Here is a 57,671-nt window from a genome sequence, read left to right as displayed (position 1 = left end):
TCCAGCAGCGAAGTGATGCAACGTTGGAACTGCGTCAATGTTCCTCGCAGCGGTATGAGAATGCTTACCGAGGCCTGCGAGGCCTGGCCATAGGCGATGCGGTAGCGCCCTGAAGGCAGGGTCGTCACCTTCCCCAGATCATAGCCACGGGCGTTGAGATGCCGAGCAATAGCGGCCTGCTCGTGAGGGCACGCCTGGCGTTGCGCCAAATCCTTGACCAGCAAGGGCGTAGCCACATGAGCAACGCAACCAAGGCCAAAATGCTCGATCAGGCGCAGCTGGTAGTCAAGTTCGAAGGCTTGCCCATAAGCGCCATCGAAACCGCCCAGTTGCAGCAACGCGTCCTGGCGCAACAACCAGTGCCCACCGAGCCCGCCCGGGTCTCCCAGCAACAGGTCAAGGTTCAGATCGGGGCGCAGCACCTCGCCAAGGCTGCCATCCGCGGCGCGACTGACCTCATCGGCATACAGCGCCACACATTCATCGGGCAGCACCGCCAGCTCACGACCGATGACCAGCAACGCATCATGACTAAAGACCACCCCCGCCCGCACGATCAACTGCCAGCGCGCCGTCGACCGCTGCACCAGGGCATTGACTACACTGGCCGTCTGGTTGCCGTCCCAGAACACATGCTCCACGCCAGGCACCACCTGCGAGGGGGCAAGCACCGTCACCTGAAGCGTATCGAGCGGGCAGCCCTCCAGGCTTTGCAGCGTACGAGCCAATGCTGCAGAGCCAACAGCGCCATCAGCGAGCACCCGTATGTCGAGAGTTGCCGTTGCCGGGCGCAGGCTGGCATCGGTCGATGCCAAACGTCGCTGCGCCATGCTGTGGCGCCCCTGCAGCCAGGCAGGCAGCGAGCGCGCAGGGGCCGTCGCCAGTAGCATGCGCGCAGCTGCCTGGGTCGTTTCGATAAAGCGATCCAGAGCCTCCCAAAACTCACGCTGCTGCATCAACAGGCGCTCACGCAGCATGCCAATCGTGCTTCTGGCCCGCTCGAGCTCATCCGGCTCAAGGCTCCAGGCTACGCCATGGCTTTTGCTTTCGTGCTGGGCAATCTTGTTGGGTGCCCAGCGGCTCGGCAGAACCACAGCCAGGCAACCACACAGCACTGCCTCGGCGGCCAGCCCCGAGGACTCACCGCAGTAGAAGTACTCGCACTGCTGGAACAAAACGCTCAGTGCCTCCCAGCTGTCTGGCCAGTGCGGCGTGATCTCGACAGCGTCTGCCGGCAGCAGTGACGGATCGATCGTGGCCTGCTGGCTACGCCCCAGGTAGTAGCAAACTTTGCCCGCAACCCGCTTGCTGGGGTCATCGCTGGGACGGAAAACGCTCAGATCGAACGCCGGGAGGAACATCACGCGGTCGGCCGGCATGCCTGGCTGCACCAGGTCACGGGTGTAGGCATAAAAGATGTCGTTATCGCCGAAGTCTGCGGTGGTTCTGATGAACCCTGGCTGATTCAGCAGATAGCGCACCACGATATTGGCGTTCAAGGGGTTGCCGTCGATGACCTCTGGGTAAACGGCAATGGGCTCCAGCCCCAACGCTTCATGGCGGCGCTTGATGTCGTCACTGAGAAAGGGCGTCACCAATTCTGGCTGGCCTTGGACAGTGACAATGTAGGCCTCCTGGCCAGAACGGTTCAGCGCGTCGCAGAGCATGTGCAAAACGCGAATGCCTGCAGAGCTGCGCCGGTATTCCGACACATAGATGTAATAGGGCTGAGGCCGCCTGGAAAAGAGTTCACGCATCAGCGTCACACCTTGAGCAAGAAATGGAAGGTCGCCGGGGCTACAGCCCCGGATCGATGGCACTGAAGCTCAGGCCGAACGCGGCAGTGCATGGGCCCAACGGGCCATGCTGTCGATGCAGCCGTCCAGCGAAGTCCAGGTTTGCAGCCCCAGTGCCTTGGCACGGTTTGTATCGGGCACGTAGAAAGAGCGCGCTGCGCCCTCTGGCCGCCCCAGGATGCGCAGCGGCTTGTGCGGCGCGACACGGGCAATGACCCGCTCAGCCAGCTCGGCGATAGTCACTGGCTGGTCGGAGCCGACGTTGTAGGCCTGCCCAGGTTCGCCGCGCACCAGCAACAGCAGTAGCCAAGCAGCCAGGTCGGCACCATGCAGGTAGCTGCGCACAGCCTCGCCGCTTGAATTGAGTACGATTTCGTCGGCGAACAGGGCATCGCGCACAAAGTTGCCGATAGCGAAGTGTGCATCCAGTGGCAGGCCGGGGCCTGCAAAAGCAAAGCAGCGGGTCATCACTACCGGCAGGCCATGGGCCTGGGCATAGAGGGCGGCCAGGGTTTCCTGCGCCCGCTTGCCTTCGCCGTACGCGCTGCCGGCCTGGTTGCTTGGGCAGGCACCGGCATGCTGCTCTGGCACCCCACGGTCACTAGGCAAGTCGCCGTACTGGGCGCCAGAGCCTGTAATTAGCACGCGCTCGCAACCGCTTTGCACAGCCAGGTCAAACACCCGACGGGCGCCTTCGACAATTGTTTCGAACAACGCCAAGGGCTGCGCATGAGCAGCGGCCGAAGTATCTGCTGCTGCATGCACGATCAACTGCGCAGGCCGCCCGGGCAGCGCGCCCAAGCGGCGAATGTCGGTGACCTGCCAACGCAGCCAGGCACATTCGCGATAGCCCGGCATTGCCGCCAGGAAAGCAGCCGGATCCCGCGAGACCAGCGTCACCTCGATGTCAGCCCCTACGCGGTTGAGCTGATTGACCAGCGCCAGCAGCCAGCGCCCGAAGAAGCCGGTTCCCCCGGTCACCAACAAGTGCTTGCCGGCCAACGCTTCATGCAACTCAGCCAGCACGGGCAGGCGCCGTAGCTCCTCGCCAACCTGGCCATCGCTACGCGGGTCGAACGCCTCGAACATCATGCCAACCTCGCCAGCACGCCCATCACCTCGGCTTTGCGCCAGCCGAGGTCAACCGGCAACAGGTGGCTATCGACCACCCTCAGCCCGGCACCCTCTACCAGCCGATGGAGTGCTTGCTGGGTAAAGAAGTTGATGTGTTCGTGCCAGTGCTTCTTGGCCCTGGCGAGGGTCAGGCTATCCGGATGCTCGCGCATCAGCGCCTCATGAGGCACTTCGAGATAAAGCAAAGTGTCGCGACCCATCGCTGGGAGGATCTGCTCGAGGAGCGACCTTGGCGATGAGACATGTTCCAGCACCTGGCAGCATGTCACCAGATCGTAGCGGCCACGCACCAATTGGTCCGGGCTGATCGACTCAGCCCCATCGGCCAGCTCTACCGCCGATATGTCATGCACGTGCAGCAGCGAATGCTGCCCCCGGAACGGCGTGTTCAGGCCGCTGCCACCTCCCCAGTCGAGCACCGCAGGCTGCCTGGGGACATGCCTTGCCAGCCAGTGCTCGACGTCGGCGATATAGTCCTCACGCCCGTGGTAATGCGCGGCCACGGCGGCATAGCCGGGTTCGTAGTGGTCGCGCTGGCGGGTGTAGGCTTCGTCCCGATAACCTGCATACAACGCGGCCATCTGCGTATCCGTGAAGCGGTAGTCGAGAAACAGCGCGCCACACACCTGGCACTGCACCGAATTGCACAGGGTGTAGGCCATGCCAACACGCAGGTCGCGCAGGCCCCATTCGACAGTGATCTCGACAGGGTCGTGATCAAAGACCCGCTTGGCCACGAAGGGCATCAGCACCGCGCCGGACTTGTCCAACTGCTCGCTGGCACAACAGATGCAGGCGCGGGCAATGAAGTCCCCAGGCGAGGTCACCATGTGCTGCGCCCCCCGTCGACCACCAGGTTCGTACCGTTCATGTAAGTGCTGGCATCCGAGCACAGGAAGGCTATCGCCCCCCGGTACTCGTCAGCCTCGGCCATGCGCCCCAGCGGAATGAGCTGGGTCAGGCGGCTGAGAAACACATCGTTCTGCCCAGCGAAAACACCCCCTGGAGACAAGGCGTTGCAACGTACGCCCTGCTCGCACCAGTAAGTGGCCAGGTACTTGGTCAGGCCAATCAGGCCATGCTTGACCACCGAGTAGGTCACAGGCTTCACCGGCTGGTTGTCCGCCTCTCGGCCATCGACCCGGTACAGACGCTGGTCCGGCGCAATGACGCCAAGATCAGAGGCAATGTTGATGATCACCCCACGCCCTTGGCTCGCCATCTGGCTGCCAAATATCTTGGCGCAATTGAAAGCGCCCCCCAGCCCCACGTCGATATCCAGGCGCCACTGCTCCCAGGGGAAATGCTCGAGCCGCGAGAAATCCTGGCCGTCGGTGTTTTCGACCTTGGGGTTGCGGGCAGCGTTGTTGATCAGGATATCGACCTTGCCGAACGCAGCCTGCACTTGATCGGCGGCATCTTTCACGGCAGCCAGGTCGGTGATGTCGGCGACCAGGGCAAGGGGCTTGCAGGGATAGGTTTCCTGAAGTTTCGCGGCATTGCGCTCAAGACCAGCAGCGTCGATATCCAGCAAAACTGGCGTGCCGCCCAGACCGGCAATGGTGGCGGCATGCTGGTAACCCAGCAAGCCGGCACCACCGGTGATCACTGCCACGCGGCCGCTCAGATCAAACAGTGCCTGCACGTCATTCATCGACCTGAACCTCATCAAGGCGGATTTCGCGCTGATCTTTCAGCGAACGCAGGGCAGCCAGGGCCAGGCGCAGGCTCTGCAAGCCATCATGCAAGTCCACGACCGGCCGCTCGCCACTGGACACGCATTCCAGGAAATGCCCGGCCTGGGCAAGGAACATGTCGTTGCGCGCAAAACCTTCAAAGGCATCCTGCTCGCACAACTCACCCTGGGTGTCATACACCCGCAGGCGGTTGGCCAGCAGGTCCATCTCAGCCACACCGGCATCGCCTGCGATCTTGAACACACGCACCGGCGGCCGCTGCAGGTAGTCCTGATGCAGCATCACCGGGAAGCGCCCGGCGGAACTGTCATAACGCAGCAACGAAGACACACTGTCTTCGACGTCGATTTCCAGGCCACTCAACTGGCCGCCATGGCTGGTGATACCCTGCGGCAGGCCGAAGAACCAATAGAGCAAGTCCATTTCATGGATCTGCGAAAGCACCACGCCGCCACCTTGGTCGGCACGGGCCGCATACATCTGCCGGTAATCTTCATAACGATGCCAATTGGGCAAGTACTCGCCTATTTCGGCACGCACACTGATCAGGCGGCCGAAGAAGCCGCTGTCGAGCAGGGCTTTCATGCGCTGCAGGCCAGGGTGGAAGCGGAACTGGTAGCCCACGTGGAACACCAGGCGGCGCTGGCGAACCTCCTCCAGCAACTCGGACACACCGTGCAGGTCGCTGGCCAGGGGCTTTTCCATGAATACCGGTACGTTGGCCTTGACGCAGGCCAGCGCTACCGGTACGTGCAGCGCATTTGGATTGCAGATGAACGCAGCGTCCGGCGCCACCGCCAGCGCCGCGTCCAGGTCCCGGTGCACGGTAATTCCGTAGTCGGTTTCCAGGTCAGCGCCTTCATCGATGGTCAGGTTGTCGCGCAGCTTGATCTTCTGGCCACGTACTCGATAGGCGTGCACCTCAAGGCGCTCGCCCAGCAACTGGCGCAGGTTGCGCAAATGACGCTGGCCAATCCCACCCAGGCCACAGAACAGCACTTTCACAGGTTTGCTCCCTTTTTCTCGCTCAAGGCGTTGCCACGCAGCCACTCACAGGCAAGCGTCGCCATCTGCGCCAGCCAGCGCACTTCATCACCCGGCTCACCGCGCGCCACCTGCAGCACGAAATCGCCGCGGTAGTCATAACGGCGCAGTTGTTCGAGCAGCTCGGCAAAATCAGCATCCCCCTGCCCCAGGGGCACGGTAGTACTGCCCTGGCGCCGGTCCTTGATGTGGAAACTGCCAATGCGCTTGCCGTAGGCAGCAAACTCATCTGCTGGGCGGAACCCCAGCGATGCACTGTTGCCCGCGTCGTAGTTCACCCACACCATCGGGTGGTCCAGACGTGCCAGGAATGCCGCAAAATCCTGAGGCCCCAGGTCGGTCTCCAGGTGCAGTTCCACCCCAAAGCGCTCGGCTTCGGGCAGCACTTTGGTCAGCGCCTTGACGACCTGCTCGCACTCATCCACGGTACGCATGCTGGAAGCATCGACAAACGGCAATACCACGCGGGTAACGCCCATTTCCGGGCAGATGCCCAACAGCCACTGCAGGCGTTCAAGCAACTGCTGATGCTCGGCTTCGCTGCAGCGCAGCAGCGGGCGATCCATGAAGTAATCGGCGCAGATCGATACCACCGAAACCTCGTGGGCGTTCAGCGCCTGGCGCAGTTGCTCGCGGCCTTCCGGGGTTTCCAGCGGGTTGGCCCCTTCGCCATACAGGTCGTAGATCCACTCGATACCACGCAGCCCGGCTTTGCGGGCATTCTCGATTTCGCGCATCCAGCCATCGCGGGGGAAGGACTGGAAGCGCCCGCCCTCGGGCGCCCCCAACCGGCCTTGCATGGTGTACAGGCCGGCGTCGGCGTACTGGCTCAGGTAATCGCTCATGTCATTGCTCCACCAGCGGAATCAGCATGTTGGCCTGCAACTCTTCTGGCTCAAGGAAGGGGAACAAGTCCTCCAGTGGCCTTGAAACCATTGCGCCGTTCTGGCCGATGCGCGAGGTCACCCGCGGGCCAATGGCCTGGTCAGGCTCGACCATCAGTTCACAGAGCACCGGGCCTTCCTGGGCCAATACCTTGTCCAGGCTGGCACGCAGGTCATCCTCACCGGTGATACGCACGGTCGCCAGGCCAAAGGCGGCAGCCAGGGCGCTGATATCCGGCAGGGTCAGCCCGGAATCCGGATCACACCCGATGGTTTCCTTGAAATACCCGCCCTGGGAAGCGCGGATCGAGGCATAACCGTTATTGTTCAGGATGAAGTACTTGATCGGCAGGCGCAGGCGGCGTACCACTTCAAGCTCCTGAATGTTCATGACGAAACCACCGTCACCATCCACCGAAATGGTCCGCCGCCGTCCGCTGCCCAGGCAGCCGCCAATGGACGCTGGCAGGCCATAGCCCATCGAACCGAGGCCGCCTGTGGCCACCGCGCGCTGGCCACGCTTGAGGCGCACGGCCAGCCAGAAGGTGTCCAGCGCCGCACCGGAACTTCCCGGAATGATCTGGTCGCCTTCGGCCATGGCTGCCGACAGGGTTTCGGCAAACACATAGGTATTCACGTAAGGGCTCGGCTTACGGTACTCCGGCAGCACCACCGGGTAGCTGTGCTTCCACGCCGTGCAACGCTCGATCCAGGCAGGATAGGCATGGTCTCCCTGCGCGGTGGCCTGGCTCAGGCCGTCGATGAACGCCTTGGCATCGCAGACGAAGCGCTCGTCAGGCATATCACCGAGCTTGTCGATTTCGGCCGCATCGATGTCTACCACCACGATGTCGGCAGCACGGGCGAAATGCGCGCGGTTGAAACCGGTGATGGAGAAATCCATGCGGCAACCGATGGCCAGTACCAGGTCGGCATTCTGCACAGTGAAGTTGGCCCCACGGGCGGCAACCGTACCACAACGCCCGAAGTAGAGCGGGTGATCGAATTCCAGCAGGTCGGCACCGATCCAGGTGGTCAGGGTCGGAATACCCAGTTGCTCGACCAGCTGACGCAGGCTGGTTTCAGCCGAGGCACAGTGCACACCATTGCCAACCAGCAGTACCGGGCGCTGTGCCTCTTTCAAACGCTGAGCCAAACGCTGCAACGCAGCCGCGTCGGGCAAGTGGGCGTCATCTTCGGGCGGCTCGAAGCCTTCCAACTGGCCAGGGTCGATCTCGGTAGCCTGAACATCCAGGGGCACATCCAGCCACACCGGGCCTTTGCGCCCGTTCAGCATCAGGTAGGCAGCCTTTTCCAGCTCGTACCGCACGCGCAGGGGGTCGAGCAGGCACACAGCGTACTTGCTCAGCGGGCTGACCACGCTGACGATATCCAGCTCCTGGGTCCCCAACTGGCGCAGGCCAGTCTCGCCCTTGAGATCGGCACGCTTGACCTGGCCCGACACGAAGAACATCGGCGTGGATTCGAACCAGCCACCGGCCAGGCCGGTAATAGCGTTGGTGGCCCCAGGGCCGGAGGTGACCAGGCAGGCGCCGAAGCGCCCCGAGGTACGGGCATAGCCTTCGGCAGCGATGGCCGCGCCTTGCTCGTGAAGCATGCTGACCGCACTGAGACGCGGCTGGCGCAGCAAGGCATTGTTCAGGTGCATGGCACCACCGCCAGGCAGGAAGAACACATGCCCGATGCCCTGGTCGGCGATGAACTGGAAGATATAGTCGGCAACGCGCATGGGGGCTTTACTCGGCACGATTCAAAGTGGGAAGACGGTCGGCAGGCACGGCGTACAGCACCAGGTCCCAGCCTTCTGCCAGGTGCGGCCCGAGGCTGAAGTGGTAGCCCGGGTAGTAACCGTGCAGTTGCAGCAAGATGCTCCAAAGGTGGTCTTGCTCGTGGTACACGCACACGGCGATAAGCGGCTGGCGCTCGCTGATCAGGCGCTTGCCGCCAGCCAGGCACTGCGGTTCGAACCCTTCGATATCGATCTTGATGAACGTCGGGGAGGCGATGGTTTCGGCCAGCTCATCGAGGGTTGTCACCTGCACGCGCTCACTGCCGCTGCCAACACGGGCAGCAGGGCCACCAGTGGCTTCCATGAAGATTTCACCGCTGCTGTCGCCGACAGCCTTCTGGTGGGCATGGAAGCGCTCGCTGCCCTCCAATGCCGCCAGCGTGGCACGCAACGCCGCGTGGTTGGCCGACGATGGCTCGAACGAATGAATCTGGCTGAACGGGCGGCCGCTGTGCAGATACCCTTCGACAGAATCGCCATTGAACGCGCCAATGTCGTAGACCACCTCGTCAGCCCTGGTGTTGCTGAACGCTGCATCGAAGTAGATTGCACGTGGCGAAGCAGGCGGCAGCAGGTCGTAGTCGAGGAACAGACGCCATTGCACGTGATCGACGAACAACTGGCGCGATGCGTCGTCGCCCAGCAAGGCATAAGCCTGGCGAATGCGCTCGGCTTGGGCAACCACCTTTTCCGGGAGGTCCAGCGAATAGTGCGGCAGGAAGCTCTCGTGGTAACGCCATGCCAGGTGCCCGAACAGCGCGATGCGTTGGAAGCCCAAGGCCAGCAAGGGCTCAAGGCGATCCTGCATGCGATCGGTCGCTTCGCCGCACCAGATAGTGGCGATCATGCCTGGCAGCTCGCCCTGGTGCTGCGCCACGTAGTCTGCTGGCTTGAACACCGGGACGCCCTGAACCTCGCTGCCCCAGAGAGCCGGATTGTTGTCGATGAACGCCTCGGGGCGCAGCCCCATGCCTTGCAGGACCTTGACAGCCTTGCGCCCCAGGTTGCCGGCGCCAAACAGGATGAAGGGCTTGTCCAGGCCGCCGAGCAGGTGATCAAGCGTTTCGTGCTGGCGCTGGCGGATGGCTTCCACGGGCTCGCTCAGCAAGCGCTCCAGGCGGTCGTTCAGATGTTCAACAGTCATCAATGGCGCCTCACAATGATTCGAGGAAACGCAACGCCGACCAGAAGCCGGCACCGTGGTCCTTGTGGCCCTGCCAGACTTCAGGGATGAAGCTGGCATGGGTGTTTTGTGCAATCTGTGCCCAACTGGCAGGCCAATCGATGTCGCCGGTGCCCATCAGCACACCTTCACCGTTGGTGCCCTTGGCATCGGCCACATGCAGGTGCGCCGAGTACGGCAGCAGCTTGTGCAGCGCAGCCTGGAAGTCGAGGCCGAAGTGGAAGCAGGTCATCTGCAGGTGGGACAAGTCCAGGCACAGGCGCAAGCCATGGGTGCGTGCCTGCTCGGCCAGCTCGTCGGGCATCATGAAGATGTTCTGGTGACGCTGGCCACCGAAGTGCCAAGGGAACGGCGCCATGTTCTGCGGGATCAATTCGGTCCCGGCAAAGTCGACCCGCGCACAGGCCTCGTGGAAGCGCTCGTAAAGCTCGCCACGCATGGCCAGCGGTCGCGGCTGGTCGGCAGAGAAACCTCCGATGTTGGCGACGATCAACCGGGCATCGGCGTGGGGGAAGAACTCACCAATCTGCAAGGTGGCATCCACCACCCGCTGCAGATTGTCGATCGAGCGCTGACGATACGCCGGGTCATCGGCCACCAGGTCCAGCAGTTCGCTGTTCTCGAACAGCTCCGGGGCGTGGACGACCAGCCGCGAACACTCGGTGCGCGCCAGGAAAGGCGCCGGTGCCAGGCTCAGGTCACGGTACGAGAGATGGAACTCGAACAGGTCGGGGGTAATGCGGCGATGATAATCGGCGAAGTCGTGGTACCGAACTGGTACGCCCCAGCGTACGGGGAGGTTGAACGTCAAAGGCTGGCTCGCCTGCTGCTCTTGCAGGTCGCTGTCGAACAGGAAATCGCCTTGGCTGATATCACGGTTTGCCGGTTTGCCCAGCAGCTCTTCGAGGCGATACGGCGCCAGGCCCTGGCCGGGGCTGGCCACCCGCAGCATATCGGCGCTGATGAGGGTGCCTCGGCTGATATCGCGGGCAGCGATGACGCTTTTAGCCAGGTTCTCGCGGTTGAGCAATTCACCCTGGCTGGCATGACGCCCAGGCCCTTGCCACGGCAAGGCCAGTTGCAGTTGGCGAATACCGTCGACCAGTTGGCGGAACTCGGTCGGCTCAAGGCTGGCCAGGTGGTCCGGCCCTTCCATGTCGCGATCCAGGGTGATGTGCCGCTCCACCAGCTTGGCACCCAGCGCCACAGCGCCCAGGGTGATGGCGATGCCTCGCTCATGGCCGGAGTAGCCAACCAGCCCGTGCAGCTCCTGCAAACGGCGCAGATAGCCCAGCTGAATATCGGACTCCGGTGCCGGGTAGGCGCTGTTGCAATGCAGCAGCGCGAATGGCGTGCCGAGCGCGTTGAGCTGCTCGATTGCACGGATGATTTCGTGCTCGAACGACATGCCGGTGGACAGAATCAACGGCTTGCCCAGGCTGGCGGCCTTGGCGATGAGATACGGGTTGCACAGGTCGGCCGATGCGATTTTCAGCGCCGCCACATCGAAGGTCGCCAGCGCATCGACACTAGGCTCGTCCCAGGGCGTGCACAGGTAGGTAATGCCCTTCTGGGCGCAGTAGTCACGTACCTTGCGATGCTCGTCCAGGCTCAGCTCGACCTTGTCCAGCAGGTCCTGGATGTACTCGACGCCCAAGTCTTCGGCTCGCGAACCATCGGCCTTGCGTCGATACAGGGCCTCACGGTTGCGCAACTGGAACTTGACGCAGTCGGCACCGGCTTCGATGGAGGCATCGACCAGGCGCAGGGCCAGCTCCAGGGAGCCGTTGTGGTTGTTGCCCACCTCGGCGATGACATAGACGTGCTCGCCGCCCAGCGGGGTGCCGTCAAGAAGAATGGGGGTCATTGGATTTTCGCTCGCCATGAGGTTACGCCGCTGGATTCAAATCGGAAATTCTGGGTTTCGCAGCCAAGCTCGGACAACACGCGGATCACCCGCTGACGTAGCTGTGGCTGGACATAGAACAGGAAGAAGCCGCCGCCGCCTGCGCCCAGCAACTTGCCGCCCACCGCGCCAGCGGCGATGGCCGCTTCATAGATATCGTCGAGCCGACCGTGGCTGATCGCAGTTGAGAAGCGCTTCTTCAGGCGCCAGGCCTCATCGAGGCAAACCCCGACACCGCGCAGTTCGCCACGGATAAGGTGGCGATGCATCCGCCGGCACAACGCCACGCTGGCGTGCAGCAGTTCGGTTTGCGAGTCCTGGGCTTCGATCTCTTCGCGCTGTTGTTCGTGCAGGCGCCCCGAATCGTGGGAGATGCCGGTATTGCACAGCAGCAGGCATGATTCGAATTCGTTGCGGATCGCGTCTTCCAGGCGAATCGGGTGCACCAGGTTGCGTTGGTTCTCGAACTCGATCAGGTTGAAACCGCCGAACGCAGAGGCGTACTGATCCTGCCAGCCCCCCGCAATGCCAAAGCACAGGCGCTCGGCCTGGAAGGCGAGCTCGGCGATCTCGTAGGTGCTCCAGCGGTCCTGGCGCAGCTCGTTGAACACTGCAATGGTCGCCGTGGTGGCCGCCGAAGACCCGCCAAGGCCAGAGCCCACCGGGAAGTCCGAACGCAGGAACAGGTCAAACCCGTAGTCAGGCTTGATCACCGCAATGATGGTGGCCAGCAGGCTTTTCTCAGGGGCTGCCAACAGGTCAGCCAGCGAATGGAAGTGCTCCTCGCGCGCCAGGTCTTCAGCATGAATGCTGATCTGCTGGTCCTTGCGTGGCACCAGCGTGGCATGGGCATACAAACCGACCGTGCAACTGAGCACCGCCGCCGGGTGGTCGATGAAGAAATAGGTAAGGTCGGTACCGCCTCCACAGAAGCTCATGCGCACCGGCGCTCGAGCCCGCGCCAGCACCGGCACCTCGGCACTTGCGGCCAACTGGCGGGTGTAGACTTCAGCCAAGCGCTGCTCAGCATCTACCCCTGGGATGGCAATGTAGCCAAGGTCGAACAGTTTCAGCAGCTCTTCTCGCGAAGTGCCGACAGCTACCGCCCTGAACTGGCGGTTCATGCAGGTAGTGACGGGGGCGTCGGTCTGCCCCCCCTGCAGCAGGTGTCGACGCACATCACCATTGGTCACCACACCCACCAGGCAACCGCCATCGTCGACAACGAAGGCGATCTGCAAGGCACCGGCCTCGATATGTTCGATGGCATCGAGAATGCTGCGCCGCGCGCTGATGCTCAGGGTCTGGACGAGTGAGTTCATGGTGCAGTGCCCCCCTGGAATTCACTGGCATAACGGGCGAACGACTCCGGCGTGCCGATATCGATGAAGCGCCCCTCGTATTCACCTACGCCCACCGTTGCCCGTTGCAGCAGCGAGGGCAGCAGGTCGCGCTCCAGTGAACATGCCTGCACGGTGGCACCGGCAAATGCCGTGGCAACAAAGGCGTAAACCCCCGCGTTGATCAGGCCCGGGCCAGCCGGCCCTTTTTCTTCTATCGCACGCAAGCCACCTTCGCTGTCGAGCGCCAGGCTACCGTAGCGGCTGCGGTCAGCGACCTTGACCCCGACCACACAATTGCCGTCGGCCTGCAGCGCCTGGCGATAGGCCGGCGCATCCAGGTAGGTATCGGCGTTGAGCACCAGATAACGGGCCTGCGCGGGCTGCTCCTGCAATGCATTGAGCAACGCCCCACCGGTGCCCAGTGGCTGGGCTTCGACCACCAGATGCAGCGACAGGCCACTGGCCGTTGCCAACACGCTGAGCTGCTCGGCCATCTGGTCGGCACGAAAATGTGCGCACAGCACCGCCTCGGTCACGCCCGCCTGCGCCAACTGGCACAGGACCGCCTGCAGAAACGGTGCGCCATGCACCGGCACCAGGGCTTTCTGACCGCCCTGGGTCACACTCTGCAGGCGCGTGCCAAAGCCGCCACACAGCACGTAGGCGCGCATCAGCGCAGTCTCCGCACGTAGCTTTCGATGCTGCTTGCCGCATGCTCCAGGTGCGCCTCGCCCAAACCCGGCCACAGGCCGATCCAGAACGTGTCCTTCATGACCTTGTCGGTCACGCTCAGGTCACTGGCTACCCGGTATTGCTGGTCTTTCATGTACGGCTGGCGGGTCAGGTTGCCAGCAAACAGCAAGCGTGTGCCGACATTCTGCGCATCGAGGTGGCGCAACAGGTTCAGGCGTTCTACGCCACAGCCATCGCGCAGAGTCAACGGAAAACCAAACCACGAGGGGTCGCTGCCGGGGGTGGCGTGGGGCAGGATCAGTTGCTCGGTGCACCCGGCCAGGCGATCGCTGAGCCAGGCGAAGTTACGCTTGCGCGCGGCGATGAAGTCATCCACCCGGTCCATCTGCGCCAGCGCGCAGGCAGCCTGCATGTCGGTGATCTTCAGGTTGTAGCCCAGGTGCGAGTAGGTGTACTTGTGATCATACCCCTGGGGCAGGTCGCCGAGTTGCCAGCAGAAACGCTTGTGGCAGGTATTGTCTTCGCCTGGGCCGCAATAGCAGTCGCGCCCCCAGTCCCGGAACGACTCGACGATACGCTTGAGCAGCGGCGAATCGGTGAACACCGCCCCACCCTCCCCCATGGTGATGTGGTGCGCGGGATAGAAACTGAGTGTGCCAAGGTCACCAAAGCTGCCGACCTGACGGCCATCGTAGGTGGCACCCAGGGCATCGCAGCAATCCTCGATCAACCACAACCCGTAGCGGTCACACAGCTCCCGCACGACCTTGAGGTTGAACGGGTTACCCAGGGTGTGAGCGAGCATGATCGCCTTGGTGCGCGGGCCGATCGCGGCTTCAATCAAGTCCGGGTTGATGTTGTAGGTGCCCATCTCGATATCGACGAACACCGGCACCGCACCGAACTGCAGGATCGGGTTGACCGTGGTGGGGAAGCCCGCAGCTACGCCGATGACCTCATCGCCCTTCATGATCGCCCGGTCGCCCAATCGTGGCGAGGTCAGGGCCGAGAACGCCAACAGGTTGGCGGAAGAGCCGGAGTTGGCCGTCAGCACGCCGCGCCGTCCAAGGTAGCGCGCCAGGCGCTTTTCGAACGCCTGATTGAAGCGCCCAGTGGTCAGCCAGCCATCGAGCACCGCCTCGGTCATGGCCTGAAGCTCGGGCGCTCCGATAACCTTGCCCGATGGCGGCACGGCATGCTGCCCTGGCACGAACGATGGCGCGGTGAGCTCAAGCTCGGCATAACGGCCTACGAGCTCGGCAATTTGCTGACGCAACTGCTGCGCCGTTTGATCAGTCATTGGATTTCGCCTTCATGAGCCGCGATCTGCGCGCGGCTGTAGTGCTGCATGTCTTGGCCATCGCGCCAGGCACGATGCCATTCAAGGGTCTGGTGCAAGGCTTGCTGTAACCCCCAGACCGGGCGCCAGCCCAAAAGCTGGCGGGCCCTGGAGGAGTCAAGGGTGAGCAGGCCGGCCTCGTGCGGCTGTGCAAGTGCCTCCACCGACCAGCGCGCCTCGCCTGGCCACAACGTGGCCATGGTCTGCACCACCTCGCCGACGGTGGCGGTGCCTTCGCTGTCGGGGCCGAAGTTCCACGCCCGAGCCATGGCCTGGCCTTGCTCCACCAGCGCCTGAGCCAGCAGCAGATAGCCCTGCAACGGGTCAAGGACGTGCTGCCAGGGACGCACCGCGCCCGGATAGCGCAGCACCAGCGACTCATTGGCATCCCAGGCACGCAGGATGTCGGGCAACAGGCGATCGGCCGACCAGTCGCCGCCGCCGATCACGTTGCCAGCACGGACCGTTGCCAGTGCAACACCACGCTCGCGCAAGAATGAATCGCGCCACGAGGCGCACAGCAGCTCGACACAGGCTTTGCTGCTGCTGTAGGGGTCATGCCCGCCAAGGGCATCCTGCTCGCGATAGGGCCACTGCCATTCACGGTTTTCGTAGCACTTGTCACTGGTCACCACCAGTACCGCTTGCACGCTGTCGCACTGACGCACCGCCTCAAGCAGGTTCAGGGTACCGGTCACATTGGTCGCATAGGTTTCGGCCGGAGTGCGGTAGGACTCACGCACCAACGGCTGTGCAGCAAGGTGCAGCACCACATCCGGACGGAACGCCGCCAGGCTGCGCGCCAACTGTGCCGCGTCACGGATGTCCGCAAACTCGCCAGCCATCCGCTCGCTCAATCCCAGGCAGTCATGCAACGCCGGCGATGTGCCCGGCGCCAGGGAGTAGCCATACACCTGGGCGCCCAGCTCGCTCAGCCACAACCCCAGCCAACCGCCCTTGAAGCCGCTGTGCCCGGTCAAGAAGACCCGACGCCCGCTCCAGAAGCTGCGGCTTACGACCATACCCGCCATTGCGCCTCTCCCGACTTCCAGCGCTCTTCCAGGTAATTGCGATCACGCAGGGTGTCCATCGCCTGCCAGAATCCACGGTGGGTATGGCTCATCAGCTGGCCGCTCTGGGCCAGCGCGCGCATCGGCTCATATTCCCAGGTGGTGTCGTCGCCCTCGATGAAATCGAAAATGCCAGGCTCAAGTACAAAGAAGCCACCATTGATCCAGCCACCGTCACCCAATGGTTTTTCCTGGAAGCCATGCACCTGCTCGCCACGCACGTCGAGTGCGCCATAGCGCCCTGGTGGTTGCACGGCCGTGACCGTCGATAGCTTGCCGTGATGCTTGTGGAAGTCGACCAGTGCGCCGATGTCGACATTGGCCACTCCATCGCCATAAGTCAGGCAGAAGGTCTCGTCGCCCACATAGTCGCGCACACGCTTGATCCGCCCGCCAGTCGCGGTGTTCTCGCCGGTATCCACCAAGGTTACGCGCCAGGGCTCGGCGTTGCGGTTGTGGATATGCATACGGTTTTCCGACATGTCGAAGGTGACATCGGACATGTGCAGGAAATAGTTGGCGAAGTATTCCTTGATCACGTAGCCCTTGTAACCGAGGCAGATCACGAAGTCGTTGATCCCGTAGTGCGAGTAGATCTTCATGATGTGCCAGATGATGGGCTTGCCGCCGATCTCGATCATTGGCTTGGGACGAAGATGGGACTCTTCGCTGATGCGTGTACCCAGGCCGCCGGCCAGGATGACTGTTTTCATTGTCGACTTACCTTGAGAGGCCGCTGCCCCGGACGGGCTGACAAAATACTGACCAATTCAGCAACTTGGGCTTTCAAAGCAAAAAGATTGCCAATTTCGCAAGCGCTCGGTTACGCCAGTGTTTTTGGCTCATTTGGGCGATGGGCGGGAAGTGCGGACCGCACGGCAAGGCATGACGCATGCGGAAGGGAAAGGGGGGGGCAAAGCAGGGTTGCGACGACTGGCGCCGCAACCCGTCAATAAATCGCCTGACTTACCGAGCTTGGCGGACCTGCTCGAGCCAGGCCATGGCGGGGGCCTGCAGGCTGCGGCCGCAGAACGCCGACGGCCAACGAGTCTGCAGGTCAAGCGCCAGGCGCTCGCCCAGCACCGGCTGCGCGCTCACCTGCAACTGCGCCTGAGGCGTCCACACCACAAGTTGCCCGGCTTGCGCGGCTGCAAGGCACAGATCAAGGTCCGCCCCCTCCGCCATCTGCAGGCCGCCACAATGGGCGAAGACATCCTGACGCACCATCAGGCAATCTGCCGAGACGGCCGCACAACCACGCACGGCCTCTGGCCAACGGGCAATGCGGCACTCCTCTGCCGACAGCCCCTGCCATGGCGCTACCACCTGCGGACCTTCCAGAAGGGCGTATCCGCCATGTGCCAGGGTGCCATCGGGCGCATACAAGGCCGCCCCGGTTACCCCCACCTCGGGGCGCTGCGCTTCATTGAGCAACCCTTCGATCCAGGCAGGCGCGATTACCTGGCATTGCGCCGAGAGCAGCACCAGGTACTCGCCCCGCGCCTGCTCCGCCGCCTGGTTCAGCCAGGCATTGCGCGACACGCCAGGCTCGCCCACCAGCACCTGGACACGTCCACCCAGGTGCTGCAAGGCACCCACTTCCTCTTCAGCGCATACCACCAGCACTTCGTAACGAGGGTATCGCGTACGCTGCAGCACGCTGGTCAGGCATGCGTCGAGCTGGGCATGATCACCTGTGCTGGCGAGCAGAATGCTCACCATCGGCGTTGCCGCATGTCGGAAATCGATACGCTGCCCTTCGCCTTGCTGCTCGCTCAACTGGGCACGATAGCCCAACTGGGCGAGATGACGATTGAGCGCCCCTTGGGATGCCTGCATCAACGCCGCCGAGGCCTGCTGCGCGACAACCAGATAGTCATCCAGGTGCGCCATGCAGCCAACGCCGTGCGACTCGACAAGACGCAGCAACAGGTCGAACTCCAGTGCCTGCTGGTGAGCCTCACTGTAACCTCCCAGCTCGATGACTGCCTGGCGGCGCAGCAACCAGTGCCGGGACATCAGGCCAGGCTGGCTGCGCAACAGGTTCAGATCCGCACCGGGGCGCACCACCGCGTGCAACCGCCCCTCCTCGTCTCGCTGTACCTCATTGGCACAGATCGCCTGACAGGCAGGCGACTCGGCCAACTCCACCAGCAAGTGCAGCAACCCACCGGCCTGCAGTTCGTCGCCGGCCTGCAGGAGCATCAGCCATTCGCTCGGCAGCTGACGTACCACCTGGTTCAGGTGCGCCAACCAGTTACCGTCGTTGACCTGAACGAAGTGCAAGGTGTCGCGCGCCGTAGTGATGACCGGAGGCTTGCCACCCTTGAGCACTACCAGTTTGAAGTCACGGATACCGCTGGCCAGGAGACTGTCGAAGGTGGCTTGCAACGCCGCGTCGTCGTTCTTCAGGTCCAGCACCACGAACGCAATCTGCCCTGCGGGGTGAGCGGACAGGTACTTCAGCACCTGCTCGCGTGCTGCAGTGTCCGGTGTCGCCTGCGCCAGGCTTGCCAGCAACTGCCCGGAAGCGGTGGCCTGCAGCCGCGGCTGAAGGTCGATACCCGACACCTGCTGCAAGCGCTCCAGCCAATTGCGCATTTCGCGGACCTGATCACTATCGTGCTCTGCCCCCATCGATTCCACGAGCTTGTGGCAAAGCTGCGGATCGAACAAGCCGAGCGCCAACGCCTGCATGTAACGTAACTGAAGGCTTGCAGGCGTGTCATTAGGATGTACTTGCACCAGGTCCCGCTGACGCACCCAACTCCCTTCCAGCGCCGCATGCTGCGCCTTGCCTGCCGGCAACGCATGGCAAAGAAACTCCAGCGCCACCAGCTGAGTGAACAGGGCGCTGTTGTAGTAAGGCATCTCGACGTACTGGCGGGGCTCGAAAAGCCGCTCCGGGTCATCGATCACGCTGGTCCAGGTGGAGGTGAACAGCAACGGTGCGTCCCCCTGGTCGTAGGTCTCACGAACAAAGCGATGGAGCACGGCGAACTCCGCGTCGCCAACGCACAACGCCTCCCCTTGGGCATCCCGCTGGCGCAGGTCGAACAGCGCCCGGTTCAGGCGCTCCTCGCGCTGCACCTGCTCGCGACCCTCAGTCTGCATTGCGCACAGCACATCGGTCTGCTCGAGGGCAGCAACCTCTCCCTGAGCGAGGATCGCATAAGACAACCCAAGGCAAAAATCAGCCAGATCGGCATCAGCCGGCGCCTGCATCAGGGCAGCCTGCAGGGCTGGCAGGCGCGTGACTGCACGCCACGCCTGACGGCCGGCAAGGCCATACTGGCGCAAGCGGGCCAGCCCTCCCTCACCTTCCCGCGCAGGCATCGCACCACCCAGCTTGTGGTAGGTCAGTTGGGCATTACCCACATCGAAACCCAGGGCATGGCCCTGAGCTGCACAAACCTGGGGTTGCTCGCCCAGGCAAGTGGCAGCACGCTGCAAGGCCGGCGGCAGCGCGAAGTCAGCCTCATGGGTGAGCACCACGTAGGGCGTAGTGACCTGTTGCAGCAACCGCACAAGGTGCTCGCGGTAATGCTGCAACGCGTCGAGCGCCAGGCACGGGACACCGGCCCGCTGGTAATGATGGCGCGCACGGGCCCGGTAGTCCGCCAGCCCCTGCCCCAGCAGTATGACAGTCACCTCGGTGCATGGTGCGGTTGTGATTTCGGCCATAGCGCCCTCTTCAAAAATTTCGTTTTGCAGCCCGGGTATCGGGCTGCTACCAGACTCAGTCCGCCAACCAGGCATTGGCCCAATGCTGCAGGTGGTGCGATGTCAATAAGTAGTCTCGCAGCACCACCTCACGCAGGGCATCACCCTGTCGATAGCTGGCCTGCGGATCGGCGAGGTGCATGCGAATCGCCTCCAGCCACTGCGCCGTACTGTTGTCTTTCACCCGCGTACACGGCAGGTAGCCGGCATAGGCTTTGGTGTCGGTGCAGATCACCGGGAAACCGCAAGCACCGTACTCCAGCAGGCGAAGGTTGCTCTTGCAGTCGTTGAACAGATTCTGCTCAAGCGGCGCCAGCGCGAGATCAAGATTCAGGCTGGCCAGTTTGCGCGGGTATTCGGCGAACGAAATCCCCGGGTGAAACTCCTTGATGTAGGGCCGCAGCATTTCCGGACACATACCAAAGAACACCCAGTCCACTTCATTGGCCAGGGTCTTGATGACCTCCAGCAGCAACTCGAGGTCACCGCGATGACTGGTTCCGCCGGCCCAACCGACACGCGGCCTGGCGCTGGTCTGGCGCTCGCTGGCCAGGCCCGTCCACAAGGAAGCCGAGAGCATGTTGGGAACGATCCTGATGTCATGGTGCATGCTCGAAAGCGCATCGGCCAACGGCTCGGTGGACACCACGACCCGATCGCACAAGCCTACGCCCTCACTGACCAGCTCGCGGATGTTGGTCGGCAAGTTGCGCACATGGTCGTTCTTCTGCGATGGCTCGATCACATAGTCATCGAGTTCGTAGATGCGCCGGGCATTCGAGTAACGCTTGAGCTGGCTCAACTCCCTGATACTGTGCGGCATGTAGCGACATTGCAGGATAAGCACATCAGGCTTCTCCCGCTCCAGCTCGATCAGGCCAGGCGTGCTGTAGTTGATACGCCCCTGAATCCAGCCGCGTTGTTCCAGCTCTGTGAACGGCTGGACCACGCGGTAGTGACCAATGGCCGAGGTATTGCTCGGCAACCCAAGCACCGAAGGCATGGCACGGGCCATGAACGGGTCCCACCCTGTTCGCAACCCAGGCTCGAAGTTGAAGTTCGCAAGCTTCAGGCTCAAGTTCCGGTTGTAGGCCGGGTCCCAGGCAATCCAGGGCAACCAGCGGTCAAAAAAGACGTCACCATCGCAAGATCCGGGTTGCGCCACTTGCGCGTCCGGCACCGCCGAGGGGAACTTGACCACCCTGGAAAATGGTGTCCAGACAACCAGATACCCCTTTTCACGTGCTCTCAGGCATAGGTCTGCATCGAACAGGGACGCCTGCAAGGCTGCCGTATCCAGGCCGCCCAACTCGGCAAACAGCTCACTGCGCACAACCAGGCAATCGAGGCTCAAGGCGCTCCAGTTCTGGACCATGCCCAAGCGGTTCATGTAGCTGTCGGCATTCACCCCACAGCCAACGAACGCACTGCCGACCAGGCCGTTGAGTCCCAGCACGAGGCCCGCAGAAACAACGTTGCCATCATTGGAAAAGAGCTTGGGGCCTACCACGCCGACTTCCGGACGCTGGGCGTGCTGCATCAACTCCTGCAGCCATTGCCGGTCGAACAACACGCAGTCGCTGTCGAGCAACAACAGATAGTCGCCGCGCGCCTGCTGGCTGGCAAGGTTCAGGCCAGATGCCCGGCCGTGGCCGGCCACCTGAACCACACGCAACTGATCGCTACCCATGCCAGCCATTGCCGACAGCCAGGCAAGCACATCAACCGGCGTCTGCTCGTCCGCCACCAGCAACACTTCGAAGCTACCATAGGCGGTATTGGCCAGCAGCGACTCGACGCAACGGGTCAACACCGGCAGCGACGCCCCGGCATGGATCAGGATAGATACGCTCGCAGCATGGTCGTGCTGGTAGGTGACACGGGACACCATCCCCCCCGCAATTGCGTCCACCTGCGCCCCGACCCCAAGGCGCTGCAGATGCGTCTGCACCACACCGACAGCCTGCTCTCGCCACTGTTCATCACCCAGCCAGTCGGCGTAAGTGTGCTTGCAATGAACCAGCACCTCGGCAATGTGCTCCACGGCCTGCAGCCCCTGCTGCTCGACCACACGCCACAACAGGTCATGTGGCGCAAGTGCGGCGAAACGCTCATCAAAACCACCCAAGGCACGCAACGTCGAACATCTGAAGGCCAACATCCGCCCCACATAGGGCAGGCTACGCATCAGGTCGAGGTTGAAATCAGGCTTCAGGATCGGGTGGGAAGGCGCCAGACCATCATGGCTACCTTCGTCGCTGTACAAGCAGGCACATTCGGCACGCAGCGCCATACGCTCAGCCATGATCACCAGCGCGTGAGGATGCAGTCGATCACCGGCACGCAGCAGGTAGACCCACTCTGCCTGATCGTTAGCGTCAAGCCATTGCTCAAGCTCGGCAAACCCATGCCCACGCGGTCGGATGAACTGCACTTCTGTCGCCAGCCCTTCGACATCCGCCGCAGCGACCACCAGGATGCGACTCGCCGCATAGGACTGCACTGCCAGGCTATCCAAAGTGGTACGCAATGCGTCCTCTTCGCCCTCGCTGCACGACACGACGACAACGATACGCGGCATGGCAGGCCATTGCTCCAGACGCTTGGGCAGCAAGCGCACCTGGCCAGGCGACAGCTCACGGTGCGCGAGCCACTGCTCATACAGCTCGGTGAAATCAAGGCTGTAAGTACCGACTTGCTGGTTGTAGTTGGCCATCTGCTTGGAAAAAGCGGCTCGCATGTCCACCTCTTCCCACGTCTGCCCCTCCCCTCCCGCATAAGAGGCCAGCGGAAGGTAACGCACCCAACCTGCAGAGGGCGCCGCCTCGCCTGTACGGGCCGCAAGCATCTGGCGCAGCCACTCGGTTTCGACCTTGGCCGCCTCGATGATGGTGGACTGATGACTCAGGCGCCCGGGGTAAACGCGCTCAAGGCTGAGAATCTGCTCAAGGCTGCACAAATCGCCACGGCGCAGCAGGCAGCTGAAAAGTGCCAGATCAAGGCGCGCTACGAAGCCTTGTCCATCCTGCACCAGCGTAGGCAGGTACTCCTCGACCTGTGCCCTGCGAAACAACGCATGGCTGATACCACCAAACAGGTTGGGGACGTTATCGGCGATGCTGTCGAGCAGGTCAGTCCCTTTGAGTACCGCGCTTTCGGGCGAGATGATGAAGTTGAGCGGGCGCGATGGCAGGAGCACATCGTCTGCGGCGCAGATCAGCCGCTGGCCCGTAACCATGCTGACCCCCGGCCGGCCTTCCATTGCCTTGACCTGCAAGCTGATGCAATACCCAAGCAACGTATCGTCATCGCAAAGGAACTTGATGAAGTCTCCAGACGAGCGCTCCAGACACGCCATCAGGTTGCAGGCAAATCCAAGCCTGCGAGGGTTGCGCACGTAATGCAGGGGCTTACTCGAACCCTCACCCAGCTCCTGGCAGATCGCCTCGATTTCACCTCCAGCACTGTCATCGCAGACCACGATTTCCAGATTGGGATAATCTTGGGTCAACGCGCTGTTCAGCGTGGTGCGGAAGAAGTCGGGGTTGAACGCTGGGATGGCGATACTGACGAGGGGTTGTGCGTTCACAGAAAGTCACTCAAGCGATGGTTCGAATTGCCAGGCAGGTCCGCAAGGCCAGGGCACGGGCCTGGACCGGCCCGTTGCCCGGCATCGCGCCAGGCAGAGAGCAAGGCGGCAGCAAAAGCAAGCCGCCTTGTGGCATAGCGATCAGATGTAGTTGACCAGCGACAGGCTGGAAATCTTGGCAAAAGACTGCATCGAAGCTGTCAGCTGGTTCTTCTGCATCTCCAGACGCATCATCACTTCACCGATGTCGCTGTCGCGGATCGAGCCCTGGGTCTTGGTGTTCTCGATACCCAGCGCCTCGTTGGTTTCAGCCTGTACATCAAGGGCCTGACCGCGACCACCGATCGCCGAAATGGAGGACGACACCTGGTTGGTGGCACTGGCGATATTACCTATCGCAGAGTCCAACGAGGCCAGGAAGGCTTGGCGCGCAGCCGGGTCATTGTCCTGCGGCGTGTTCAGCGCAGTGCGCAACTGGCTGATGGTATTGAGGACGTTCTGGTTCTGGTGGGTATCCACCTTGATGCCGAACGAATCACCTGCACTCGGCGGGCCGGACAGCTCGAAGCTCACACCGGCTGCGGTGGCCGTGGTCCCGCTGAGGGTCCCCGAGGAAACCGGGCGACTGTCGGCAGTCATTGGCGCGGCGTACAGTTCAAAGTCGGTAGCGCTGGTAAACTTGAGCACGGCACCACCACCCGGGAACGCGGCCTTGTAGGCGGTCGGGTCGGTGATCTTGGCATCGGTGACCTGCGACGACGACGTGTTGCCCGGACTCCGGCTACCGGAGATCGAGTCGGCCTTGGAGCTGAGGCTGAAGGTATGGCCAGCGATGGCTGCGTCCGGGTTGGCTTCATCCCCAGGCTTGAAATCGATCTTCAAGCGCAGATCCACACCGCGGAAACTGATGCTGCTGTTCTCCCCTTTAGGGTCGAACTTGCCCCCTTGGCTGGCTTCCAGGGTGACATCGTTGCCAGCAGCGTCGAGGATCTTGAACTCGGTACTGCTGGTGAACTCGATGCTGTAGGGCTCGCCGCTGCGGAAACGGTCGTTGTAGGTTGCGCTACCGGACACCTGGCCGTTGGACAGGCTGACACGGCCGTCATTGGGCAGCGGGGCAGTCTGCCTGGTTTCGCTGCGGCTGGTGTTGAGCGCTTGCTCGAAGGCGCTGTAGCCAGTCTCGTTGGCCGCCAGGCTGAGCATGTCACCCACTTGCAGCATGAGATTGCTCTGGTCGCCTTGATAGCTGTAGGTGCCATCAGAGTTGCGCACATAGGGCTGGGTGTCGCCCTTGGAACCCGAGAACAGGTACTTACCGTTCTCATCTCTGCTGTTCATCAGCGAGAAAAGTTGGTCTTCCAGCGATGCCAGTTCTTCGGCGTTGGCCTTGCGATCAGCGTCGGTGAACTTGCCGTTGCCGGAACTCATGGCCAGCTCGTTGACCCGCTGCAGCACCGCGCCAATGGCATTGAGCGCGCTTTCGCTGGAGCCCAGCGCGTTGCGCACGTTGGTGATGTTGCCCTTGAACTGGTCGAGCATGTTCTGCTGCTGTTCGAGCTGCAACAGACGCGCATAGCCAACCGGATCATCGGCGGCGGTGCGCACGCGGATGAAGTCGCTGGCTTCTTGCTGGGTCTTGTTGAGATTGCCAAAAGTACGCTCGTAGTTGGCGCTGCTGCTGGCGTAGAACTGCGGAGTGGAGATGCGCATGGCCTACGGCTCCTTAAAGGCTGTTGATCAAGGTTGCGAAGGTTTCCTGGGCCGCCTTGATGATCTGCGACGACGCGGTGTAGTACTGCTGGAACTTGACCAGGTTGCCGACCTCTTCATCCACCGACACCCCCGAGCTGGAGTTGCGGCTGGTCAGCGCGGAGCCATGCAGCGCGTTGGTGGCGTCGCTGTCCATCGATGCCTGGTTGGTCTTGCCGCCGACATTGGATACCAGCTTGGCGTAGGCATCGGTGAAGCTGATGCCCTTGCTGCCATCGCCGGTATTGACCGTGGGTTTGGTTTGCAGGTCGATCACCGACTGTGCATTGCGGTTGTCTGCAGAACCGGCCTTGGTCAGCGATACGGTGTAGTTGTCACCATTCTTGGGCGCACCGGATATGCTCATCTCGAACGAGAAGTTCATTTGAGCGCCACTGGCGTCATTGATCGGGTTGCCGCTGCCATCGACCATTGGCACAGACAGCTGCAGCTTGTTTTCCTGGCCAGGGATGACCGTACCGCTGCCAAGCGGGTTACCTTTGGAGTCGTACATGGTGTACGCCTGAGGCGATACGGAATCGTCGCCAAACACCAGCTTGACCGGGGTCGAATACTTCAGCCCCGTCTGCATGTCCGAGCGTTGCTTGGCGTCGTAGATATCCAGCTTGGACGTCAAGGTGGGCTGGGAGATCTGCCCGGTCCCCTTGTTGCCCGAACCGCTGGTGGCGTTCAGCGGGCTGGCCATGGCCAGGCGGCTCGGGTCGGTCAGCACGGTTTCCATGCTGGCCGCCGCGTTGCGGGTCGGGGTGATCTTGAAGCTGTCGCCGGCAACCGGGGTGCCACCATTGAGGTTGAGCGTGAAACCGTCGATCACAGGAGGTGGGTCGGCCGTGATATCGAAGGTACCCATCTCGGAATTATCGGGCAGCCGGCGCACGGAATACTCGGTGGCGCTGGTGAAGACGACTTGATAGTCGTTGGTGGTGAGCTTGCCGCTGTCCTTGATGTGCACATCGAGGTTGCCGGAGCCGGCACTGTTGCCCAGCTTGGGGATGCTGCGCCCGGCAACGGCCGCTGCGCTGTTGATATCGCCAAAGAGGGTCGCACCGAACTGGCCATTCTTGTCGATACCCTGGGCCAGCTGGCTGTTGATCGCATCGGCGACCACCAGCGCCACACGGCCCAGCTCGTTGAGCGCAGGGTCGAGGGTGTCCTTGCGGTAGCGCAACAAGCCACCGATTTCGCCACCGGTAGTGCTGTCGGTGATGTCCATTTTGGTCGAACCGCGGTTGAGCACCAGGTTCATGCGCGTCGGGTCGGTCGGGGCGGGTTCCACACCCAGCGTCTGGGTGGAGTTGCCCAGCACCAGGGACTGGCCATTTTTCAGATAGATGTCGTAGCTGCCCTCGCGCTCCACCACGTCCACGCCGACAAGCTTGTTCAGCTCGCGCACCGCGCCATCACGCTGGTCAAGCAAGTCATTGGGCTGACCATTGACAACACCGAGCTTGGCGATCTGCTGGTTGAGGTCGGCGATGGTCTTGGTGATGTTGTTCACCTGTTCGGCCATCGACCCCAGACTGCCGTTGATGTTGGCGTTCTGCTGGGTGAACTGCGCCGACAGCGTATTGAAACGCTTGGCAAGTGATTGTGCGCTGGTCAGCAGCAACTGGCGCGAGGCATCTTCGGTGGGCTTGGCAGAAGCATCCTGCATGGCGCTGAAGAAGCTTTTGAGTGCGGCAGTGATACCGGTGTCGGCGCCCGACAGGGCAGTGTTGAGCGGGCCGATCTGATTAAGATAAGTGTTGGCGTCACTGGAGAGCGACGTGGTGGTACGCAACTGGTTCTCGATGAAGGCGTTGTACACCCGTCGCACATCGGCCAGGGTGGTGCCGGTACCCATGAATACCTGGCCAACCTGCTGGGCACCCTTGGTCTTTTGCACCATTTGTTGGCGAGAGTAACTTTCAACATCGGCGTTGGCGATGTTGTTACCCAGGACGTACATCCCGGACTGGGCGGCACCCAGCCCCGACATACCGATATTGATCAAACTCGCCATGGTTCCCTGCCCTTAAAGTTGTGTACTGGTACCGAGCATTGCGTAGCTCTGCTGCGACTTCATCTGCTTGGCGATCTGCGAGATCTTGCTGGCGTAATTGGGGTCGGTGGCGTAACCGGCCTTTTGCAGCTCTCGCACAAACTGTTCTGGTTTATCGGCGGCGCTCACGGCATCTTGATAGCGTGAATTGCTCTGCAGCAAAGTTACCAGGTCGTGAAAACTTTCCTGATAGCTGTCATAGGAACGGAACGCAGCCGTCTCCTTGACGAACGCACCATTGCGGAACTCGCTGGTGATCGCACGCGCCTCACCACCCTGCCAACTGCCAGTAGCCTTGATGCCAAACAGGTTGTGGCTGCTGCTGCCATCGGCATTACGCATGACCGATTTGCCCCAGCCGGTTTCCAGCGCTGCCTGCGCCACCAGGTAGCGCGGGTCGATGCCAATGCGCTTGGCAGCCTGTTCGGCCATCGGCAGCATGGTCTCAACGAAGGCGTCGCTGTCGGCGAAAGCCTTTTTCGGTGCCAGCGGGGGCTGAGCCACAGCGCGCCCGAGAATCTGCAGGTTGCCGCTCGGAGCCGCGAACGCCCTGGCCGGCTCCCAGTCGCCAGTTGCAACGCCACCGACCGGGATGTCGCCACGGCGCGGCAACGCCGCCGTGTTGGTCGCTGCGGCCGGGCTGCCGGCAGACGGCACGATGCCGGCCAGCAGGCGATCGGTGAGCTTGCCCGGCAGCGCAAGGCGCCGCGAATTGAGCGCCGCCACGTCATTGCGCACACCCGCGCCTGCCTCGGCATGCACTGGCGCGGCGACTTTCGACGCCCACAACGCCGGGGCATGCCCTTCGATACGTGGAAACGGGCTGGTGTTCACAGAAGCGGCCTTGTTCTTGGACAACTGGCGCACCAGCACGTCCTGCAGGCCAATACCGCCACCCTCGCGGGACATGCTCACAGCCAGCTGCTGGTCGTACATGTCTCGATACTGCTTGACCGTGTCGCTGTTCATCGGGCTGTCTTCATCGGCCATGACATCGGTGGCCTTGCGCGATGCCTTGAGCAGCTCGCTGATGAACATCGACTCGAATTCCTGGGCTACCTTGCGAACATTGCCCTCGCTATCCCGATCACCATGCTTGAGCGCGCTCAGGCGATTGAGGTCGGTGTAGGCGCCGCTGTCGATCTGGCTGGACACCTGAGTTTTTGGATTCATCAGACGCCCCCTTAGATCACGATCAGGTCGGCTTGCAATGCGCCGGCCTGCTTCAAGGCTTCGAGGATCGCCATCAGGTCGCCTGGCGCCGCACCCACCTGGTTTACTGCACGGACGATTTCATCCAGCGTGGTACCGGGGCCGAACTTGAACATCGGCTTGGCTTCCTGCTGGGCATTGACCCGCGAACGCGGCACGACCGCAGTCTGGCCATTGGAGAATGGCCCCGGCTGGCTGACGATAGGGTCTTCGGTGATGGTCACGGTCAGGCTGCCGTGGGTGACGGCCGCCGGCGAAACCTTGACGTTTTGGCCGATGACGATGGTACCGGTACGCGAATTGATGATGACCTTGGCCACTGCCTGGCCCGGATCGATTTCGAGGTTCTCCAGGATCGACAGGTAATCGACGCGCTGGCTTGGATCCATGGGCGCGGTCACCCGTACCGAACCGCCATCAAGGGCCTGGGCCACGCCAGGGCCGAGCAGCTCATTGACCTTGTCGACGATCCGCTTGGCCGTGGTGAAGTCTGGGCGGTTGAGGTTGAGGGTAAGGCTGTTGCCCTGGTTGAAACCGCTGGGTACGGCACGTTCGACGGACGCACCACCCGGGATGCGGCCCGCCGACGGAACATTGACGGTGATCTTCGAGCCGTCACGGCCCTCGGCATCGAAACCACCTACAACCAGGTTGCCCTGGGCGATGGCGTAGACATTGCCATCAATCCCCTTGAGCGGAGTCATCAACAGGCTACCGCCACGCAGGCTCTTGGAGTTACCGATCGACGACACGGTAATGTCGACCACCTGGCCAGGTTTGGCGAAGGCCGGCAGGTCGGCATGCACCGACACCGCCGCCACGTTTTTCAGCTGCACGTTGCCAGACCCAGGCGGCACCTTGATGCCGAACTGCGACAGCATGTTGTTGAACGTCTGCAGGGTGAACGGCGTTTGCGTCGTCTGGTCACCGGTGCCATTCAAGCCGACCACCAGGCCGTAGCCAATCAACTGGTTGGCACGCACGCCGGAAATGCTGGCGATGTCTTTCAGGCGCTCGGCGTGAGCGCCGAACGCGCAGGACAAAAGAAGTGTCGCGGCAATCAACCGCCTAGCGTTGAACATGGTCATCCGTACTCAAAAGGGCCAGAGCGGGCTGATGAAGAAACGGTCCAGCCAACCGGGCTGGCTGGCATCGGCGAAGGAGCCGGTGCCCGAATAGGTGATGCGCGCATCGGCCACACGGGTGGACGGCACGGTGTTGTCGGTGGCGATGTCATCGGCACGTACCAGGCCGGCAATGCGCACCAGCTCTTCGCCGGTGTTCAGGGTCATCCATTTTTCGCCACGCACGGCAATGATGCCGTTGGGCAGCACTTCGGCCACGGTAACGGTGATCGAACCGGTGAGCGTGTTGCCCTGGGTGGCCTTGCTGTCGCCCTTGGTGCTGCGATCGCCGCTGTAGCCTGCGTCAAGGCTGAGGTCCCCGCTGCCCAGCGGGTTGTTGGTGTTGGGCACGGTACCGAACAGCGAGGTGAGGCCAATATTGGCCTTGCTGTTCTTCTGGATCTGGGAACCTGCGTTCTTGCTCGCCGAGGTACGCTCGTTGAGGGTGATGGTGATGATGTCACCCACCCGGAACGCCTTGCGGTCGGTATACAAGCCTTGTTCGAAACCGGCCTGGTAGATCGAGCCGTTATTGGCCGCTGCCGGCAGCGGGGTGCGCGGCAGAACCGGCGCGTAGTACGGGTCGTTGGGCTTGGGCGTCGGTGCGACGCAACCAGCCAGCAACACCGCCCCCCCCAGGGCGAAAACGGACAACAGACGATACATGACACTTACCTCTAGCAGGCGCTGTAGCAGCGTGCGGTTTAACGGCGGCCCGAAGTGGCTGGGCCGCCAGGACTTACAGTTGCTGAGTGACGAACGACAGCATCTTGTCTGCAGCGGAGATGACCTTGGAGTTCATCTCGTAGGCGCGCTGGGTGGTGATCATGTTCACCATCTCCTCGACCGTGCTGACGTTGGAGTTTTCCAGGGTCTGCTGCAACGTGAGACCGAAGCCGTTCAGCCCCGGGGTACCGACCTGTGGCGCACCGCTGGCGGCGGTTTCGAGGAACAGGTTGTTGCCCATGGCCTGCAGGCCGGCCGGGTTGATGAAATCGGCGGTCTGGATATTACCGATGATCTGCGCAGCCGGGTTGCCCTGAGTGGTGATCGACACGGTGCCGTCCTGGCCCACGGTGAAGGTCTGGGCATCCGGCGGCACGACAATGGCAGGTTCCAGCGCGAAACCGTTGGCGGTGACCACCTGGCCATCGGAGTTCAGGTGGAAGGTGCCGTCACGGGTGTACGACACGGTGCCATCAGGCTGGAGCACCTGGAAGAAACCGCGGCCATTGATCGCCATGTCCAGCGGGTTCTCGGTGTTCTGCAACCCGCCAGTCTGGAAGTTCTTCTGGGTGCCGACCACACGCACACCGGTACCGACCTGCAGGCCCGAAGGCAGCTCGCTGTCCTGGGTGGACTGCGCGCCAGGCTGGCGTTTGATCTGGTACAGCAGGTCCTGGAACTCGGCGCGATCACGCTTGAAGCCGGTGGTCGAAACGTTGGCCAAGTTGTTGGAGATGACCGTCAGGTTGGTGTCCTGGGCGGACAGGCCGGTTTTAGCGACCCAAAGAGCCGGAAGCATTTAGTGTTCTCCTCGTGCGCCTGTTTTACGGCACTCGTTCAAATGTGATTAGCCGATTTGCAAAACACGCGCCATGGCTTCGTCGCCTTCCTTGGCCGCGCTCATCATCTTGACGTGCAGTTCGAATTGACGGGACAGCGCCAGCATCGAAGTCATCTCGCCGACGGCATTGACGTTGCTGCCCTCGAGGAAACCCGACACCACACGCACATTCACATCGGCGTCTGCGGGTTGGCCGCTGGCGGTATGGATCAGACCATCCAGCCCCTTGGTCATGCCCTTGGTGTCCGGGTTGACCAGCTTGATACGGTCCACTTCGGCCATTACCCGCGGGTCTTCGCCCATGGCGCGGATGCTGATGGTGCCGTCGTCACCGACCTCGACCTTCTGCTCTGGTGGAATGGCGATAGGGCCGCCGTTGCCGATAACCGCCATGCCATTGCCGGCCCGCAGCACGCCGAGCGCGTCAATGTTCAGGCTGCCGGTACGCACATACGCTTCGCTGCCGTCGGGCGCCTGCACGGCAATGAATCCATCACCGGTGACCGCCACATCCAGTTCACGACCGGTTTCAACCAACGGGCCGGCACTGAAATCGGTGGCCGGGCGTTCGCTCATGGCGAAAGCACGCGCCGGAAAGCTGTCACCAAACACCGGCATCGAGCGCGCCTGCTCCAGGTCGCGCTGGAAACCGTTGGTGGAAACGTTCGCCAGGTTGTTGGCATGGGCCTTCTGCGCCAGCGCGTTCTGGCTGGCGCCGGTCATGGCCACGTAAAGCATCTTGTCCACAGTCATCCTCCGCTGCACGGGCGATCGATTGCCGGTCGCCGTGGCTGTGGCAAGCGTTGAGCAAGTTTCGCGCCAACTACCCTATAAACGGCAAAGACCCCGGTTTACGGGGCCCTTGCTGAAAAGCCCGGCGCGCGCGAGACAAAATATCGGCGGCGGGTAGCCGGCAGCGGCAAGGGCTGGCCGCCCTCGACGCAACGGGCGACACTTGGCTGTCAGGTGATGGTGAAGGTATCTCCGTTGTTGGCCTGGAACGACTCGATAGTGTTCGAGCCGGCGTACCAGTTACTGAGCATCACACCGGAATCCAGGTTGCCGGCATTCCAGTCCGCCTTGGAGAAGATGTAGGCATTGACGCCATCGTTCTGTACCACGACACCCTGGAATGTCACAAGAAACTTGCCAGACACTCGAACGAGTGAGGTGGCACGGATAATACCTGAAGAAAATCCGCCAATTGACGGCCTCAAGCCATCATTTTTTGCCCTGCATCAAAGGGATCTGCAGGCGGCATTGTCGAACGGTCCGGCAAAGCGCTTCCAACCATCACCGGGTGACCATTGCGAACACACCAGACGCCCGTCAGCCTGGCTTTCCCAACGCCACCAAGGGGCCATCGCGGCCTGCGCCTGGAGCAGGCAGAACGCCGCGACGGCAGCAGCCAGCAGTTTTTTCATGGGTACTCTCCGTGAAAACGACGAACCCCTTCTTGCAAAGGGGTTCGTTGACAAGCGATCAGCCAGCGGCCATCAGGTCATCTGGATGATGGTCTGCATGATGGTGCTTTCGGTGGAGATGGTCTTGGCGTTGGCCTGGTAGTAGCTCTGGGCCTTGATCAGCTCGACCAGCTCCTGGGTCAGGTTGACGTTGGAGGCTTCCAGCGAGTTGGACTCGATCTCGCCCAGCGTACCGGTTTTCGGCGCGTCGATACCCGGAATGCCCGAGGAGAAGGTTTCCTTCCAGCGGGTGCCGCCCGTCTGCTGCAGGCCCTGCTCGTTGGCGAAGCTGGCGATTGCCACCTGGCCGATGGCGCGGGACTGCTGGTTACTGAAGCTGGCAAACATCACGCCGGAGGAGTCAATCGACAGGCTCGACAGGATACCGGTGGCGTAGCCGTCCTGGGACTGCGACATACGAGCAGTTTCAGTGTTGTAGGACGTGGTGCTCTTCATCGAAAGCTGCATGCCGTCAGCATTACCCTGGGAGCCATTGGGCGCCCAGTTGCCCGCCGCATCCTTGGCGGCAGGAATCCAGTTCTTCAGGGTGAAGGTGTTGTTGACCACGCTCCAGTCGCCCGCCGGCACGCCAGGTACTGGAGGCGTGCTCCCATCGTTCTGGGCCGCCATGGACTTCACCGAACCATCGGGGTTGAACGACATGGTGGCGGTCAACGGCTGGGTGCTGGACGGATCGAGCGGGTTGCGGCCCTGGACCAGGGTGTACATGGTCCATTCGTTCTGACCTGTCTTGCGGTAGAACTGCTCCATGACGTGCTCGTTACCCTGGCTGTCATAGACCTTGGTAGGGAACGATTTGGTGTAGGTGCTCTGATCGGTCGGGTTGAACGGCTTGTTCGGGATCATCGTGCCGGAACCATCATCGATTTCCAGCGGAATATCGGGGGCCGAGGAGTTCAGGTTGATGCCCTGCTCGATCAGCGTGGTGGCCTTCGGCGCCAGCGCCGAAGTGTCGATCCGCAGGTCGGTCAGCACACCCTTGACGATCTTGCCGTTCTCATCGGTGCTGTAACCGCGCAGGTTCAGGCCATCGGAGGTGACCACATAGCCATCCTTGTTGGTCTGGAACGCACCTGCCCGGGTGTAGGTCATTGAGCCGTTGTCGGACAGCACGAAGTAACCCTGCCCCTGGATACCCATGTCCAGCACGTTGCCGGTGTTGTTGACATCACCCTGGCCGAACTGCTGGGAAACCGAGGCCAGGCGCACGCCGTTGCCGATCTGGTTCTTGCCCACGCCCAGGCGGTTGGAGCCTGCATAAACGTCGGCGAACTCGGCACGCGACGACTTGAAGCCGACGGTGTTGACGTTGGCAATGTTGTTGCCGGTAACGTCCAGTTGCTTGTTGGCTGCGTAAAGACCGCTAAGGCCGATATTGAAAGACATGCATTCACTCCTTCTGCCGATCTAGCGGCCTTAGATTCCAATAGATTGTACTTTCGAGACGCCGATCTTCTGGCCGCCTGCCACGGTGAGCATCATCTCGCTACCGCCCTGGAAGCTGACGCTGGTGATCTTGGCCGGCAGCAGGGTGTACATGGTCTGCGCCTTGCCATCGACCGTCGTGGTGGCGGTGAAGGTGTACTGGCCAGGGTCGACCTTCTCACCCTTCTCGTTGGTGCCGTCCCAGATGAAGTCGGCGGTGCCTTTGGCCTGTTCGCCCAGGCTGATGGTCTTGACCACCTTGCCGTCCTTGTCCTTGATCTCGACCTTGCCGTCGGTGATGTTCTGCGGCACGACAACTTGACCGGTGAAGCTGGCGGTGGTGTCGACCATCGCCTTGTCGGTGTCCAGGATCACCGAGCGCCCCACCAGCGTGGTGGCCTGCAGCGCCTGACTCGACGCTATGCCGCCAATGATATTGTTGACCGAGCCGTTCAGGGTCTGGATACCTTCCAGGCTGCTGAACTGGGCCAACTGCGCAATGAATTCGCCGTTATCCTGCGGATCCAGCGGGTTCTGGTGCTGCATCTGGGTAACCAGCAGCTTGAGGAACGCATCCTTGCCCAGCGCGTTCTTGTCGACGGGCTCGGTGGTGGTTTTCTTGGTACCGGTGCTGACCCCGGACGCGTTGAGTACGTCGTTCAGGTTCACGCCACTGTTGGTGTTGGTCACTGCCATGGTCCGGATTCCTTATCACTGACCCAGGGTCAGTACTTTCTGCATCATGGTCTTGGCGGTGTTCATCAGTTCGGCGTTGGTCTGGAACGCGCGGCTGGCAGAGATCATGTCAGCCATCTCCTCAACCACGTTGACGTTCGGGTAGTAGACATAGCCATCCTTGTTCGCCGCCGGGTGGCTTGGCTCGTAGCGGGCTTCGAGATTGCTCTGATCCTCGATGATGCCCTTGACCTCGACCCCCTGCCCGGCCTGGCCCTGATCTTCGAACAGCGATTGGCCGGCGCCGGCCTGGGCCTGCTGGAAGGTGGTGGCGAATACCGGGTGGCGCGCACGGTAGGTCTGGTCGATGCTCGACGACACGGTCTCGGCGTTGGCGATGTTCGACGCAACGGTGTTCAGACGCGTGTTCTGCGCGCTCATGCCGCTACCGGCAATATTGAAGACACTGGCAAGAGACATGGTCACTCTCCACGCAGGGCCGATACCAGCCCTTTGAATTTACTGTTGAGCAGGGTGAAGCTGGCCTGGAAGCCAACGGCGTTTTCCGCGTAGTTCGATTGTTCCAGGTGCGCGTCCACGGTGTTCTGGTCGATCGACGGCTGCATCGGCGTGCGGTACTTCAGCGTATCGTCCATCATGGCCAGGCCTTCGGCCTCGATATGACGGCTGTCGGTACGCTCCAGGGCGATGCGTCCCTTCTGCTGCTTGTCGGACTCGGCAGCGAGCACGGACGAGAAGTCCATGTCACGCGCCTTGTAGTTGGGCGTGTCGGCGTTGGCGATGTTGTTGGCCAGCACTTCGGCACGCTGAGCGCGAAAGCCCAGTGCCTTTTCGTGAATGCCAAGCGCCTTGTCGAAGCTGATGCTCATGTCGGGGACCTTTGAAGGTGACCAGAGTTCGTTTGCTATGGCTTTAGCAAGCCCTGTGCCAACCATCTTAAACCCCATGAGTATGGGGGTTTCGCCTGTTTCATGCCGCGCCTTATGCCAGAAAAGCGGCAATGTACTTCCGCCTTGAGCTACCCAGGCGGCAATCGACAGGCGGCAAAAGCGGCAAACCAAAAAATTGACGTCATAACAAACATGTCAATTGGCCACCAATCGGGTAGCATCCGCGTCCCGCGCGCCATCGCCATCCACGCCACCACGGACGCCAGCAACCGACCGGCGGTGCTGGCCGGCATCGACAACCAAGGACAGATCTTCGCCGGCGACCAAGGCGCGCAAGGCATCGTGCTGGATGGCGCGAGCATCTTCGACAGCCTGGGGCGCTACATCGACAACAGTGGCAGGATCGTAGCGGCCGACACTGCCATCCGCATTGGCAACACCACCCATGATGGCCCTGGCGTGCCGCCCTGGCAGAAGGCCAACGGCGACCTGAACATCTTCAACAACGGCGAGATCTGGGGCAACGTCGCCATCAATGCCACCGGCAGCAATCGCCCTGTCGAGTTGATCATGCGCAAAGGCAGCATGATCCCAGGCGACCTCCTTGGCCTGGCCAACATCGAAGTCGAAGGTGACAGCGCCTACGGGGTTGCCTATGGCGGGCGCGGCAGCAACAGCATCCGCCTGGCGAACAACGCTGGCTCGACGTCGGCGACCACAGCGAGCCGCCGACCACATTCAGCCTGCAGAGCCTCCACGCCACCCTCGACGGCAACCTGCGGGTAGCCGACAACTCGGCACTGGGCATGTGGCTGGCAGCCAGCACCGACCCGTCCACCGCTGTGCTCAAGGTCAGCGGTATCGCCGAATTCGGCCAGAACGCACGAAAAAAGGCCGGTATCTCGCGATACCGGCCTTTTTGTCGAGCCTCATTTGGCCTGGTAGATGATCCCCGGGCTGCACTGCACCATCTGGTAGTGGTCCGGCAGCCCGTTGAGCGCCTCGGACGCCCCGAGGAACAGATACCCCCCGGGCTTGAGCGTGGCGTGAATACGCATGAGGATGTCCTTCTTGACCTGGGCCGAGAAGTAGATCAGCACGTTGCGGCAGAACACGATGTCGAACTTGCCCAGCGGCGCATAGCTGTCGAGCAGGTTGTAGGAACGGAACTCGACGCGACTGCGGATCGGCGGCTTGATCGCCCAGCGCCCCGGCCCCTTGGTGTCGAAATAGCGCTGCAGGCGCTCCTGCGACAGGCCACGGGCAATGGCCAGGCTGTCGTACTCACCGGTCTTGCAGTTGTTGAGCATGGCACCGGACAGGTCGGTGGCGACGATCTGCGCGCCCATTTTCAACTGACCCAGGTTGGTCCGCTCGAACTCGTCGATGGCCATCGACAGCGAGTACGGCTCCTGCCCCGATGAACAGGCCGCCGACCAGATGCGCAGGCGCTGGCCCGGGTTGTTCTTGATGAATTCCGGAATCACCTTGTTCTTGAGCACCTCGAACGGGTAGGTATCGCGAAACCACAGCGTCTCGTTGGTGGTCATGGCATCGACCACCTGCTCGCGCAAGCCACCGCGTGGCTGGGTCTGGATGCGCTGCACCAGCTCGCCCAGCGACTTGATGCCCTGTTGCTCCATCAGCTTGTTGAGACGGCTGGAGACCAGGTACTGCTTATTCTCGCCCAGCAGGATGCCACAGGCTTTCTCCAGGAATACCCGGAACTGTTCGAAATCCAAATTACCCGTAGACAATGCTGCCGCCTCTTCTTAAATCGCTAGCGCCGGGGGCGAACCCCGGCCGTTTCAATGACTCGCCTTGATCCGATCGACCACGCGCTGGGCGAGGTCATCCGGCCTGAACTTGGCCAGGAAGTCATCGGCACCGACCTTCTTGACCATCGCCTGGTTGAATACCCCGGACAACGAAGTATGCAGGCAGATGTGCAGTTTTTGCATGCGCGGATCGCTGCGGATCTCCGCCGTGAGGGTATAGCCGTCCATTTCCGGCATTTCAATATCCGAGATCATCATGAGGAACTCCTCCTCCGGACGCTTGCCCTCATCCACCAGCTTGCGCAGGTAATCCAGGGCCTGGCGACCATCGTTGAGCGCCACCACCTCGACCCCCACGGTCTGCAGGCATCGACTCACCTGCTTGCGCGCCACCGACGAATCATCGACGGTCAATACCCGCAGCATCACCGCCTTGTCCTGTACCTCGGCATCGATCACACCTTCCGACACCGACTCGGAAGATGGCGCCACCTCGGCCAGCACCTTCTCCACATCGATGATCTCGACCATGCGGTTGTCGACGCGCGTCACGGCAGTCAGGTAGTGATCGCGCCCGGTACCCTTGGGTGGCGGATGGATCTCTTCCCAGTTCATGTTGACGATGCGCTCGACCGAGTGCACCAGGAAGCCCTGGGTCTTGGTGTTGTACTCGGTGATGATGACGAAACTCTTGCGTGTTTCTTCCTTCAGCCCTGGCAGACCGGTCGCCATCGACAGGTCGAGGATCGGGATCGTCGCCCCGCGTATGTTGGCCACGCCGCGCACCACCGGATGGGATTTGGGCAGCAGCGTCAGGTCGGGGCACTGCAGCACTTCCCGGACCTTGAAAACATTGATGCCGTAGAGCTGGTCGCCATTGAGGCGAAACAACAGCAGCTCCAGGCGATTCTGCCCCACCAGCTGTGTACGCTGGTTGACCGAATCCATCACTCCAGCCATGCCGGACTCCTTCAACGATTACCCTGTGCAGCAAGTCGGCACGGGCTTTGCTTTTTTGAGCGTCATGCATACGAAAACGACATTTTTCCGACGACTGACGCGCCTGCTGACCGGCCCCCTGGCTGTGCTGTGCCTGGTAGCACCCGGCGCGCGTACGCTGGCGGACTCTTTTACCTTGCCTGAACAGCTTATCGGTGTCACTCAAGGCTTTCTTGAATTCACCGTCGAAGATTATCTGGCAACCACCCAGACTCAGGGCCGCTACGAGATCGAAGTCAACAAGCTTGACCCGCGCCTGCGCATGCCGCTGTGCAGCCAACAGTTGGATGCCTCACTGGAAGGCTCGACCCCGCTGGGCCGGGTAACAGTGAGGGTGCGTTGCGACGGTGCCGCGCCCTGGACCGTATTCGTGCCCGCCCAGGTGCGCCTGCTGCGCGATGTCGTGGTAATGACCCGGCCACTGAAACGCGAAAGCATCATCGATGAAAGCGATGTGGCCCTGCGCGAGCGCGATGTAGGCACCCTGGGCCCCGGCTACCTGACCCTGCTGGAGCAGGCCGTGGGCATGAAACTGCTGCGCCCTACGGTACTTGACCAGGTTTTGACCCAACAGCACCTGGAACAGGCCGAAGTGGTGCGCAAAGGCGACCACGTAGTGATCATCGCCCGCAGTGGCAACCTGAGTGTGCGCATGCCGGGCGAAGCCCTCGACAAGGGCGGGATGCAAGCGCAGATCCGCGTGCGCAACCTCAATTCCAAACGGGTGATCAAGGCCCGGGTAACCGGTGCCGGGCAAGTCGAGGTCGCCATGTAACCTACCCTGCGTCAGGATTTCGACAGAGGGGTGGCGGTGTGCAACCTCGGCCCCTAAACTCTGTCAGATATCGGGATACGCAAGCCAGCTTCAGGCCGTGTTGCATTCGTGCCTAAAGTTTTTTTCGGTTTGGTCGAAAACAAGGCATGCGTCCTAATTCCCAGGGGTTTTGATCATGGTCATCGACTTCAGTCGTTTGAATAACTCTCCGTCCGTCACGGGCGGCGTTCGCGGCAACACCGCGTCCGGCAACGCCGCTAAAGCCGGCGAGGCCAACGAAGCGCCCAAGCACACCGGTGCCAGCGGAGAAACAGTACATCTGAGCCCAGAGGCCCAGCAATTGCAGAAGATCAGCGACAAGCTGCGCGATCAGCCCACCGTCAACAGTGCCCGTGTGGCCGAGTTGAAACAGGCCATCGCCGACGGCAGCTACAAGGTCGATGCCGACCGGGTCGCTAGCAAACTGCTTGATTTCGAAGCTCAGCGCTAACCACCAGGCGCGCTGACTTCAAGGACGCACCACGCCAAGAGTTAGCCATGCACGACATCACTCTGCTGCAACTGATCGAAGACGATTTAGCACCGACGCAGGAACTGCTCGACCTTCTACAAAAGGAGGCAGTGGCCCTGCACGGTCGGGATATGGCCAAGCTGGAGCAGATCCTTGCCCGCAAGCAATCCCTGATCGTCCTGCTTGAGCAGCAGGGGCTGCGGCGCAACAACCTGCTCACTGGGCTCGGCCTCAGCGCCGACCGTGCAGGCGTGAAAGCCGTCGCCGAGCTGTCGCCCAATGGCGAGATCATCATGCAGCAGCTCGATGTGCTGACCCAACTGATGGACAACTGCCAGCAGGTCAACGAGACCAATGGGCGGATCATCCAGGCGCAGCAACACGCCACGACCAATCAGATCAGAATCCTCATGGGCGGCGACTCCCCGTCGCTCTATGACAGCCGTGGCGCCACATCGCCCATGGACAAGCCCCGGGCAATCAGCCAGGTTTGATTATTTGTTTCAAGGCACGGAACATACTGGCAAAATGCCGTAACTTGCGTGTGCCGTTTTGCCTGGAGATTGATAACCCGTGTTCAATGAATCCGATGCTCCCCAGCCCCCAAAGGTGCTGACCACCCCTTTGGAGATCGCGGCCAACTTGCGCCAGCTGCTGGATAGCCACGACCCACTGATCATCAGCTTCCATGAGCGCAGCCAGCGGTTCCAGAGCTATGTGGTGCATGTCGACCGGGAAAGCGGTGTCCTGGCACTGGATGAGATGATCCCTCGCGACGGCGAGAAGTACATCGAGAGCGGCGAACCCTTCCGCGTCGAAGGCTTCCACGACGGTGTGCGCATCGCCTGGGAAAGTAACATACCGCTGACCATCACCGAGATCGACGGCCACCGCTGCTACCGTGGCCCGCTGCCCGAGGAAGTGACCTATCACCAGCGCCGCAATGCCTTCCGCGCCGCGCTGAAGCTGTCGCAACTGGTCGACGTGACCCTCGACGGCACCCACCTCAAGGGCAATGGCGCGTTGCGCGGCAAACTGCTGGATATCTCGGCCACCGGCTGCAAACTGCGCTTCGACGGCAACGTCGAGGACCGCCTGCAACTCGGCCAGGTCTATGAGCGCTTCAAGGCCGGCACCCCACTGGGGTTGACCGACACCCTGGTCGAACTGCGCCACCTGCACTTCGAAGAGCGCATCAACACCACCTTCGCCGGGGTGCGCTTCCACAACCTCAACGGCCAGGCCCAGCGCAAGATCGAGAGCTTCGTCTATCAGTTGCAGCGTGAAGCGCGGCGGTTCGACAAGGACGACTATTGATCGTCGCCAGCCCATGAAAAACGCCACCCCTCGGGTGGCGTTTTCATTGGGGCCCGGGCAGACCGCCTAGGACATCGATTTGCCCACCTCGCCTTGCGCCGGCGCACCGGCATCCTCCTCGGTATCTTCCGCCGCCACCGGCGCCTGCATCACATCCTGCACCGTCTGCTCATCCACCCGCGGGTCGAGGGCCGCCGACAAGGGCGAGCCCGCCGCTGGCATCGCCACGTGCCCCAGCGGCGCATCCTGGACCTGGTGCAGCCCAGTGACTGCCTTGGGCCGAATGCGCCACACCAGCACCAACGCGAAGAACACGAAGAAGGCGTAGAGCATCTGCGCGCCCAGCAGCTTCATCAGCACCCCGGCCGCCAACGGTCCGATACAGGCGCCCACACCATAGGTGACCAGCAGCATGGCGGTCAGCGAGACCCGCCGCTCACTCTCCACGTGGTCATTGGAGAACGCCACCGCCAAGGGATACAGGCAGAACTGCAACAGCGAAATGACAAAGCCCATGGCGAACAGCAGCTCGAGCGGAACCCCCGGCAGGATCGCCAGCGGCGCGGCGGCCAGGGCCAGGCCGATGGCCACGCTGCGGATCAGCACGGCGCGATCATAGCGGTCGGAAAGCCAGCCCAGCGGCCACTGCACCAGCAGCCCGGCAAAGATGCAGCAGCCCATGAACAGGCCGATCTGCTCGGTGCTCAGACCCTGGCTGGACGCATACAGCGGCGCCAGGCCATAGAAGGAGCCGACGATCAGGCCCGAACCAAGCACCGTGGACAGCGATTGCGGCACGCGCTTGATGAAGAACTTCGGCTCCATCGGCGCCGGGCGCAACGGTGCGGGGTGAATGCGCCGGGTCATCGCCACCGGCACCAGGCACAAGGCAAAACACATCGCCACCAGCATCAGCAGTTCCGGCCCCAGTTGCGGGTGCACCACCAGGATCAACTGGCCGAGCACCAGCCCCAGGTAGGAGGCAATCATGTAGCCGCTGAACACCGCGCCACGGTGCTTGGCGTCGGCCTGTTCGTTGAGCCAGCTCTCGATAACCATGTACTGGCACATCATGCCCAGGCCGACGATCATGCGCAGCCCGACCCAGGCCGGCAGCCAGTTGGTCAGCCCATGCCCGAGCACCGCGGCGCCGACGATGCCGGCACAGGTGGCATAGGCACGGATATGCCCGACCCGGCCGATCAAGCGGTGTCCTACCTTCCCCCCCACCGCCAGGCCGAAGTAGTTGGCCGCCATCAACGCACCGATCCACAGGCTGTCGACATGATCGGCGGCCAGGCGCAAGGCCAGGTAGGTACTCAGCAGGCCCGAGCCGATCAGCATCATCAAGGCGGCGAAGTACAGCGACTGAAACGGCTTCCAGATATTTCGCATACGTCCCGTCAAGCTCCTTGACCAGGTGGCGTTGGGTTGCAGGCAAGCATAAAAGCAAATCCATCTTGGCACAGGCCCCCAGGCAGCAAAAAGAGCCATGGGGGCGCATCCAGTAGCGGTCGTGTCGCGCTCAGGCCTGCGCGGCCAGCACGCGGCGCTCCCAGGGGGTGATTTCATCGAAGAAATCGCTCAGCTCCAGGGTCTTGGTGGCGACGTAGCCTTCGATGAACTCCTTGCCGAACAGTTCCCGCGCCAGGTCGCTGCGCTTGAGCCGCTCAAGCGCGGCATGCAGGGTGCAAGGCAGGCTGAGGTGTTCCGGCACCTCGAACTCGCCCTGGATGGCCGGCGTCGGCGCGATCTGCCGCTCAATGCCGTGCAGGCCAGCGGCAAGGCTCGCGGCAATGGCCAGGTAGGGGTTGGCATCGGCGCCCGGCAGGCGGTTTTCCACCCGCCGCGCCACAGGCGAGCTGGCCGGAATGCGCAGGCCTGCAGCACGGTTGTCCTCGGACCAGCAGGCGTTGTTCGGTGACGCATAAGGGTGGCACAGGCGCTGGTAGGAATTGACGTTCGGCGCGAACAGCGCGGTGAAGTCGGCCAGGCAGGCCTGCAGGCCACCGATGAAATGGTGGAAGGTGTCGGTCGCCCTGCCCTGCTCGTCGCTGAACACGTTGCGCCCACTGCCGACCTCCACCAGGCTCTGGTGAATGTGCATCGAACTACCGGGTGTGTGTGCCAGTGGCTTGGCCATGCACACCACGATCAGGCCATGCTTGAGCGCGACCTCCTTGAGCAGGTGCTTGAACAGGAAGGTCTGGTCGGCCAGCAGCAAAGGATCGCCGTGCAGCAGGTTGATCTCGAACTGGCTGACACCCATCTCGTGCATGAAGGTGTCGCGTGGCAGGCCCAGCGCCGCCATGCAGCGGTATACCTCGTTGAAGAACGGGCGCAGACCGTTGTTGGAGCTGACACTGAAGGCCGAGTGGCCCATTTCCCGGCGTCCGTCCTTGCCCTGCGGCGGCTGGAACGGCTGGGTCGGATCGGCGTTGGCGGCAAAGACAAAGAATTCCAGCTCCGTCGCCACCACCGGGGCCAGCCCGCGCTGCGCATATCGGGCGATCACCGCCTTGAGCTGGCCACGGCTGGACAACCCTGAAGGGCTACCATCGAGTTCCACCGCATCGCAGATCGTCAACGCCCGAGGTTCGTCGCTCCAGGGCAGGCGATGGATCTGCGAGGGTTCGGCCACCAGCGCGAGGTCGCCATCGTCGCTGCCATAGTATTTTGCCGCCGGGTAACCGCCCATGATGCACTGCAGCAGCACGCCACGGGCCATCTGCAGGCGGCGCCCCTCAAGGAAGCCCTCGGCGGTCATCACCTTGCCGCGGGGCACGCCGTTGAGGTCGGGGGTAACGCACTCGATTTCATCGATGCCCTCCAGGAGCACTGCCTGGTTGCGCGGGCCTTCGGTCGTCATGACGCTGTCCTTCTTGTTGTGTTCGCATGCCGGGAATGGCGACGCACACAACATAGGCCCGGGGTGTTTAAAATATCAAGCACCCCAGGCACCGCGCCCGGATCATTGCTCGCGCAACGTCATGCCATTGGCCGGCAGCGGCAACGCGGTCTTGTAGCGCACCTGCTTCAAGGCAAAGCTGGAGCGAATGTTCGCCACCCCGGGCAAACGTGTCAAGTAATCGAGAAAGCGCTCCAGTGCCTGGATGCTTGGCAGCAGGACCCGCAGCAGGTAGTCGGGGTCGCCGGTCATCAGGTAACACTCCATCACCTCAGGGCGCTCGGCAATTTCTTCCTCGAAGCGGTGCAGCGACTGCTCCACCTGCTTTTCCAGGCTGACATGGATGAACACGTTCACATCCAGCCCCAGCGCCTCGGGTGACAACAACGTCACCTGCTGGCGAATCACCCCCAACTCCTCCATGGCCTTGACCCGGTTGAAGCACGGCGTGGGCGACAGGTTGACCGAGCGTGCCAGCTCCGCGTTGGTAATGCGGGCGTTTTCCTGCAGGCTGTTGAGGATGCCGATATCCGTTCGATCCAGTTTACGCATGAGAGAAATTGACCTGGTTTTTGTGTTTGTACGGAATGTTTATCTGCGCCACAGGAGAAAGGCAACGAACTTGAGAGAAAAATTCTCCTGCCGTCCCCCTATGATGTAAAAAGACGCTGACCTGCCAGTCACGAGCCGGCAGTCAGCGGCGGCCGCTTCAAAGCTCACAAAAACAACATTCGAGCGAGCGTAAAAAGCATGAACGAGTACGCCCCCCTGCGTCTGCATGTGCCCGAGCCTACAGGCCGGCCAGGCTGCCAGACCGATTTCTCCTACCTGCGCCTGAACGACGCGGGTCAAGTCCGTAAACCCCCTATCGATGTGGAAGCCGCCGACACCGCGGACCTTTCCTACAGCCTCGTGCGCGTGCTCAACGAGCATGGCGACGCCGTTGGCCCGTGGGCCGAGGGCATCGAGCCGCAGGTGCTGCGCCAGGGCATGCACGCCATGCTCAAGACGCGCATCTTCGACAGCCGCATGGTGGTTGCCCAGCGTCAGAAGAAGATGTCCTTCTACATGCAGAGCCTGGGCGAGGAAGCCATCGGCAGCGGCCAGGCCCTGGCCCTGAACCGCACCGACATGTGCTTCCCCACCTATCGCCAGCAGAGCATCCTGATGGCCCGCGATGTGTCGCTGGTCGACATGATCTGCCAGCTGCTGTCCAACACCCGTGACCCGCTCAAGGGCCGCCAGCTGCCGATCATGTATTCGGTGCGCGAGGCCGGCTTCTTCACCATCAGCGGCAACCTGGCCACCCAGTTCGTCCAGGCGGTCGGCTGGGCCATGGCCTCGGCGATCAAGGGCGATACCAAGATCGCCTCGGCATGGATCGGCGACGGCGCCACTGCCGAGTCCGACTTCCACACCGCGCTGACCTTCGCCCACGTCTACCGCGCCCCGGTGATCCTCAACGTGGTCAACAACCAGTGGGCGATCTCGACCTTCCAGGCCATCGCCGGTGGCGAGTCGACCACCTTCGCCGGCCGTGGCGTGGGTTGCGGCATCGCTTCGCTGCGTGTCGACGGCAACGACTTCATCGCGGTCTACGCCGCTTCGCGCTGGGCCGCCGAACGCGCCCGCCGCGGCTTGGGCCCGACGCTGATCGAATGGGTCACCTACCGCGCCGGCCCGCACTCGACTTCGGACGACCCGTCCAAGTACCGCCCGGCCGACGACTGGAGCCACTTCCCACTGGGCGACCCGATCGCCCGCCTCAAGCAACACCTGATCAAGCTTGGCCACTGGTCCGAGGAAGAACACCAGGCGGTCACCGCCGAGCTCGAGGCCGAGGTGATCAAGGCGCAGAAGGACGCCGAGCAGTTCGGCACCCTGAGCAACGGCCATATCCCCAGCGCCGCGTCGATGTTCGAGGACGTGTACAAGGAAATGCCCGACCACTTGCGCCGTCAGCGCCAGGAACTGGGGGTCTGAGATGAACGATCACAACAACAGCATCCATCTGGAAAACGCCATGTCCACCACCACCATGACCATGATCCAGGCCCTGCGCTCGGCCATGGATGTCATGCTCGAGCGCGATGACAACGTGGTGGTCTATGGCCAGGACGTTGGCTACTTCGGCGGCGTGTTCCGCTGCACTGAGGGCCTGCAGAGCAAGTACGGCAAGTCCCGCGTGTTCGACGCACCGATCTCCGAAAGCGGCATCGTCGGCACCGCCGTGGGCATGGGCGCCTATGGCCTGCGCCCGGTGGTCGAGATCCAGTTCGCCGACTACTTCTACCCCGCCTCCGACCAGATCGTCTCGGAGATGGCCCGCCTGCGCTATCGCTCGGCCGGCGAGTTCATCTCCCCGCTGACCCTGCGCATGCCTTGCGGCGGCGGCATCTACGGCGGCCAGACCCACAGCCAGAGCCCCGAGGCGATGTTCACCCAGGTCTGCGGCCTGCGCACCGTCATGCCATCGAACCCCTACGACGCCAAGGGCCTGCTGATCGCCTCGATCGAATGCGACGATCCGGTGATCTTCCTCGAGCCCAAGCGCCTGTACAACGGCCCGTTCGACGGCCACCACGACCGTCCGGTGACGCCGTGGTCCAAGCACCCGCACAGCGCCGTGCCGGATGGCTACTACAGCGTGCCGCTGGACAAGGCGGTGATTACCCGCCCAGGCAACGACGTCACCGTGCTGACCTATGGCACCACCGTGTATGTGTCGCAAGTGGCCGCCGAAGAGAGCGGCGTCGACGCCGAGGTCATCGACCTGCGCAGCCTGTGGCCGCTGGACCTGGAGACCATCGTCGAGTCGGTGAAGAAAACCGGCCGCTGCGTGGTCGTGCACGAAGCCACCCGCACCTGCGGCTTCGGCGCGGAGCTGGTATCGCTGGTTCAGGAGCACTGCTTCCATCACCTCGAAGCGCCGATCGAGCGCGTCACCGGCTGGGATACCCCCTACCCCCACGCACAGGAATGGGCCTACTTCCCCGGCCCTTCACGGGTAGGCGCGGCACTGAAACGGGTCATGGAGGTCTGAATGGGCACGCACGTCATCAAGATGCCGGACATTGGCGAAGGCATCGCGCAAGTCGAGTTGGTGGAATGGTTCGTCAAGGTCGGCGATGTGATCGCCGAAGATCAAGTGGTGGCCGATGTCATGACCGACAAGGCCACCGTGGAAATTCCTTCGCCGGTCAGCGGCAAGGTGCTGGCCCTGGGCGGCCAGCCCGGTGAGGTGATGGCGGTCGGCAGCGAGCTGATCCGCATCGAGGTCGAAGGCAGCGGCAACCATGTCGACACGCCCCAGGCCAAGCCGGCCGAGCCGGCACCGGCAGCGGTACAGGCCGCGGCCCGCCCCGAGCCACGCGTCGAGTCCCAGCCGCAGGTTGCCGCAACCCACGCAACCGCGCCCATCGTGCCGCGCGAGGCCCACGACAAGCCACTGGCCTCCCCGGCGGTGCGCAAGCGCGCCCTGGATGCCGGTATCGAGCTGCGCTACGTGCACGGTAGCGGCCCGGCCGGGCGCATCCTGCATGAAGACCTCGACGCCTTCATCAGCAAGCCGCAGAGCAGCACTGGCCAGGCGCCAGGGGGCTATGGCAAGCGCACCGACAGCGAGGAGGTACCGGTGATCGGCCTGCGCCGCAAGATCGCCCAGCGCATGCAGGACGCCAAGCGTCGTGTCGCCCACTTCAGCTACGTCGAGGAAATCGACGTCACCGCCCTCGAGGCCCTGCGTCAGCAGCTCAACGCCAAGCATGGCGACAGCCGCGGCAAGCTGACCCTGCTGCCGTTCCTGGTGCGCGCCATGGTCGTCGCCCTGCGCGACTTCCCGCAGATCAACGCCACCTACGACGACGAAGCCCAGGTCATCACCCGCCACGGCGCGGTGCACGTCGGCATCGCCACCCAGGGTGACAACGGCCTGATGGTGCCCGTGCTGCGCCACGCCGAAGCCGGCAGCCTGTGGAGCAACGCCAGCGAGATTGCCCGTGTCGCTAACGCGGCGCGCAACAACAAGGCCAGCCGTGAAGAGCTGTCCGGCTCGACCATCACCCTGACCAGCCTCGGCGCCCTCGGCGGCATCGTCAGCACACCGGTGGTCAATACCCCGGAAGTGGCGATCGTCGGCGTCAACCGCATGGTCGAACGGCCGGTGGTGATCGACGGCCAGATCGTCGTGCGCAAGATGATGAACCTGTCCAGCTCGTTCGACCACCGCGTGGTCGATGGCATGGATGCCGCACTGTTCATCCAGGCCGTGCGCGGCCTGCTGGAACAGCCCGCCTGCCTGTTCGTGGAGTGATCATGCAAGAGCTCATCAACACCACCCTGCTGATCATCGGTGGCGGCCCCGGCGGCTATGTGGCCGCCATCCGCGCCGGGCAACTGGGGATCCCCACCGTCCTGGTCGAAGGCCAGGCCCTGGGCGGCACCTGCCTGAACATCGGCTGCATTCCGTCCAAGGCGCTGATCCATGTGGCCGAGCAGTTCCACCAGGCCAGCCGCTACACCGAACCCTCACCGCTGGGCATCAGCGTGTCCTCGCCGCGCCTGGACATCAGCCGCAGCGTCGAGTGGAAGGACGGCATCGTCGACCGCCTCACCAGCGGTGTCGCCGCGCTGCTGAAAAAACATGGTGTGAAGGTGATCCACGGCTGGGCGAAGATCCTCGACGGCAAGAGCATCGAAGTCGACGGCCAGCGCATCCAGTGCGAACACCTGCTGCTGGCCACCGGCTCCAGCAGTGTCGAACTGCCGATGCTGCCGATTGGCGGGCCGATCATTTCCTCCACCGAGGCCCTGGCGCCCAAGGCCATGCCCGAGCACCTGGTGGTGGTCGGCGGCGGCTACATCGGCCTGGAGCTGGGCATCGCCTACCGCAAGCTCGGCGCCAAGGTCAGCGTGGTGGAAGCCCGCGATCGCATCCTGCCGACCTACGACGCGGAGCTCACCGCGCCGGTGGCTGACTCGATCAAGAAACTCGGCATCGCGCTGTACCTGGGCCACAGTGTCGAAGGCTATGCCGACGGTTGCCTGCTGGCCAGCGACGGCCAAGGTGGCCAGCTGCGCCTGGAGGCTGACCAGGTGCTGGTGGCCGTGGGTCGCCGCCCACGCACCAAAGGCTTCGGCCTGGAAAGCCTGGACTTGAAGATGAACGGCGCTGCCATCGCCATTGACGAGCGCTGCCAGACCAGCATGCGCAACGTCTGGGCCATCGGCGACGTGGCCGGCGAGCCGATGCTCGCGCACCGGGCCATGGCACAGGGTGAGATGGTCGCCGAGATCATCGCCGGCAAGACACGGCGCTTCGAGCCGACCGCAATCGCCGCGGTGTGCTTCACAGACCCGGAAGTGGTGGTGGTCGGCAAGACCCCGGAGCAGGCCGGCCAGCAAGGTGTGGATTGCATCGTCGCGCAGTTCCCCTTCGCCGCCAACGGCCGGGCCATGAGCCTGGAGTCGAAGAGCGGTTTCGTGCGCGTGGTGGCTCGCCGCGACAACCACCTGATCCTCGGCTGGCAAGCCGTGGGCGTGGCGGTTTCCGAACTGTCCAGCGCCTTCGCCCAGTCCCTGGAGATGGGCGCGCGCCTGGAAGACATCGCCGGGACCATTCATGCCCACCCGACGCTGGGCGAGGCGGTGCAGGAAGCGGCGCTGCGCGCGCTGGGGCACGCACTGCACATCTGATTGAAGACACTGAAGCGGCAATAGCCGATTTTGCCCGCTGCGCCCCAGGCGCCGCGGGTCCTTTTTTTACCATCACTCGGCTACGGTGTTTTTGCCTTGCGCCTTGGCCCGATACAGCGCCTGGTCTGCCCGCGCCAGCAACCCGCCGGCATCGTCCCCCTCGCGCCACTGCACCACGCCATAGCTCATGGTCAGCCGGCACGTGCCGATAGGCTCGATCGCCGCCATCGCCACGCGGATCGACGACGCCACCGCACAGGCTTGCTGCAGCGACGTGTGCGGCAACACCACGGCAAACTCATCACCTCCCCAACGCGCCAGCAGCCCCCGACCGCCCAGGCACTGACGGATACGCTCGGTGACCTCGATCAGCGCCGCGTCGCCACGGGCATGACCGTGCAGGTCGTTGATCGGCTTGAAGTCGTCCAGGTCCATGGCGATCAATGCCAGTGGCTCACGGAAGCGCCGGGCGCGCTCGCACTCCTGCTGAAGCGTTTTCTCCAGGCGATAACGGTTGGCGGTGCGGGTCAACGCATCCCGCTCGGCCAGTTCGCGGTTCTCATCCAGTTGCCGCTGCAATTGCTGGTTGACCCATGACAGCTCACGGGTACGCTCGGCCACCTGGCCCTCCAGCGATTGGTTGCGCTGTTCGAGCTCCTCCACCAGGCGCTTGCCGGCGTCGATATTGCGATGAGCCCCGAGCATTCGCGCCACCGTGCCATCGGCGTTGCGGGCGATGATATGGCCGCTGTCCTCGACCCACAGGTAACTGCCATCGTGGCAACGGCACCGGTACTCGATGCGGTAGTGCTCGTTGCGCTGGGTGATGTAGGCCTCGAAATGCGCCATCACCCGCGGATAGTCCTGCGGGTGTATCACGCTTTCCCAGGTCAGCACGGAGTTGTCCAGCGAGTGGCTGGGGTAACCCAGCATCGCGTACCAGCCTGAGTTGCGGTAGACGTAGCCGCTGTTGGCATCCCAGTCCCAGATGCCGTCGCTGATCAGCTCGAACAAGGTGTGCAATTGCTGCTCGGTGAAGCCGGCCGGTATCGGCTTTGCTGCCTGACTCATGGACGCTCTCCCTGTTGCCCAGCAACTGCGCCCCGTAACCGGTGCAGCCGACACTCGCTATTTTTTGCCGCTAGCGGCAATACCGTTCCTCTGCCGGGCAAGCATATTCCGAGCGAGAAGTCGCCGGAATAGCCGTAGGGCCTATTTTGCCGCTCCACCATCGCTGGCACAGCTTTTGCCACTTTAGTCGCCTCTCTAACAGTCATTTACGGAGGAAACATGCTTATCACAGCGAACGGCCTGGGGTGGCAGACCGTGCAGCAACAGCAACGCAGCGCTCTCGAACAGCCTGCAGCACAGTTGCCCGCGCTCCAGCCGCTGATGGCCAGCGCGAAAACCTCGGCGCAGCAGAACAATCAGGGCAGCACCTCGCAGCAGCACGCTGAAGACAATCGCAAGGAGGCCTTCGCCAAGCTGATGGTCATGCTGCAGAATCCAGACGCGGCCAAGCGTGAGCAGGCCAGCGTGGGCAAACAGGAAGGCTCCAGCGCCCTGCAGGAGTTTCGTGATTACATGGCCAAGTCGCCTGCGGAGAAGATCAAGGAACAAATGCTGCAGGAGATGGGCCTGACTCCTGAGGAGTACGACGCCCTGCCGCCTGAGCAGCAAGTGAGGATCGACCAGCAGATCGCCCAACGCTTGCAGGACGAGGTCGAGCGCAAAACCCAGGCCAGGCTCGAACAGCAGGCGCAGCGAGAACAGGCCCCCACCCAGCCGCAAAGCGTCCTGAACTCGACAAATGACGATGATGCCGAGCGACGCTACACCGCCAAGCTTTGAGCCGGGATTTGTCCCCGGTTCAGTAGAAGCGTTTCGGATCCCCTGACTCGAGCAGGCTGGCCAACTGGGTCAGGGCGAAGCGCAACTCCTCCCGGCTGGTCGGCGACATCAGCACGACCCGCACGCCACGTGGATCGCCTGTGCGCTCCACCTGGAACTGGCTGGCGCTCATGACCGCCACGCCATTGGCTCTCGCCAGCATCGCGAACTCGTCGCTGCGCCATGGTTCGGGCAAGTTGAGCCAAAGGTGGTAGCTGTGCGGCTGGCTTTGCAACGACGCATCGGTGAAGACTTCACGGGCGATGGCTTGGCGTGCCGCAGCCTCGGCGCGGTGCATGCGGATCAGCTGGCTGTCCAGCCCTTCGCCGATCACATGGCTGGCCAGTTGCGCGGTCAACGGCGAAGGCATCCACACCGTGCTGCGTACCATGGCAGTCAGCCGCGACAGCAGTTTCGGCGGGCTGTACAGGTAGCCGATGCGCAACGCCGGCATGACGGACTTGGACAGGCTGGTGAGGTAGATCGAACGCTCCGGTGCAAAAGTCGCCAGCGGCCGGGCCTGTGGATCAGTGGCGAGGAAGCCGTAGATGTCGTCGTCCAGCAACAGGAAGTCGAACTCCTCCGCCAGCGCCGCGATCTGGGCGCGGCGCTCGTTGGACATGATTGCCGTGGTCGGGTTCTGACAGGTTGCCACACACACCAGCATGGCTGGCCGCTCGCGCTGGCAGATCTCACGCAACGCCTCGGGGATGATGCCCTGCTCGTCCATCGGCACACCACGCAGGCGGCGGCCCAGGCCGTGAGCCACGGAGATGATACCCGGGTAGCACAGCGACTCGCACAGCACCAGATCGCCCGCCCCGGTCAAGGCGCTGATCGCCACCATCAGCCCGTGCTGGGCGCCGCTGGTGATGACCACCTGCTGCCACTGCGCACCCGGCAGCCACTGCCGTAACCATTGCGCGCCCGCCTCGCGATGCGCCGGATGGCCGCCGTCGGGGGCGTAGTCCAGCACCTGCTCCAGCCGCGCGGTATTGGCCAGTTCGGTCAGCGCGCTGCGCAACCAGTACTGCAGGGTTTCACCGTAGGGCTTGATGATCGACAGGTCGAGCACTTCGCTGCGGGCAACGGGCGCTGCGACGGAGGTCGCGCGGGTAACGGCAGGGGCCTCGCCCGTGTCGGCGATCCGGTCAAGAACGTAGGTGCCGCGGCCCACCTCGCCCTGGGTCAGGCCGCGACGCGACGCCTCGGTATAGGCGCGGCTGATGGTGCCTGGCGTAACGTCCAGTGCCTGCGCCAGTTCGCGTAGCGTCGGCAAGCGCTCGCCACGTCGCAGGGCGCCACTGGCGATATCGTGCGCCAGCGCATCGGCGATGGACAGGTAGACAGGCTGATTGCTTTCGCTGATCCGTGGAACCCACATGAGACGGCTACCGGGCTTAAATGATTGAAATTTGAACACACAGACCGACTTGAGTCGATCCACCGCGCGATTCAAGTTGTGAACAGCAGCCGCGTGAGAGCTGCCCCGCTTGAATTCAGGCCACGTTACCGTATAGATTCAATTTGAATCGAATCAATCGAATCAATCAACTCACCTGGACTCGCCATGGATAATCTCAGAAAGGATTTTTCCCTCTCCGCCCTGGTCGCCGGCCTGATCGCCGTGATCATCTCCTACGCCGGCCCCTTGATCATCGTGTTCCAGGCCGCCGACCAAGCCGGCCTGGGCAACGAAGCGACCGCATCGTGGATCTGGGCCATTTCCATCGGCAGCGGCCTGACCGGCCTGCTGCTGAGCTGGAAACTGCGGGTACCGGTGATCACCGCCTGGTCCACGCCCGGCGCGGCGCTGCTGGTATCGATGCTGCCGAGCGTGTCACTGGCTCAAGCGGTGGGCGCCTATATCGTCGCCTCGCTGCTGATCGCGGTGATCGCCCTGAGCGGCGCCTTCGACAAGTTGATGAATCGCCTGCCAAAGGCCATCGCCGCGGCGATGCTGGCCGGCATCCTGTTCCGCTTCGGCGCCGAGCTGTTCAGCTCGATCCGCCTGCAGCCCGTGCTGGTGCTGTCGATGCTGGCGAGTTACCTGCTGTTCAAGCGCCTGTCGCCGCGCTACGCGATTCTTTCGGTGCTGATCGTCGGCTGCGGCCTCGCCGCCGGCCTGGGACAGTTGGACACCCAGGCGCTGGTGCTGGAAATGACCGTCCCCACCTGGACCAGCCCGCAGTGGAGCTGGCAGGCCATTGTCAATGTCGGCCTGCCCTTGGCGCTGGTGTCGCTCACCGGCCAGTCGGTGCCCGGTATCGCCGTGCTGCGCACCTCCGGCTATCAGGTACCGGCACGCCCGATCGTCTCGGTCACCGCCCTGGGTTCGCTGCTGCTGGCGCCATTCGGCTGCCACGGCGTCAACCTGGCGGCGATCACAGCGGCTATCTGCACCGGTCGCGAAGCCCACGAGAACCCGGACAAGCGCTATATCGCCGGCATGGCCTGCGGTGCTTTGTATCTGCTGATGGGCAGCTTCGGCGCCACCTTGGCCTCGGTGTTCGCCGCCCTGCCGAGGGAACTGATAGCCGCCCTCGCCGGCCTGGCACTGTTCGGCGCCATCGCCAACGGTCTGGTGGGCGCCATGAGTGACGAAAAACAACGGGAACCGGCGCTGATCACCTTCCTGGTCACCGCCTCTGGGATGAGCTTGCTCGGCCTTGGCGCCGCATTCTGGGGGCTGATCTTCGGGCTGGCTGCACACCTCGCCCTGAGCCACAGACAAACGTCTCGACAGCCCCGGGAAGGCATCCAGGCAAGGTAAACGAAGGAGAATTGGAAAGAGATGGCGTCCCAGGCAGGATTTGAACCTGCAACCTTCCCCTTAGGAGGGGGATGCTCTATCCAATTGAGCTACTGAGACACAGAGGCCGACAACAGACGCTGCGCGGCGGGGACGGCGAGCATGTTAACCAGCATGTGCGCATTTGTCATGTATCAATCGGGCATTATGCTCGTCGGCCTTTTTCCCTGCGTATCAGCGATCACGCCTTCGGCGCGCAACAGCGCGATCAAAGCTTCCACCGCACCGGCCAACGGCCCGGAATTGTCCACGACATGCACACCGGGATCGTAGGCCTGCAGCCGGAAATTGCGGGCCAGGCGTTGCTCGATCTGCTCGGTGCTTTCTCTTCCCCGGGCCAGCAAGCGCTGGCGCAGCACCTGCGGGGAAACAACCAGTCCCACGGCCACGAGATCAGGGTAGCGCTGCCGGGCGATCGACAGGTACGCACGCGAGCCGTTGACCAGTACCGAGCGCCCCGCAGCGAGCCATGCATCCAGTTGCGCAGGGATGCCATAGCGCAGGCCATTGGCCTGCCAGTCCAACGCAAAGGCCCCCGCTTCGCGCATTGCCTCGAAACGTTCGGCGCTCACGCCATGTGCGGCTTCACCCTTGGCTTCGGCCGAACGCGTGATGACCCGCCGAGCGATTTCGACCCCCTGGGTGAACAATCGCTCACGGGCCGCCTCGAGCAGGGAATCTTTTCCTGAACCAGACGGTCCCATAAGGAATATCAGGCGCCCCCTTGAGGCCGCCCCACCGCTTGCGTCATATTGCATAGCCACTATGCTCAATGTATGGGAAACCAGCGCATTTGATGATTTTCCCTGACCCTTTGCTGTCTTTTACCAGATTTTGACGGCATTTGTCTGACACCTGTGCAATTCGATGAATGTGAAACTTTTCAAACCAGTGCTCATTTCTGATAATTGGTACTGGCAAAAAGCCTTTATCGAGATCACTATTTGTCACAGAATTGACGCCAAGGAAACGGCGATCATGAGGCAAGATGAAGAACCAAAATCACATCACGGTTGAACATTTTGTCGTCGCCGCGGTCGTACTTCCACCGTGCGGCCAATTTGAGAACCGCTCCCCTGAACCAGAACAACCGGTCAATTTATATGCGCCCAATGAAACAGGCTATCTACTCCAGCCGCACCGCTGACAAGTTTGTCGTCCGCCTGCCAGACGGGATGCGTGAGCGCATTGCCGAGGTAGCGCGCAACCATCACCGCAGCATGAACTCCGAGATCATCGCCCGCCTGGAGCAGAGCCTTATCCAGGAAGGTGCTCTGGGTGACGAGCTGAGCATGCGCCTGGACAGCCCAGAGCTCAGCCTTCACGAACGCGAACTGCTGCAACGCTTCCGCCAGTTGTCCCACCGCCAGCAGAATGCGCTGGTCGCCCTCATCGCCCACGATGTGGAAATGGCCGCCGACGCGCCCTGATCCTCCAAGCGCACACAAAAAAGCCAGCGTAAGCTGGCTTTCTTGTTTCTGGCGTCCCGTCGGCCTACATCAGGAACAACGTTGCCAGGCCGAGGAAGATGAAGAAACCACCGCTGTCGGTCACGGCAGTGATCATCACGCTCGAGCCCATTGCCGGATCTCGGCCCAGGCGCGTCAGCGTCATCGGGATCAATACACCCATCAGCGCTGCCAGCAGCAAGTTCAAGGTCATCGCGGCGGTCATGACCAGCCCCAGCGACCAGCTGCCATACAGCCAGAACGCCACCACCCCGATCACACCGCCCCAGACCAGGCCATTGATCAACGATACCGCCAGCTCCTTGCGCATCAGGCGACTGGTGTTGCCTGGTGACACCTGGTCCAGCGCCATGGCGCGAACGATCATGGTAATGGTCTGGTTGCCGGAGTTACCGCCGATGCCGGCAACGATCGGCATCAATGCCGCCAGGGCCACCAGCTTCTCGATGGAGCCTTCGAACAGACCGATCACCCGCGACGCGACAAACGCGGTAATCAGGTTGATTGCCAGCCACGCCCAACGGTTGCGCAGCGAGCGCCAGACCGAGGCGAAGATGTCTTCCTCTTCGCGCAGACCGGCCATGTTGAGCACTTCGCTCTCACTTTCCTCACGGATCAGATCGACCATTTCATCGATGGTCAGGCGGCCGATCAAGCGCTCTTTCTTGTCCACCACCGGAGCGGATACCAAGTCGTATCGCTCAAAGGCCTGAGCCGCGTCGTAGGCATCTTCCTCGGGGTGGAAGGTCACCGGGTCATTGGCCATGACCTCCGCGACCTTCTTGTCCGGGTCGTTGACCAACAACCGCTTGATGGGCAGCACGCCCTTGAGGATACCGTCGTAATCGACCACGAACAGCTTGTCGGTGTGCCCTGGCAGCTCCTTGAGCCGGCGCAGGTAGCGCAATACCACTTCGAGGCTGACATCCTCGCGGATGGTGACCATCTCGAAGTCCATCAATGCACCGACCTGCTCCTCGTCATAGCTCAGGGCCGAGCGCACACGCTCGCGCTGCTGGGCATCGAGACTCTCCATGAGTTCATGGACGACGTCGCGGGGCAATTCCGGAGCCAGGTCGGCGAGTTCGTCGGCGTCCATCTCCTTGGCGGCCGCCAGCAACTCGTGATCGTCCATGTCGGCGATCAGGGTCTGGCGCACGGCATCGGAGACTTCAAGCAGGATGTCGCCGTCACGGTCGGAGCGCACAAGCTGCCAGACCGTCAGGCGATCGTCCAGTGGCAGGGCTTCGAGGATGTAGGCGATGTCGGCGGGGTGCAGGTCATCGAGCTTGCGCTGCAGCTCGACCAGGTTCTGGCGGTGCACCAGGTTTTCCACCAGGTCATGGTGATGACCTTCCTGACGGTGCGTCAGGTCCTCGACCACCCGCTGGCGCTGCAACAGTTCGATCACCTGGGCCAGGCGATCCTGCAGGCTGTCTTGGGTTTTCTTTACTTCGATTTCGGTCATAGGCGAACTCCACTCCCAGCAGCGGAGCACGCCGGGAGAATCAATCGGTCAGATCTGTCTGTATGAAGCGTGTTAGCGAGTAACTACTGGGTAAGTCCATGGTGGTATTCCACAAGCCCCGGCGGGGCTGACGGGCGCAATCATACACTGTGCAAGCTGTCGGATCGCTTAAATTTTTGGCTAGAACAATCGTTTGCGTGCTAAAGCTGTGACAACGCTCGAAGCCATCAGTGCGACGGTTGCTCTGGCGTTAAAAGCACATTCGTTTTGTGTCGATTCGATCTACAGCTGCGAATCCTTGCAAGGATCGCCTACAGCAGTAGCTTAGATGGACATCTGCGACAATTCAGCGCATGCGGAAAACAAAAAGCCCGCTCAAATGAGCGGGCTTCTTGATGTGTGGCGGACTCAGCAGGATTCGAACCTGCGACCGCTCGGTTCGTAGCCGAGTACTCTATCCAGCTGAGCTATGAGTCCGTGGTTGGTAGTTTTAGGCCAGATTACCACTGGCTTGTTGAAGCGTCTTTGCAAGCAGAGCCACTTCAAAAAGTGGCGGACTCAGCAGGATTCGAACCTGCGACCGCTCGGTTCGTAGCCGAGTACTCTATCCAGCTGAGCTATGAGTCCGTG

General features: G+C 62.4%; 50 protein-coding genes and 3 tRNA genes (1 of these 53 running past the window's edge). 12 read left to right on the top strand and 41 right to left on the bottom strand.

Going from position 1 to position 57,671, the window contains the following annotated elements; translation table 11 throughout:
* The 29 genes from AC3WL2_RS16355 to flgB all read right to left on the bottom strand — a co-directional run.
* Window positions 1-1,757 carry part of the coding region annotated (locus tag AC3WL2_RS16355; protein ID WP_146023536.1) for a glycosyltransferase family 2 protein on the bottom strand (this coding region is incomplete at its 3' end). The annotated region extends 348 nt beyond the left edge of the window, so 1,757 of the 2,105 annotated nt are shown.
* A gap of 69 nt (window positions 1,758-1,826) precedes the next feature.
* Window positions 1,827-2,888 carry an NAD-dependent epimerase/dehydratase family protein gene (locus AC3WL2_RS16350; RefSeq protein ID WP_256582633.1) on the bottom strand — a complete coding sequence of 354 codons (1,062 nt, stop codon included), beginning with the start codon at window positions 2,886-2,888 and terminating at the stop codon, window positions 1,827-1,829.
* Window positions 2,885-3,760, bottom strand: a complete 876-nt coding sequence (locus AC3WL2_RS16345) for a class I SAM-dependent methyltransferase (protein WP_102683053.1) — start codon at window positions 3,758-3,760, stop codon at window positions 2,885-2,887. The genes AC3WL2_RS16350 and AC3WL2_RS16345 overlap by 4 nt, the downstream gene beginning before the upstream one ends.
* Window positions 3,754-4,584, bottom strand: a complete 831-nt coding sequence (locus AC3WL2_RS16340) for an SDR family oxidoreductase (RefSeq protein ID WP_173862432.1) — start codon at window positions 4,582-4,584, stop codon at window positions 3,754-3,756. The genes AC3WL2_RS16345 and AC3WL2_RS16340 overlap by 7 nt, the downstream gene beginning before the upstream one ends.
* Window positions 4,577-5,632, bottom strand: coding sequence for a Gfo/Idh/MocA family protein (locus AC3WL2_RS16335; protein WP_102683055.1), 1,056 nt, complete (start codon window positions 5,630-5,632; stop codon window positions 4,577-4,579). Before AC3WL2_RS16335 ends, AC3WL2_RS16340 begins: the two co-directional genes overlap by 8 nt.
* Complete coding sequence (locus AC3WL2_RS16330; protein ID WP_102683056.1) at window positions 5,629-6,516, bottom strand: sugar phosphate isomerase/epimerase family protein; 888 nt, start codon at window positions 6,514-6,516, stop codon at window positions 5,629-5,631. Before AC3WL2_RS16330 ends, AC3WL2_RS16335 begins: the two co-directional genes overlap by 4 nt.
* Window position 6,517: 1 nt before the next feature.
* Window positions 6,518-8,305: a thiamine pyrophosphate-binding protein gene (locus tag AC3WL2_RS16325; RefSeq protein WP_102683057.1), complete on the bottom strand. Its 1,788-nt coding sequence runs from the start codon at window positions 8,303-8,305 to the stop codon at window positions 6,518-6,520.
* A 7-nt stretch (window positions 8,306-8,312) separates the two neighbouring features.
* Window positions 8,313-9,509 (bottom strand): FkbM family methyltransferase, encoded by a 1,197-nt coding sequence (locus AC3WL2_RS16320; RefSeq protein WP_158247511.1) that lies wholly within the window; start codon window positions 9,507-9,509, stop codon window positions 8,313-8,315.
* Window positions 9,510-9,519: 10 nt separating this feature from the next.
* Window positions 9,520-11,415 (bottom strand): N-acetylneuraminate synthase family protein, encoded by a 1,896-nt coding sequence (locus AC3WL2_RS16315; RefSeq protein ID WP_102683059.1) that lies wholly within the window; start codon window positions 11,413-11,415, stop codon window positions 9,520-9,522.
* Complete coding sequence (locus AC3WL2_RS16310; protein ID WP_102683060.1) at window positions 11,412-12,776, bottom strand: GHMP family kinase ATP-binding protein; 1,365 nt, start codon at window positions 12,774-12,776, stop codon at window positions 11,412-11,414. The genes AC3WL2_RS16315 and AC3WL2_RS16310 overlap by 4 nt, the downstream gene beginning before the upstream one ends.
* Entirely contained in the window at window positions 12,773-13,468 is a 696-nt protein-coding gene (locus tag AC3WL2_RS16305; RefSeq protein ID WP_102683061.1) for a sugar phosphate nucleotidyltransferase, read from the bottom strand. The genes AC3WL2_RS16310 and AC3WL2_RS16305 overlap by 4 nt, the downstream gene beginning before the upstream one ends.
* Window positions 13,468-14,790 (bottom strand): lipopolysaccharide biosynthesis protein RfbH, encoded by a 1,323-nt coding sequence (rfbH, locus tag AC3WL2_RS16300; protein ID WP_102683062.1) that lies wholly within the window; start codon window positions 14,788-14,790, stop codon window positions 13,468-13,470. Before rfbH ends, AC3WL2_RS16305 begins: the two co-directional genes overlap by 1 nt.
* Window positions 14,787-15,860, bottom strand: a complete 1,074-nt coding sequence (gene rfbG, locus AC3WL2_RS16295) for a CDP-glucose 4,6-dehydratase (protein ID WP_207238338.1) — start codon at window positions 15,858-15,860, stop codon at window positions 14,787-14,789. The genes rfbH and rfbG overlap by 4 nt, the downstream gene beginning before the upstream one ends.
* Entirely contained in the window at window positions 15,842-16,612 is a 771-nt protein-coding gene (rfbF, locus tag AC3WL2_RS16290) for a glucose-1-phosphate cytidylyltransferase (RefSeq protein WP_102683063.1), read from the bottom strand. Before rfbF ends, rfbG begins: the two co-directional genes overlap by 19 nt.
* A gap of 253 nt (window positions 16,613-16,865) precedes the next feature.
* Window positions 16,866-19,583, bottom strand: coding sequence for a glycosyltransferase (locus tag AC3WL2_RS16285; protein WP_102683064.1), 2,718 nt, complete (start codon window positions 19,581-19,583; stop codon window positions 16,866-16,868).
* Window positions 19,584-19,638: 55 nt separating this feature from the next.
* Entirely contained in the window at window positions 19,639-23,211 is a 3,573-nt protein-coding gene (locus AC3WL2_RS16280; protein ID WP_102683065.1) for a glycosyltransferase, read from the bottom strand.
* A 141-nt stretch (window positions 23,212-23,352) separates the two neighbouring features.
* On the bottom strand, window positions 23,353-24,921 hold the full coding sequence (locus AC3WL2_RS16275) for a flagellar hook-associated protein 3 (protein ID WP_102683066.1): 1,569 nt from the start codon (window positions 24,919-24,921) through the stop codon (window positions 23,353-23,355).
* A 13-nt stretch (window positions 24,922-24,934) separates the two neighbouring features.
* Window positions 24,935-26,983, bottom strand: coding sequence for a flagellar hook-associated protein FlgK (flgK, locus tag AC3WL2_RS16270; protein WP_102683067.1), 2,049 nt, complete (start codon window positions 26,981-26,983; stop codon window positions 24,935-24,937).
* Between the two features lie 12 nt (window positions 26,984-26,995).
* Complete coding sequence (gene flgJ, locus AC3WL2_RS16265; RefSeq protein WP_102683068.1) at window positions 26,996-28,195, bottom strand: flagellar assembly peptidoglycan hydrolase FlgJ; 1,200 nt, start codon at window positions 28,193-28,195, stop codon at window positions 26,996-26,998.
* A gap of 11 nt (window positions 28,196-28,206) precedes the next feature.
* Window positions 28,207-29,316 carry a flagellar basal body P-ring protein FlgI gene (locus tag AC3WL2_RS16260; RefSeq protein WP_046857711.1) on the bottom strand — a complete coding sequence of 370 codons (1,110 nt, stop codon included), beginning with the start codon at window positions 29,314-29,316 and terminating at the stop codon, window positions 28,207-28,209.
* 12 nt (window positions 29,317-29,328) lie between these two features.
* Window positions 29,329-30,024 carry a flagellar basal body L-ring protein FlgH gene (flgH, locus tag AC3WL2_RS16255; RefSeq protein WP_046854650.1) on the bottom strand — a complete coding sequence of 232 codons (696 nt, stop codon included), beginning with the start codon at window positions 30,022-30,024 and terminating at the stop codon, window positions 29,329-29,331.
* A gap of 73 nt (window positions 30,025-30,097) precedes the next feature.
* Entirely contained in the window at window positions 30,098-30,883 is a 786-nt protein-coding gene (gene flgG / locus AC3WL2_RS16250) for a flagellar basal-body rod protein FlgG (RefSeq protein WP_046854649.1), read from the bottom strand.
* 48 nt (window positions 30,884-30,931) lie between these two features.
* Complete coding sequence (gene flgF, locus AC3WL2_RS16245; protein ID WP_046854648.1) at window positions 30,932-31,672, bottom strand: flagellar basal-body rod protein FlgF; 741 nt, start codon at window positions 31,670-31,672, stop codon at window positions 30,932-30,934.
* A 215-nt stretch (window positions 31,673-31,887) separates the two neighbouring features.
* The gene (locus AC3WL2_RS16240) at window positions 31,888-32,064 is read right to left on the bottom strand and encodes a hypothetical protein (RefSeq protein WP_158247510.1); all 177 of its coding nucleotides are present in this window, start codon (window positions 32,062-32,064) and stop codon (window positions 31,888-31,890) included.
* 99 nt (window positions 32,065-32,163) lie between these two features.
* Window positions 32,164-32,349 (bottom strand): hypothetical protein, encoded by a 186-nt coding sequence (locus AC3WL2_RS16235; RefSeq protein ID WP_102683069.1) that lies wholly within the window; start codon window positions 32,347-32,349, stop codon window positions 32,164-32,166.
* Between the two features lie 72 nt (window positions 32,350-32,421).
* The gene (gene flgE, locus AC3WL2_RS16230) at window positions 32,422-33,795 is read right to left on the bottom strand and encodes a flagellar hook protein FlgE (RefSeq protein ID WP_102683070.1); all 1,374 of its coding nucleotides are present in this window, start codon (window positions 33,793-33,795) and stop codon (window positions 32,422-32,424) included.
* Between the two features lie 30 nt (window positions 33,796-33,825).
* Entirely contained in the window at window positions 33,826-34,530 is a 705-nt protein-coding gene (locus AC3WL2_RS16225) for a flagellar hook assembly protein FlgD (protein ID WP_102683071.1), read from the bottom strand.
* Window positions 34,531-34,545: 15 nt separating this feature from the next.
* Window positions 34,546-34,989 carry a flagellar basal body rod protein FlgC gene (gene flgC / locus AC3WL2_RS16220; RefSeq protein WP_046854643.1) on the bottom strand — a complete coding sequence of 148 codons (444 nt, stop codon included), beginning with the start codon at window positions 34,987-34,989 and terminating at the stop codon, window positions 34,546-34,548.
* 2 nt (window positions 34,990-34,991) lie between these two features.
* Window positions 34,992-35,399 (bottom strand): flagellar basal body rod protein FlgB, encoded by a 408-nt coding sequence (flgB, locus tag AC3WL2_RS16215; protein ID WP_046854642.1) that lies wholly within the window; start codon window positions 35,397-35,399, stop codon window positions 34,992-34,994.
* A gap of 213 nt (window positions 35,400-35,612) precedes the next feature.
* Between flgB and AC3WL2_RS16210 the strand changes: the two genes are divergently transcribed.
* Window positions 35,613-36,206 carry a hypothetical protein gene (locus AC3WL2_RS16210; RefSeq protein ID WP_102683072.1) on the top strand — a complete coding sequence of 198 codons (594 nt, stop codon included), beginning with the start codon at window positions 35,613-35,615 and terminating at the stop codon, window positions 36,204-36,206.
* Window positions 36,207-36,349: 143 nt separating this feature from the next.
* On the opposite strand, the gene cheR is transcribed toward AC3WL2_RS16210, so the two are convergent.
* Entirely contained in the window at window positions 36,350-37,177 is an 828-nt protein-coding gene (gene cheR / locus AC3WL2_RS16205) for a protein-glutamate O-methyltransferase CheR (RefSeq protein ID WP_046854641.1), read from the bottom strand.
* A 51-nt stretch (window positions 37,178-37,228) separates the two neighbouring features.
* Window positions 37,229-38,158 carry a chemotaxis protein CheV gene (locus tag AC3WL2_RS16200; protein ID WP_046854640.1) on the bottom strand — a complete coding sequence of 310 codons (930 nt, stop codon included), beginning with the start codon at window positions 38,156-38,158 and terminating at the stop codon, window positions 37,229-37,231.
* A 64-nt stretch (window positions 38,159-38,222) separates the two neighbouring features.
* On the opposite strand from AC3WL2_RS16200, the gene flgA reads away from it, so the two are divergent.
* The 4 genes from flgA (at window position 38,223) to AC3WL2_RS16180 (ending at window position 40,800) form a co-directional block, all read left to right on the top strand.
* Window positions 38,223-38,972 (top strand): flagellar basal body P-ring formation chaperone FlgA, encoded by a 750-nt coding sequence (gene flgA, locus AC3WL2_RS16195; RefSeq protein ID WP_102683105.1) that lies wholly within the window; start codon window positions 38,223-38,225, stop codon window positions 38,970-38,972.
* 175 nt (window positions 38,973-39,147) lie between these two features.
* On the top strand, window positions 39,148-39,462 hold the full coding sequence (flgM, locus tag AC3WL2_RS16190) for a flagellar biosynthesis anti-sigma factor FlgM (protein ID WP_046854639.1): 315 nt from the start codon (window positions 39,148-39,150) through the stop codon (window positions 39,460-39,462).
* 47 nt (window positions 39,463-39,509) lie between these two features.
* Window positions 39,510-39,977, top strand: a complete 468-nt coding sequence (locus AC3WL2_RS16185; RefSeq protein WP_102683073.1) for a flagella synthesis protein FlgN — start codon at window positions 39,510-39,512, stop codon at window positions 39,975-39,977.
* 79 nt (window positions 39,978-40,056) lie between these two features.
* Window positions 40,057-40,800 (top strand): flagellar brake protein, encoded by a 744-nt coding sequence (locus AC3WL2_RS16180; RefSeq protein ID WP_102683074.1) that lies wholly within the window; start codon window positions 40,057-40,059, stop codon window positions 40,798-40,800.
* Window positions 40,801-40,866: 66 nt separating this feature from the next.
* Here AC3WL2_RS16180 and AC3WL2_RS16175 read toward each other — a convergent pair whose 3' ends face one another.
* From AC3WL2_RS16175 to bkdR, 3 genes are all read right to left on the bottom strand, one after another.
* Window positions 40,867-42,195 carry an MFS transporter gene (locus tag AC3WL2_RS16175; RefSeq protein ID WP_102683075.1) on the bottom strand — a complete coding sequence of 443 codons (1,329 nt, stop codon included), beginning with the start codon at window positions 42,193-42,195 and terminating at the stop codon, window positions 40,867-40,869.
* A 130-nt stretch (window positions 42,196-42,325) separates the two neighbouring features.
* Complete coding sequence (locus AC3WL2_RS16170) at window positions 42,326-43,567, bottom strand: glutamine synthetase family protein (RefSeq protein WP_173862434.1); 1,242 nt, start codon at window positions 43,565-43,567, stop codon at window positions 42,326-42,328.
* Window positions 43,568-43,771: 204 nt separating this feature from the next.
* Complete coding sequence (bkdR, locus tag AC3WL2_RS16165; RefSeq protein WP_028691050.1) at window positions 43,772-44,260, bottom strand: Bkd operon transcriptional regulator BkdR; 489 nt, start codon at window positions 44,258-44,260, stop codon at window positions 43,772-43,774.
* A gap of 198 nt (window positions 44,261-44,458) precedes the next feature.
* Between bkdR and AC3WL2_RS16160 the strand changes: the two genes are divergently transcribed.
* From AC3WL2_RS16160 to lpdA, 4 genes are read left to right on the top strand one after another with little or no spacing between them, the layout of a single operon-like run.
* Window positions 44,459-45,691, top strand: a complete 1,233-nt coding sequence (locus AC3WL2_RS16160; protein WP_094011875.1) for a 3-methyl-2-oxobutanoate dehydrogenase (2-methylpropanoyl-transferring) subunit alpha — start codon at window positions 44,459-44,461, stop codon at window positions 45,689-45,691.
* Between the two features lies 1 nt (window position 45,692).
* Window positions 45,693-46,751: an alpha-ketoacid dehydrogenase subunit beta gene (locus tag AC3WL2_RS16155; protein WP_102683077.1), complete on the top strand. Its 1,059-nt coding sequence runs from the start codon at window positions 45,693-45,695 to the stop codon at window positions 46,749-46,751.
* On the top strand, window positions 46,752-48,020 hold the full coding sequence (locus AC3WL2_RS16150; protein WP_102683078.1) for a dihydrolipoamide acetyltransferase family protein: 1,269 nt from the start codon (window positions 46,752-46,754) through the stop codon (window positions 48,018-48,020).
* A gap of 2 nt (window positions 48,021-48,022) precedes the next feature.
* A complete protein-coding gene (gene lpdA, locus AC3WL2_RS16145) occupies window positions 48,023-49,402 on the top strand; it encodes a dihydrolipoyl dehydrogenase (protein WP_102683079.1) in 1,380 nt (459 codons plus the stop codon).
* A 72-nt stretch (window positions 49,403-49,474) separates the two neighbouring features.
* Here lpdA and AC3WL2_RS16140 read toward each other — a convergent pair whose 3' ends face one another.
* Window positions 49,475-50,473, bottom strand: a complete 999-nt coding sequence (locus tag AC3WL2_RS16140; RefSeq protein ID WP_102683080.1) for a sensor domain-containing diguanylate cyclase — start codon at window positions 50,471-50,473, stop codon at window positions 49,475-49,477.
* A gap of 219 nt (window positions 50,474-50,692) precedes the next feature.
* Here AC3WL2_RS16140 and AC3WL2_RS16135 point away from each other — a divergent pair, with 219 nt between their 5' ends.
* Window positions 50,693-51,253 carry a hypothetical protein gene (locus tag AC3WL2_RS16135; protein WP_177431936.1) on the top strand — a complete coding sequence of 187 codons (561 nt, stop codon included), beginning with the start codon at window positions 50,693-50,695 and terminating at the stop codon, window positions 51,251-51,253.
* Between the two features lie 19 nt (window positions 51,254-51,272).
* Here AC3WL2_RS16135 and AC3WL2_RS16130 read toward each other — a convergent pair whose 3' ends face one another.
* The gene (locus AC3WL2_RS16130) at window positions 51,273-52,676 is read right to left on the bottom strand and encodes an aminotransferase-like domain-containing protein (RefSeq protein WP_102683081.1); all 1,404 of its coding nucleotides are present in this window, start codon (window positions 52,674-52,676) and stop codon (window positions 51,273-51,275) included.
* A gap of 186 nt (window positions 52,677-52,862) precedes the next feature.
* Between AC3WL2_RS16130 and AC3WL2_RS16125 the strand changes: the two genes are divergently transcribed.
* Entirely contained in the window at window positions 52,863-54,065 is a 1,203-nt protein-coding gene (locus tag AC3WL2_RS16125; RefSeq protein ID WP_102683082.1) for a benzoate/H(+) symporter BenE family transporter, read from the top strand.
* Between the two features lie 22 nt (window positions 54,066-54,087).
* Here AC3WL2_RS16125 and AC3WL2_RS16120 read toward each other — a convergent pair.
* Window positions 54,088-54,164: transfer RNA gene (locus AC3WL2_RS16120), tRNA-Arg, on the bottom strand.
* Between the two features lie 74 nt (window positions 54,165-54,238).
* The gene (gene phnN / locus AC3WL2_RS16115; RefSeq protein WP_102683083.1) at window positions 54,239-54,862 is read right to left on the bottom strand and encodes a phosphonate metabolism protein/1,5-bisphosphokinase (PRPP-forming) PhnN; all 624 of its coding nucleotides are present in this window, start codon (window positions 54,860-54,862) and stop codon (window positions 54,239-54,241) included.
* Between the two features lie 345 nt (window positions 54,863-55,207).
* Between phnN and AC3WL2_RS16110 the strand changes: the two genes are divergently transcribed.
* The gene (locus tag AC3WL2_RS16110; protein WP_102683085.1) at window positions 55,208-55,534 is read left to right on the top strand and encodes an Arc family DNA-binding protein; all 327 of its coding nucleotides are present in this window, start codon (window positions 55,208-55,210) and stop codon (window positions 55,532-55,534) included.
* Window positions 55,535-55,598: 64 nt separating this feature from the next.
* Here the strand turns inward: AC3WL2_RS16110 and mgtE are convergent, their stop codons facing one another.
* From mgtE to AC3WL2_RS16095, 3 genes are all read right to left on the bottom strand, one after another.
* Window positions 55,599-57,041 (bottom strand): magnesium transporter, encoded by a 1,443-nt coding sequence (gene mgtE / locus AC3WL2_RS16105; RefSeq protein ID WP_023629439.1) that lies wholly within the window; start codon window positions 57,039-57,041, stop codon window positions 55,599-55,601.
* A 400-nt stretch (window positions 57,042-57,441) separates the two neighbouring features.
* Window positions 57,442-57,518 (bottom strand) — tRNA-Arg (locus AC3WL2_RS16100).
* A 73-nt stretch (window positions 57,519-57,591) separates the two neighbouring features.
* Window positions 57,592-57,668: transfer RNA gene (locus AC3WL2_RS16095), tRNA-Arg, on the bottom strand.
* Between the last annotated feature and the right edge of the window lie 3 nt (window positions 57,669-57,671).

The organism is Pseudomonas sp. FW305-96, from assembly GCF_058783825.1.
The sequence above is the reverse complement of the archived record's forward strand: the minus strand, read 5'-3'. Positions and strand labels throughout refer to the sequence as shown.

Bases quoted from the DNA above. Each gene is read 5' to 3' on its own strand.
- AC3WL2_RS16110 (WP_102683085.1), top strand. From the start codon at position 55,208: ATGCGCCCAATGAAACAGGCTATCTACTCCAGCCGCACCGCTGACAAG.
- rfbG (WP_207238338.1), bottom strand. From the start codon at position 15,860: ATGGCGGGTATGGTCGTAAGCCGCAGCTTCTGGAGCGGGCGTCGGGTC.
- AC3WL2_RS16350 (WP_256582633.1), bottom strand. From the start codon at position 2,888: ATGATGTTCGAGGCGTTCGACCCGCGTAGCGATGGCCAGGTTGGCGAG.
- AC3WL2_RS16125 (WP_102683082.1), top strand. From the start codon at position 52,863: ATGGATAATCTCAGAAAGGATTTTTCCCTCTCCGCCCTGGTCGCCGGC.
- AC3WL2_RS16260 (WP_046857711.1), bottom strand. From the start codon at position 29,316: ATGTTCAACGCTAGGCGGTTGATTGCCGCGACACTTCTTTTGTCCTGC.
- AC3WL2_RS16130 (WP_102683081.1), bottom strand. From the start codon at position 52,676: ATGTGGGTTCCACGGATCAGCGAAAGCAATCAGCCTGTCTACCTGTCC.
- bkdR (WP_028691050.1), bottom strand. From the start codon at position 44,260: ATGCGTAAACTGGATCGAACGGATATCGGCATCCTCAACAGCCTGCAG.
- AC3WL2_RS16285 (WP_102683064.1), bottom strand. From the start codon at position 19,583: ATGGCCGAAATCACAACCGCACCATGCACCGAGGTGACTGTCATACTG.
- flgB (WP_046854642.1), bottom strand. From the start codon at position 35,399: ATGAGCATCAGCTTCGACAAGGCGCTTGGCATTCACGAAAAGGCACTG.
- AC3WL2_RS16310 (WP_102683060.1), bottom strand. From the start codon at position 12,776: ATGAACTCACTCGTCCAGACCCTGAGCATCAGCGCGCGGCGCAGCATT.
- AC3WL2_RS16175 (WP_102683075.1), bottom strand. From the start codon at position 42,195: ATGCGAAATATCTGGAAGCCGTTTCAGTCGCTGTACTTCGCCGCCTTG.
- AC3WL2_RS16225 (WP_102683071.1), bottom strand. From the start codon at position 34,530: ATGGCAGTGACCAACACCAACAGTGGCGTGAACCTGAACGACGTACTC.
- flgJ (WP_102683068.1), bottom strand. From the start codon at position 28,195: ATGAATCCAAAAACTCAGGTGTCCAGCCAGATCGACAGCGGCGCCTAC.
- flgK (WP_102683067.1), bottom strand. From the start codon at position 26,983: ATGGCGAGTTTGATCAATATCGGTATGTCGGGGCTGGGTGCCGCCCAG.
- AC3WL2_RS16160 (WP_094011875.1), top strand. From the start codon at position 44,459: ATGAACGAGTACGCCCCCCTGCGTCTGCATGTGCCCGAGCCTACAGGC.
- flgA (WP_102683105.1), top strand. From the start codon at position 38,223: ATGCATACGAAAACGACATTTTTCCGACGACTGACGCGCCTGCTGACC.
- AC3WL2_RS16235 (WP_102683069.1), bottom strand. From the start codon at position 32,349: ATGAAAAAACTGCTGGCTGCTGCCGTCGCGGCGTTCTGCCTGCTCCAG.
- lpdA (WP_102683079.1), top strand. From the start codon at position 48,023: ATGCAAGAGCTCATCAACACCACCCTGCTGATCATCGGTGGCGGCCCC.
- flgG (WP_046854649.1), bottom strand. From the start codon at position 30,883: ATGCTTCCGGCTCTTTGGGTCGCTAAAACCGGCCTGTCCGCCCAGGAC.
- AC3WL2_RS16315 (WP_102683059.1), bottom strand. From the start codon at position 11,415: ATGACCCCCATTCTTCTTGACGGCACCCCGCTGGGCGGCGAGCACGTC.
- phnN (WP_102683083.1), bottom strand. From the start codon at position 54,862: ATGCAATATGACGCAAGCGGTGGGGCGGCCTCAAGGGGGCGCCTGATA.
- AC3WL2_RS16150 (WP_102683078.1), top strand. From the start codon at position 46,752: ATGGGCACGCACGTCATCAAGATGCCGGACATTGGCGAAGGCATCGCG.
- AC3WL2_RS16345 (WP_102683053.1), bottom strand. From the start codon at position 3,760: ATGGTGACCTCGCCTGGGGACTTCATTGCCCGCGCCTGCATCTGTTGT.
- AC3WL2_RS16320 (WP_158247511.1), bottom strand. From the start codon at position 9,509: ATGACTGTTGAACATCTGAACGACCGCCTGGAGCGCTTGCTGAGCGAG.
- flgM (WP_046854639.1), top strand. From the start codon at position 39,148: ATGGTCATCGACTTCAGTCGTTTGAATAACTCTCCGTCCGTCACGGGC.
- AC3WL2_RS16305 (WP_102683061.1), bottom strand. From the start codon at position 13,468: ATGCGCGCCTACGTGCTGTGTGGCGGCTTTGGCACGCGCCTGCAGAGT.
- flgE (WP_102683070.1), bottom strand. From the start codon at position 33,795: ATGTCTTTCAATATCGGCCTTAGCGGTCTTTACGCAGCCAACAAGCAA.
- rfbH (WP_102683062.1), bottom strand. From the start codon at position 14,790: ATGACTGATCAAACGGCGCAGCAGTTGCGTCAGCAAATTGCCGAGCTC.
- AC3WL2_RS16330 (WP_102683056.1), bottom strand. From the start codon at position 6,516: ATGAGCGATTACCTGAGCCAGTACGCCGACGCCGGCCTGTACACCATG.
- rfbF (WP_102683063.1), bottom strand. From the start codon at position 16,612: ATGAAAACAGTCATCCTGGCCGGCGGCCTGGGTACACGCATCAGCGAA.
- AC3WL2_RS16275 (WP_102683066.1), bottom strand. From the start codon at position 24,921: ATGCGCATCTCCACTCCGCAGTTCTACGCCAGCAGCAGCGCCAACTAC.
- AC3WL2_RS16210 (WP_102683072.1), top strand. From the start codon at position 35,613: ATGTCAATTGGCCACCAATCGGGTAGCATCCGCGTCCCGCGCGCCATC.
- AC3WL2_RS16155 (WP_102683077.1), top strand. From the start codon at position 45,693: ATGAACGATCACAACAACAGCATCCATCTGGAAAACGCCATGTCCACC.
- flgC (WP_046854643.1), bottom strand. From the start codon at position 34,989: ATGTCTCTTGCCAGTGTCTTCAATATTGCCGGTAGCGGCATGAGCGCG.
- AC3WL2_RS16200 (WP_046854640.1), bottom strand. From the start codon at position 38,158: ATGGCTGGAGTGATGGATTCGGTCAACCAGCGTACACAGCTGGTGGGG.
- AC3WL2_RS16185 (WP_102683073.1), top strand. From the start codon at position 39,510: ATGCACGACATCACTCTGCTGCAACTGATCGAAGACGATTTAGCACCG.
- flgH (WP_046854650.1), bottom strand. From the start codon at position 30,024: ATGTATCGTCTGTTGTCCGTTTTCGCCCTGGGGGGGGCGGTGTTGCTG.
- AC3WL2_RS16325 (WP_102683057.1), bottom strand. From the start codon at position 8,305: ATGCGCGTTGCCGACTATATCTTCCAGTTCATCGCCGACCAGGGCATC.
- mgtE (WP_023629439.1), bottom strand. From the start codon at position 57,041: ATGACCGAAATCGAAGTAAAGAAAACCCAAGACAGCCTGCAGGATCGC.
- AC3WL2_RS16170 (WP_173862434.1), bottom strand. From the start codon at position 43,567: ATGACCGCCGAGGGCTTCCTTGAGGGGCGCCGCCTGCAGATGGCCCGT.
- AC3WL2_RS16135 (WP_177431936.1), top strand. From the start codon at position 50,693: ATGCTTATCACAGCGAACGGCCTGGGGTGGCAGACCGTGCAGCAACAG.
- AC3WL2_RS16140 (WP_102683080.1), bottom strand. From the start codon at position 50,473: ATGAGTCAGGCAGCAAAGCCGATACCGGCCGGCTTCACCGAGCAGCAA.
- AC3WL2_RS16340 (WP_173862432.1), bottom strand. From the start codon at position 4,584: ATGAATGACGTGCAGGCACTGTTTGATCTGAGCGGCCGCGTGGCAGTG.